General features: G+C 69.1%; 58 protein-coding genes and 1 pseudogene (1 of these 59 cut by a window edge). 30 read left to right on the plus strand and 29 right to left on the minus strand.

Going from position 1 to position 54,939, the window contains the following annotated elements:
* Positions 1–304: 304 nt before the first annotated feature.
* Entirely contained in the window at positions 305–1,552 is a 1,248-nt protein-coding gene (locus tag ACFWIW_RS11795; RefSeq protein WP_378368412.1) for an alpha/beta hydrolase fold domain-containing protein, read from the minus strand.
* 66 nt (positions 1,553–1,618) lie between these two features.
* On the opposite strand from ACFWIW_RS11795, the gene ACFWIW_RS11800 reads away from it, so the two are divergent.
* The 7 genes from ACFWIW_RS11800 (at position 1,619) to ACFWIW_RS11830 (ending at position 8,454) form a co-directional block, all read left to right on the plus strand.
* Entirely contained in the window at positions 1,619–3,010 is a 1,392-nt protein-coding gene (locus ACFWIW_RS11800) for a wax ester/triacylglycerol synthase family O-acyltransferase (protein WP_378368413.1), read from the plus strand.
* 87 nt (positions 3,011–3,097) lie between these two features.
* Positions 3,098–4,162 carry an acyl-CoA dehydrogenase family protein gene (locus ACFWIW_RS11805; protein WP_378368414.1) on the plus strand — a complete coding sequence of 355 codons (1,065 nt, stop codon included), beginning with the start codon at positions 3,098–3,100 and terminating at the stop codon, positions 4,160–4,162.
* A gap of 4 nt (positions 4,163–4,166) precedes the next feature.
* Positions 4,167–5,339, plus strand: a complete 1,173-nt coding sequence (locus ACFWIW_RS11810; RefSeq protein ID WP_378368415.1) for an acyl-CoA dehydrogenase family protein — start codon at positions 4,167–4,169, stop codon at positions 5,337–5,339.
* On the plus strand, positions 5,336–6,250 hold the full coding sequence (locus ACFWIW_RS11815) for a bifunctional MaoC family dehydratase N-terminal/OB-fold nucleic acid binding domain-containing protein (RefSeq protein WP_378368416.1): 915 nt from the start codon (positions 5,336–5,338) through the stop codon (positions 6,248–6,250). Before ACFWIW_RS11810 ends, ACFWIW_RS11815 begins: the two co-directional genes overlap by 4 nt.
* The gene (locus tag ACFWIW_RS11820; protein WP_037343547.1) at positions 6,247–6,642 is read left to right on the plus strand and encodes a MaoC family dehydratase; all 396 of its coding nucleotides are present in this window, start codon (positions 6,247–6,249) and stop codon (positions 6,640–6,642) included. The genes ACFWIW_RS11815 and ACFWIW_RS11820 overlap by 4 nt, the downstream gene beginning before the upstream one ends.
* A complete protein-coding gene (locus tag ACFWIW_RS11825) occupies positions 6,642–7,811 on the plus strand; it encodes a lipid-transfer protein (RefSeq protein WP_378368417.1) in 1,170 nt (389 codons plus the stop codon). Before ACFWIW_RS11820 ends, ACFWIW_RS11825 begins: the two co-directional genes overlap by 1 nt.
* A 73-nt stretch (positions 7,812–7,884) precedes the next feature.
* On the plus strand, positions 7,885–8,454 hold the full coding sequence (locus ACFWIW_RS11830; protein ID WP_378368418.1) for a DUF5134 domain-containing protein: 570 nt from the start codon (positions 7,885–7,887) through the stop codon (positions 8,452–8,454).
* Between the two features lie 11 nt (positions 8,455–8,465).
* On the opposite strand, the gene ACFWIW_RS11835 is transcribed toward ACFWIW_RS11830, so the two are convergent.
* The 7 genes from ACFWIW_RS11835 to kstD all read right to left on the minus strand — a co-directional run bounded on the left by ACFWIW_RS11835 (position 8,466) and on the right by kstD (position 14,793).
* On the minus strand, positions 8,466–8,924 hold the full coding sequence (locus ACFWIW_RS11835; RefSeq protein ID WP_378368419.1) for a riboflavin kinase: 459 nt from the start codon (positions 8,922–8,924) through the stop codon (positions 8,466–8,468).
* Positions 8,925–9,031: 107 nt separating this feature from the next.
* Entirely contained in the window at positions 9,032–9,781 is a 750-nt protein-coding gene (locus ACFWIW_RS11840; RefSeq protein ID WP_378368540.1) for a class I SAM-dependent methyltransferase, read from the minus strand.
* A gap of 52 nt (positions 9,782–9,833) precedes the next feature.
* Positions 9,834–10,697 carry a MaoC/PaaZ C-terminal domain-containing protein gene (locus ACFWIW_RS11845; RefSeq protein WP_378368420.1) on the minus strand — a complete coding sequence of 288 codons (864 nt, stop codon included), beginning with the start codon at positions 10,695–10,697 and terminating at the stop codon, positions 9,834–9,836.
* Positions 10,698–10,707: 10 nt separating this feature from the next.
* Complete coding sequence (locus ACFWIW_RS11850; RefSeq protein WP_378368421.1) at positions 10,708–11,733, minus strand: 2Fe-2S iron-sulfur cluster-binding protein; 1,026 nt, start codon at positions 11,731–11,733, stop codon at positions 10,708–10,710.
* Positions 11,730–11,990, minus strand: coding sequence for a hypothetical protein (locus ACFWIW_RS11855; RefSeq protein WP_378368422.1), 261 nt, complete (start codon positions 11,988–11,990; stop codon positions 11,730–11,732). The genes ACFWIW_RS11850 and ACFWIW_RS11855 overlap by 4 nt, the downstream gene beginning before the upstream one ends.
* Positions 11,987–13,126, minus strand: a complete 1,140-nt coding sequence (locus tag ACFWIW_RS11860; RefSeq protein ID WP_378368423.1) for a Rieske 2Fe-2S domain-containing protein — start codon at positions 13,124–13,126, stop codon at positions 11,987–11,989. The genes ACFWIW_RS11855 and ACFWIW_RS11860 overlap by 4 nt, the downstream gene beginning before the upstream one ends.
* Positions 13,123–14,793, minus strand: a complete 1,671-nt coding sequence (gene kstD / locus ACFWIW_RS11865; RefSeq protein WP_378368424.1) for a 3-oxosteroid 1-dehydrogenase — start codon at positions 14,791–14,793, stop codon at positions 13,123–13,125. The genes ACFWIW_RS11860 and kstD overlap by 4 nt, the downstream gene beginning before the upstream one ends.
* Positions 14,794–14,892: 99 nt before the next feature.
* On the opposite strand from kstD, the gene ACFWIW_RS11870 reads away from it, so the two are divergent.
* The 5 genes from ACFWIW_RS11870 to hsaB are packed head-to-tail and all read left to right on the plus strand — an operon-like array spanning position 14,893 to position 20,038.
* A complete protein-coding gene (locus ACFWIW_RS11870) occupies positions 14,893–16,491 on the plus strand; it encodes an FAD-binding protein (RefSeq protein WP_378368425.1) in 1,599 nt (532 codons plus the stop codon).
* A 43-nt stretch (positions 16,492–16,534) separates the two neighbouring features.
* Positions 16,535–17,710, plus strand: a complete 1,176-nt coding sequence (gene hsaA / locus ACFWIW_RS11875; RefSeq protein ID WP_378368426.1) for a 3-hydroxy-9,10-secoandrosta-1,3,5(10)-triene-9,17-dione monooxygenase oxygenase subunit — start codon at positions 16,535–16,537, stop codon at positions 17,708–17,710.
* Entirely contained in the window at positions 17,710–18,573 is an 864-nt protein-coding gene (hsaD, locus tag ACFWIW_RS11880; protein ID WP_378368427.1) for a 4,5:9,10-diseco-3-hydroxy-5,9,17-trioxoandrosta-1(10),2-diene-4-oate hydrolase, read from the plus strand. The genes hsaA and hsaD overlap by 1 nt, the downstream gene beginning before the upstream one ends.
* On the plus strand, positions 18,573–19,487 hold the full coding sequence (hsaC, locus tag ACFWIW_RS11885) for an iron-dependent extradiol dioxygenase HsaC (protein ID WP_378368428.1): 915 nt from the start codon (positions 18,573–18,575) through the stop codon (positions 19,485–19,487). Before hsaD ends, hsaC begins: the two co-directional genes overlap by 1 nt.
* Positions 19,484–20,038, plus strand: coding sequence for a 3-hydroxy-9,10-secoandrosta-1,3,5(10)-triene-9,17-dione monooxygenase reductase subunit (hsaB, locus tag ACFWIW_RS11890; protein WP_378368429.1), 555 nt, complete (start codon positions 19,484–19,486; stop codon positions 20,036–20,038). Before hsaC ends, hsaB begins: the two co-directional genes overlap by 4 nt.
* Here hsaB and ACFWIW_RS11895 read toward each other — a convergent pair.
* Positions 20,004–21,035, minus strand: coding sequence for a fatty acid desaturase family protein (locus tag ACFWIW_RS11895; protein ID WP_378368430.1), 1,032 nt, complete (start codon positions 21,033–21,035; stop codon positions 20,004–20,006). The two genes, hsaB and ACFWIW_RS11895, sit on opposite strands and share 35 nt — an antisense overlap.
* A 449-nt stretch (positions 21,036–21,484) precedes the next feature.
* Between ACFWIW_RS11895 and ACFWIW_RS11900 the strand changes: the two genes are divergently transcribed.
* Complete coding sequence (locus ACFWIW_RS11900) at positions 21,485–22,525, plus strand: DUF222 domain-containing protein (protein WP_378368541.1); 1,041 nt, start codon at positions 21,485–21,487, stop codon at positions 22,523–22,525.
* 516 nt (positions 22,526–23,041) lie between these two features.
* On the opposite strand, the gene ACFWIW_RS11905 is transcribed toward ACFWIW_RS11900, so the two are convergent.
* Positions 23,042–23,410 carry a nuclear transport factor 2 family protein gene (locus ACFWIW_RS11905; RefSeq protein ID WP_378368431.1) on the minus strand — a complete coding sequence of 123 codons (369 nt, stop codon included), beginning with the start codon at positions 23,408–23,410 and terminating at the stop codon, positions 23,042–23,044.
* Between the two features lie 88 nt (positions 23,411–23,498).
* Between ACFWIW_RS11905 and ACFWIW_RS11910 the strand changes: the two genes are divergently transcribed.
* Positions 23,499–24,401, plus strand: coding sequence for an RNA polymerase subunit sigma-70 (locus ACFWIW_RS11910; protein ID WP_378368432.1), 903 nt, complete (start codon positions 23,499–23,501; stop codon positions 24,399–24,401).
* A 25-nt stretch (positions 24,402–24,426) separates the two neighbouring features.
* On the opposite strand, the gene ACFWIW_RS11915 is transcribed toward ACFWIW_RS11910, so the two are convergent.
* From ACFWIW_RS11915 to ACFWIW_RS11935, 5 genes are read right to left on the minus strand one after another with little or no spacing between them, the layout of a single operon-like run.
* Complete coding sequence (locus ACFWIW_RS11915; RefSeq protein WP_378368433.1) at positions 24,427–25,398, minus strand: acyl-CoA dehydrogenase family protein; 972 nt, start codon at positions 25,396–25,398, stop codon at positions 24,427–24,429.
* Positions 25,395–26,324 carry an acyl-CoA dehydrogenase family protein gene (locus tag ACFWIW_RS11920; protein ID WP_378368434.1) on the minus strand — a complete coding sequence of 310 codons (930 nt, stop codon included), beginning with the start codon at positions 26,322–26,324 and terminating at the stop codon, positions 25,395–25,397. The genes ACFWIW_RS11915 and ACFWIW_RS11920 overlap by 4 nt, the downstream gene beginning before the upstream one ends.
* Positions 26,321–27,454 carry an acyl-CoA dehydrogenase family protein gene (locus tag ACFWIW_RS11925; RefSeq protein WP_378368542.1) on the minus strand — a complete coding sequence of 378 codons (1,134 nt, stop codon included), beginning with the start codon at positions 27,452–27,454 and terminating at the stop codon, positions 26,321–26,323. Before ACFWIW_RS11925 ends, ACFWIW_RS11920 begins: the two co-directional genes overlap by 4 nt.
* Complete coding sequence (locus ACFWIW_RS11930) at positions 27,454–28,287, minus strand: enoyl-CoA hydratase (RefSeq protein ID WP_378368435.1); 834 nt, start codon at positions 28,285–28,287, stop codon at positions 27,454–27,456. The genes ACFWIW_RS11925 and ACFWIW_RS11930 overlap by 1 nt, the downstream gene beginning before the upstream one ends.
* Positions 28,284–29,774, minus strand: coding sequence for a FadD3 family acyl-CoA ligase (locus ACFWIW_RS11935; protein WP_378368436.1), 1,491 nt, complete (start codon positions 29,772–29,774; stop codon positions 28,284–28,286). The genes ACFWIW_RS11930 and ACFWIW_RS11935 overlap by 4 nt, the downstream gene beginning before the upstream one ends.
* Positions 29,775–29,846: 72 nt before the next feature.
* Between ACFWIW_RS11935 and ACFWIW_RS11940 the strand changes: the two genes are divergently transcribed.
* From ACFWIW_RS11940 to ACFWIW_RS11955, 4 genes are read left to right on the plus strand one after another with little or no spacing between them, the layout of a single operon-like run.
* Positions 29,847–30,965, plus strand: coding sequence for an acyl-CoA dehydrogenase family protein (locus ACFWIW_RS11940; protein WP_378368437.1), 1,119 nt, complete (start codon positions 29,847–29,849; stop codon positions 30,963–30,965).
* Positions 30,962–31,729, plus strand: coding sequence for an SDR family oxidoreductase (locus tag ACFWIW_RS11945; protein ID WP_378368438.1), 768 nt, complete (start codon positions 30,962–30,964; stop codon positions 31,727–31,729). The genes ACFWIW_RS11940 and ACFWIW_RS11945 overlap by 4 nt, the downstream gene beginning before the upstream one ends.
* A 7-nt stretch (positions 31,730–31,736) precedes the next feature.
* Positions 31,737–32,342, plus strand: coding sequence for a TetR/AcrR family transcriptional regulator (locus ACFWIW_RS11950; protein ID WP_378368543.1), 606 nt, complete (start codon positions 31,737–31,739; stop codon positions 32,340–32,342).
* Positions 32,335–33,486, plus strand: coding sequence for an acetyl-CoA C-acetyltransferase (locus tag ACFWIW_RS11955; protein WP_378368439.1), 1,152 nt, complete (start codon positions 32,335–32,337; stop codon positions 33,484–33,486). The genes ACFWIW_RS11950 and ACFWIW_RS11955 overlap by 8 nt, the downstream gene beginning before the upstream one ends.
* On the opposite strand, the gene ACFWIW_RS11960 is transcribed toward ACFWIW_RS11955, so the two are convergent.
* On the minus strand, positions 33,470–34,612 hold the full coding sequence (locus tag ACFWIW_RS11960; protein ID WP_378368440.1) for an MFS transporter: 1,143 nt from the start codon (positions 34,610–34,612) through the stop codon (positions 33,470–33,472). The two genes, ACFWIW_RS11955 and ACFWIW_RS11960, sit on opposite strands and share 17 nt — an antisense overlap.
* Positions 34,613–34,680: 68 nt before the next feature.
* Here ACFWIW_RS11960 and ACFWIW_RS11965 point away from each other — a divergent pair, with 68 nt between their 5' ends.
* Positions 34,681–35,133 (plus strand): winged helix-turn-helix transcriptional regulator, encoded by a 453-nt coding sequence (locus tag ACFWIW_RS11965; RefSeq protein WP_378368441.1) that lies wholly within the window; start codon positions 34,681–34,683, stop codon positions 35,131–35,133.
* A gap of 260 nt (positions 35,134–35,393) precedes the next feature.
* Here the strand turns inward: ACFWIW_RS11965 and ACFWIW_RS11970 are convergent, their stop codons facing one another.
* Genes ACFWIW_RS11970 through ACFWIW_RS11990 form a run of 5 tightly spaced genes read right to left on the minus strand, consistent with a single transcriptional unit; the run spans position 35,394 to position 38,868 of the window.
* A complete protein-coding gene (locus ACFWIW_RS11970; protein WP_378368442.1) occupies positions 35,394–36,710 on the minus strand; it encodes an NAD(P)/FAD-dependent oxidoreductase in 1,317 nt (438 codons plus the stop codon).
* A complete protein-coding gene (locus ACFWIW_RS11975; RefSeq protein WP_378368443.1) occupies positions 36,703–36,939 on the minus strand; it encodes a ferredoxin in 237 nt (78 codons plus the stop codon). The genes ACFWIW_RS11970 and ACFWIW_RS11975 overlap by 8 nt, the downstream gene beginning before the upstream one ends.
* Before the next feature lie 19 nt (positions 36,940–36,958).
* On the minus strand, positions 36,959–37,564 hold the full coding sequence (locus tag ACFWIW_RS11980) for a ferric reductase-like transmembrane domain-containing protein (protein WP_378368444.1): 606 nt from the start codon (positions 37,562–37,564) through the stop codon (positions 36,959–36,961).
* Complete coding sequence (locus ACFWIW_RS11985) at positions 37,557–38,324, minus strand: DUF4142 domain-containing protein (RefSeq protein WP_378368445.1); 768 nt, start codon at positions 38,322–38,324, stop codon at positions 37,557–37,559. The genes ACFWIW_RS11980 and ACFWIW_RS11985 overlap by 8 nt, the downstream gene beginning before the upstream one ends.
* Positions 38,308–38,868, minus strand: a complete 561-nt coding sequence (locus ACFWIW_RS11990) for a hypothetical protein (RefSeq protein ID WP_378368446.1) — start codon at positions 38,866–38,868, stop codon at positions 38,308–38,310. Before ACFWIW_RS11990 ends, ACFWIW_RS11985 begins: the two co-directional genes overlap by 17 nt.
* Positions 38,869–39,127: 259 nt before the next feature.
* On the opposite strand from ACFWIW_RS11990, the gene ACFWIW_RS11995 reads away from it, so the two are divergent.
* From ACFWIW_RS11995 to ACFWIW_RS12010, 4 genes are all read left to right on the plus strand, one after another.
* Positions 39,128–39,679, plus strand: a complete 552-nt coding sequence (locus tag ACFWIW_RS11995; RefSeq protein WP_034317190.1) for a sigma-70 family RNA polymerase sigma factor — start codon at positions 39,128–39,130, stop codon at positions 39,677–39,679.
* Entirely contained in the window at positions 39,676–40,431 is a 756-nt protein-coding gene (locus tag ACFWIW_RS12000; protein ID WP_378368447.1) for an anti-sigma factor family protein, read from the plus strand. Before ACFWIW_RS11995 ends, ACFWIW_RS12000 begins: the two co-directional genes overlap by 4 nt.
* Positions 40,432–40,633: 202 nt before the next feature.
* Entirely contained in the window at positions 40,634–41,743 is a 1,110-nt protein-coding gene (locus tag ACFWIW_RS12005) for a DUF1996 domain-containing protein (protein ID WP_378368448.1), read from the plus strand.
* Positions 41,744–41,950: 207 nt separating this feature from the next.
* Positions 41,951–42,508 (plus strand): sugar O-acetyltransferase, encoded by a 558-nt coding sequence (locus ACFWIW_RS12010; RefSeq protein WP_378368449.1) that lies wholly within the window; start codon positions 41,951–41,953, stop codon positions 42,506–42,508.
* Here the strand turns inward: ACFWIW_RS12010 and ACFWIW_RS12015 are convergent.
* Positions 42,505–42,972 carry an Lrp/AsnC family transcriptional regulator gene (locus ACFWIW_RS12015; RefSeq protein ID WP_016332885.1) on the minus strand — a complete coding sequence of 156 codons (468 nt, stop codon included), beginning with the start codon at positions 42,970–42,972 and terminating at the stop codon, positions 42,505–42,507. The genes ACFWIW_RS12010 and ACFWIW_RS12015 overlap by 4 nt on opposite strands.
* Positions 42,973–43,075: 103 nt before the next feature.
* On the opposite strand from ACFWIW_RS12015, the gene ACFWIW_RS12020 reads away from it, so the two are divergent.
* Positions 43,076–43,552, plus strand: a complete 477-nt coding sequence (locus ACFWIW_RS12020) for a DUF2000 domain-containing protein (protein WP_378368450.1) — start codon at positions 43,076–43,078, stop codon at positions 43,550–43,552.
* Between the two features lies 1 nt (position 43,553).
* On the opposite strand, the gene ACFWIW_RS12025 is transcribed toward ACFWIW_RS12020, so the two are convergent.
* The 5 genes from ACFWIW_RS12025 to ACFWIW_RS12045 are packed head-to-tail and all read right to left on the minus strand — an operon-like array spanning position 43,554 to position 47,751.
* The gene (locus ACFWIW_RS12025) at positions 43,554–44,345 is read right to left on the minus strand and encodes an alpha/beta fold hydrolase (RefSeq protein WP_378368451.1); all 792 of its coding nucleotides are present in this window, start codon (positions 44,343–44,345) and stop codon (positions 43,554–43,556) included.
* 31 nt (positions 44,346–44,376) lie between these two features.
* The gene (locus ACFWIW_RS12030; RefSeq protein WP_378368452.1) at positions 44,377–45,423 is read right to left on the minus strand and encodes an NAD(P)H-dependent flavin oxidoreductase; all 1,047 of its coding nucleotides are present in this window, start codon (positions 45,421–45,423) and stop codon (positions 44,377–44,379) included.
* Positions 45,420–46,145, minus strand: coding sequence for a CoA-transferase subunit beta (locus ACFWIW_RS12035; protein WP_378368453.1), 726 nt, complete (start codon positions 46,143–46,145; stop codon positions 45,420–45,422). Before ACFWIW_RS12035 ends, ACFWIW_RS12030 begins: the two co-directional genes overlap by 4 nt.
* A complete protein-coding gene (locus ACFWIW_RS12040) occupies positions 46,142–47,002 on the minus strand; it encodes a CoA transferase subunit A (protein ID WP_378368454.1) in 861 nt (286 codons plus the stop codon). The genes ACFWIW_RS12035 and ACFWIW_RS12040 overlap by 4 nt, the downstream gene beginning before the upstream one ends.
* On the minus strand, positions 47,002–47,751 hold the full coding sequence (locus tag ACFWIW_RS12045) for an enoyl-CoA hydratase family protein (protein WP_378368455.1): 750 nt from the start codon (positions 47,749–47,751) through the stop codon (positions 47,002–47,004). Before ACFWIW_RS12045 ends, ACFWIW_RS12040 begins: the two co-directional genes overlap by 1 nt.
* Before the next feature lie 92 nt (positions 47,752–47,843).
* Between ACFWIW_RS12045 and ACFWIW_RS12050 the strand changes: the two genes are divergently transcribed.
* Complete coding sequence (locus ACFWIW_RS12050) at positions 47,844–48,641, plus strand: SDR family oxidoreductase (RefSeq protein ID WP_378368456.1); 798 nt, start codon at positions 47,844–47,846, stop codon at positions 48,639–48,641.
* The gene (locus ACFWIW_RS12055; RefSeq protein ID WP_378368457.1) at positions 48,638–49,543 is read left to right on the plus strand and encodes an SDR family oxidoreductase; all 906 of its coding nucleotides are present in this window, start codon (positions 48,638–48,640) and stop codon (positions 49,541–49,543) included. The genes ACFWIW_RS12050 and ACFWIW_RS12055 overlap by 4 nt, the downstream gene beginning before the upstream one ends.
* A 53-nt stretch (positions 49,544–49,596) precedes the next feature.
* On the opposite strand, the gene ACFWIW_RS12060 is transcribed toward ACFWIW_RS12055, so the two are convergent.
* Positions 49,597–50,466 carry a GNAT family N-acetyltransferase gene (locus tag ACFWIW_RS12060; RefSeq protein WP_378368458.1) on the minus strand — a complete coding sequence of 290 codons (870 nt, stop codon included), beginning with the start codon at positions 50,464–50,466 and terminating at the stop codon, positions 49,597–49,599.
* A gap of 63 nt (positions 50,467–50,529) precedes the next feature.
* Here ACFWIW_RS12060 and ACFWIW_RS12065 point away from each other — a divergent pair.
* Positions 50,530–51,374: pseudogene (locus tag ACFWIW_RS12065) on the plus strand (hypothetical protein).
* Positions 51,375–51,414: 40 nt separating this feature from the next.
* Positions 51,415–51,900 carry a pyridoxamine 5'-phosphate oxidase family protein gene (locus ACFWIW_RS12070; RefSeq protein WP_378368459.1) on the plus strand — a complete coding sequence of 162 codons (486 nt, stop codon included), beginning with the start codon at positions 51,415–51,417 and terminating at the stop codon, positions 51,898–51,900.
* Here ACFWIW_RS12070 and ACFWIW_RS12075 read toward each other — a convergent pair.
* Positions 51,897–53,060: a steroid 3-ketoacyl-CoA thiolase gene (locus tag ACFWIW_RS12075; RefSeq protein WP_378368460.1), complete on the minus strand. Its 1,164-nt coding sequence runs from the start codon at positions 53,058–53,060 to the stop codon at positions 51,897–51,899. The genes ACFWIW_RS12070 and ACFWIW_RS12075 overlap by 4 nt on opposite strands.
* A gap of 242 nt (positions 53,061–53,302) precedes the next feature.
* Between ACFWIW_RS12075 and ACFWIW_RS12080 the strand changes: the two genes are divergently transcribed.
* Both ACFWIW_RS12080 and ACFWIW_RS12085 read left to right on the plus strand, forming a co-directional pair.
* Entirely contained in the window at positions 53,303–54,529 is a 1,227-nt protein-coding gene (locus ACFWIW_RS12080) for a cytochrome P450 (protein ID WP_378368461.1), read from the plus strand.
* Between the two features lie 27 nt (positions 54,530–54,556).
* Positions 54,557–54,939, plus strand: the 5' portion of a protein-coding gene (locus ACFWIW_RS12085) for a transglutaminase family protein (protein WP_378368462.1). Its footprint extends 406 nt past the window's final position; only the first 383 of its 789 coding nucleotides appear in the window; its start codon is at positions 54,557–54,559; its stop codon lies off the right edge, out of view.

Here is a 54,939-nt window from a genome sequence, read left to right on the forward strand (position 1 = left end):
CGACCCCCCCGTTCTTGTGTGGGGCTCGCTGGTACAACCCCCCCCCCGCCACTCACGACCATCTGGGACCGATCCGGCGGTTTCGCGTGACTGTCCGGACGACACGCGTGTCCAGACGGACGACACGCGTGATCCGATGGACGACATGCGTGACGGGATGAACGGCATGCGCACTGCAGGGTCCCGTCGCGAGTCGTCCGCCGGATCACGCGTGCCGTCCGCTCCGTCACGCGTGCCGTCCACCTGGTCACGTGAGACCGCCGGTCTCGTGAGTGTTCAGGACGGTTCTAACCGTCCTGAACACTCACGAGGAACCGGAGCGGCGCCGCCAGGTGCGATAGCTCCACTCCAGGAACCGTTCCACCCCGCGCACCACATGGGCGCTGCGGATCGAGGGGAAGACGTCGAAAGCGTGCTGCGCGCCGGAGATCTCCGCGTACGCGACCGCATGCTGGGACTTGTCCCGCAGGCGCCGCACGAATTCGCGTGCCTCGCCCACCGGCACCAGCGAGTCGTGGACGCCGTGGATGACGAAGAACGGCGGCGTGTCCTCGGTGATGCGGTCGAGCGGGGACGCCGCGATGTAGTCGTCGAGGAAGTTCACCGGATCCCGGTCCGCCTCGAAGACATGGCGGGCGATCAGCGTCTTCAGCCGGGTCTGGCTGGAGCGCCGTCCGCTGGTCGCGGCGAAGTCGTACACGCCGTAGTGCGGGGCGCACGCCTGGATGCTCGTGTCGGCTTCGGTGAAGCCGGGCTGCAGCGCCGGGTCGTTGGCGGTCAAGGCCAGCAGCGCGGCGAGATGCCCGCCCGCGGATCCGCCGGTGACGGCGACGAAGGACGGGTCGCCGCCGTAGCTCTCGGCGTTGTCCCGGATCCAGGCCAGCGCGCGTTTCGCGGCGACGATATGCGCGGGCCAGCGCGCGGCGGGGGAGAGCGGGTAGTTGATCGCGACGCAGATCCAGCCGCGTTTGGCCATATGCAGCATCAGCGGCAGACCCTGCTGGTCCTTGTTGCCGATCACCCAGGCGCCACCGTGCACCTGGAGCAGGATCGGCGCGCCGGTGACCGGTTCTCGCGGGGCGTACACATCGAGCAGGAACCGTTTCCCGCCGGGCGCGTAGGCGATGTTCCGGGTCCGCCGGACCTCGGGGTCGCGCATGCGGAACGGCATGGCCAGCTGGCCCCACGGCGTCGCGAGGTCGGTCGGGCTCGGCGGGTGTTCGAGTTCGTCGGCGTACGCCTCGCCGATGCCCTCGGTCAGCGCGGTCTCGATCTCGTCGCGGGCCCGCTGGGACTGCGCGATCAGCGTGCCGAGCCCGGCCGCCGACGCCGCCGCGAGGGCGAGCCCCGCCTTGCTCGACCCGCCGCGGTGCCGGGCGACATGCGCCGCCGCGTCGGCCGCGGTGAGCGCGAGAAGATGCGGGGCGAGCTCCCCGGTGAGCCAGCCCGCGAAGAACGCCGGGACCGCCGTCCGGGCACCTCTCGGCGGCTTCAGCGCGTTCGCGGTGAGCGCGAGCTGGAGTGCCTGGCGGACGACGAAACTCGGCTGCATGGCCACCGATCCTACCGCCGGGTGACCGCCTAGAACGGGTTGCAAAGTTCACTTAAGGTGATTCTTATGCAGAGATTGAGTGGTCTGGACGCGAGTTTTCTGTACCTGGAGACACCCGCCCAGGTACTGCACGTGTGCGGGCTGCTCACCTTGGACGGTTCGACCATGCCCGGCGGCTACGATTTCGAGCGTTTCAAGGAGAAACTGGCCGAACGGGTCGAGCTGATCCCGGCGTTCCGGCGCAAGCTGCACAATCCACTCTGGAATCTGGCGCATCCGGTCTGGGTGGAGGACGAGGACTTCGACCTCGAGGCCCACGTGCACCGCATCGGCGTACCCGCGCCCGGTGACCGGCGGGAACTGGCCGGGCTCTGCGCCCATATCGCGGGACAGCGGCTGGACCGGGCGCAGCCGCTGTGGCAGTTGTACGTCATCGAAGGCCTGGCCGACGGCGGGATCGCGGTCCTGCTGAAGATGCACCACGCCAGCGTCGACGGGGTCGGCGGCGCCAGCCTGATCGCCTCCCTCGCCGGGCTCGAACCGGACGCCCCGCCGCCGGAGATCGCGCAGGACGAACGCCGCAACGCGGACGTTCCCGGCAGGCGCGCGCTGTTCGGCGCCGGGCTGACGTCGTTCGCGAAACGCCCGGTCGAGGTGGTGAAGCTACTCCCCGGCCTGGTCGAACTCGTGCCGAGATGGCTGGGCAAAGCGTTGCAGGGCAAGGGAATGCCGGTCCCGTTCACGGCGCCGCGGACGTCGTTCAACGGAACGATCACCGCGCACCGCAGCGTCGCCTACGCGTCTCTCGACCTCGACGACGTCAAACGGGTCAAGAACGCCTTCGGGGTGACCGTCAACGACGTCGTCCTCGCCGTGGTGGCCGGCGCGCTGCGCCAGTTCCTGCGGGATCGGGGCGAGCTGCCGGAAGATCCGCTGGTGGCGACCGTTCCGGTGTCGGTGCACGGACGCACCGAGCGCGAGCACGGGACCAACAAGGTCTCGGCCTTCTTCGCGTCCCTGCCCACCCATCTGGAGGATCCCGCCGCGCGCGTGTTCATGCTCGCGGAGTCGAACCGGCTGTCCAAAGACCATCATCACGACATCGACGCGGACATGCTCCAGGACTGGGCGCAGTTCTCCGCGGCGACCATGTTCGGGCTCGCGGTCCGCGCGTATTCCGCGCTGCGCCTGGCGGAACGGCATCCGGTGGTGCACAACCTGGTGGTCTCCAATGTGCCCGGGCCGCCGATGCCGCTGTTCCTGCTGGGCTGCCGGATCACCGGGCTGTACCCGCTCGGCCCGGTGTTCCACGGCGCCGGGCTCAACATCACCGTCCTGTCGAACGCAGGCCGGGTCGACGTCGGCCTGCTCGGCGCCCGTGAACTCACCGGGGAGCTGTGGCCGCTCGCCGACCACTTCGCCGACGCGCTCGCGGAACTGCTCAAGGCCACCTCCTAGATCCTCCCCCTTGCCGTCGCGGCTCCTTCCGGATAAGACTAGAACAGGTTTCAATATTGTGCCCGTTCGCCCCGGTGAGGAGCCAGTGTGGACTTCCAGTTCGACGAGACGCAGACCGAGGTCACCGCGCTGGCCGCGCGCGTGCTCGGCAAGGAGCGTGAGCCCGAGGACACGTGGCGCGCGCTGGCCGACGCCGGTCTGCTCGCGCTGGCGCTGCCCGCCGAACTCGGCGGCGACGGTCTCGGTGTCGCCGAAGTCGCCTTGGTGCTGACCGAACTCGGCCGCGTCGCCTCGACGGCGCCCGCGCTGGCGTCGCTGGCCTTCGGTGTGCTGCCGGTCACCGCGCTCGGCGGGCCGGATCAGCGTTCGGCGCTGCTCCCGCCGGTCGCCGCGGGCGAATCCGTGCTCACCGCCGCGCTGCACGAACCGTCCGCGCCGTTCACCACCCGGCCCGCGGCCGTCGCGGAATCGGCGGGGGACTGGCGGCTGAGCGGGCTCAAGGTCGGCGTGCCGTTCGCGGCGGAGGCGACCCGGATCCTGACGCCGGCCTCGCTGCCCGGCGGCACCGGCGTCTTCCTCGTCGATCCGCGCGCGGACGGCGTGACCCTGACCCCGACAAGAACCTCTTCCGGCACACCGGACTACACGATGACGCTGGACTCGGTGACCGTCACCGAGGCCGATCTCCTCAACGGGCACGGCCCCGGCGAATCGATCGCGACGTTGCACCGGTTCGCGCTCGCGGGCGCCGTGGCGTTCGGCGACGGGCTGCTCGCCGGCGCGCTCGCGCTGACCACGAAACACGTCGGCGAACGGGAACAGTTCGGGCGCCCGCTGGCGGCGTTCCAGGCGGTGGCGCAACAGATCGCGGATGTCTACGTCGCTTCGAGGACGGTCCAGCTTGCCGCCAGGTCGGCGGTCTGGCGGCTCGCGGCGGGGCTCGACGCCGGCGCGGAACTCGACATCGCGGCCTACTGGCTGGCGGAGGAGGCGCCCGCGGCGCTGGCCGTCTGTCATCACCTGCACGGCGGGATCGGCGTGGACGAAACGTATCCGCTGCACCGGTTCTCGTCGGCGGTCAAGGATCTGGGACGAACGCTCGGCGGCGCCTCGCATCGGCTGGCCGGTCTGGGCGAACTGGTGGCGGGGTGAACCGATGCTGATCGAACTGACCGCGGCGCAACACGAGTTGCGCTCCGAACTGCGCAAGTACTTCGCCGGGCTGGTGAGCGCCGACGAACGGCGCGCGATGCTGCGGGAGCGGCACGGGCCGGTGTACCGCGAGATCGTGCGCCGGATGGGCCGGGACGGCTGGTTGGGTGTCGGCTGGCCGGAACGGTACGGCGGACGGGGTTTCGGCGAGATCGAGCAGCATATCTTCGTCGACGAGGCCGCCCGTGCCGACGTCCAGCTGCCGTCGGTGACCTTGCAGACCGTCGGCCCCACGTTGCAGGCGTTCGGCACCGAGGAGCAGAAATCCCTGTTCCTGCCCAAGATCCTCGCGGGCGAGGTGCATTTCGCCATCGGCTACACCGAACCCGAGGCGGGAACGGACCTCGCGGCTTTACGCACCACGGCGGTGCGCGAAGGGGACGAGTACATCGTCAACGGCCAGAAGATCTTCACCACCGGCGGGCACGACGCCGACTACCTCTGGCTGGCCGTGCGCACCGATCCCGGCGCGCCCCGGCACAAAGGGATCTCGATCCTCATCATGGACACCCGCGATCCGGGCTATTCGTGGACGCCGATCATCACCTGCGACGGCGCCCACCACGTGAACGCCACCTACTACTCGGATGTCCGGGTGCCCGCGAACATGCTGGTGGGCAAGGAGAACGAGGGCTGGCGACTGATCACCACCCAGCTGAACCACGAACGCGTCATGCTCGGCCCCGCCGGGCGGATCGGTGGTCTCCACGACCGCGTCCGTGAGTGGGCGGCGTCGCGGAAGACCCCGGACGGCACACCGTTGCTCCAGCTGCCCGACGTCCGCGCCGTCCTCGCCGAAACCCTGGCGACCGCCCGGATCAACGAACTGCTGAACTGGCAGGTCGCGGCGTCGTCGGCGACCGGGCCGGTGGCGGTCGCCGACGCGTCGGCGACCAAGATCGTCGGCTCCGAGCGTATCCAGCGGCTGACCAGGAAACTGGAGGAGATCGTGGCGCGACACGGCGATCAGGCCGACGCCGAAACCGCGGAACTGGCGCGGTGGCTGGACGTGGTGGCCAAACGCAATCTGGTGCTGACCTTCGGCGGCGGCGTCAGCGAGATCCAGCGCGAGCTGATCGCCACCGCCGGGCTCGGCTTGCCGAGGGTGCCGCGATGAGCATCCAGGAAGCGGCCGAACGTATCGCCGCGCGCGGGGAATCCGCGCCGAGGTCCGCGCGTGACGCGGTCAACCAGGCGATGGTGAACAACTGGGTCGAAGCCATCGGAGACCGCAATCCGGTGTACGTCGACGAGGATTTCGCCGCCGCGAGTGTCCACAAGGGACTCGTCGCCCCGCCCGCGATGGCGCAGGTGTGGACGATGGGCGGGCTGCATTGGACGCGGGCGTCGGACGATCCGCTCGGCGCGATGATGGAGGTGCTCGACGAGGCCGGGTTCACCTCGGTCGTCGCGACGAACTCCGAGCAGAACTACTTCCGGTATCTGCGGCACGGCGAACGCGTCGCCGCGACCGCGAAACTCGAAAGCGTCGTCGGACCCAAACGCACCGCGCTCGGCGAAGGCTGGTTCGTGACGACGAAGACCACCTGGTACGTCGGCGACGAGGCCGTCGCGGACATGGTGTTCCGGGTGCTGAAGTTCCGTCCGCCGGGCGCCGAACCCGCCAAGGCGGCCGCGCCCGTGCTGCGGCCGGTGATCAGCAAGGACACCGAGTTCTTCTGGTCGGGCCTGCGGGACGGGGAACTGCGGATCCAGCGGTGGGGCGAGACCCTGCGGCATCCGCCCGGACCCATGCCACCGGACGGTGACTTCGACGCCAAGCCGGACTACGTCGTCGCCTCCGGACGTGGAACGGTCTACAGCTATGTGGTGCACCACCATCCGAAGGTCCCCGGCAAGGACCTGCCGTTCGTGGTCGCGCTCGTCGAACTGGAGGAGGGTGTCCGGGTGATGGGCGAGCTGCTCGACGCCGATCCCGGGTCCGTCCACATCGGACTCCCGGTGGAGGTCGCGTTCGTGAAGATCGACGACGAACTGACGTTACCCGCTTGGAGGGTCGCGCGATGAAGGATTGTTCGGTCGGCACCGAGCTGCCGCCGCTGACGATCGAGGCCACCCCGACCTTCGTGGTGAGCACCGCGCTGGCGACCCGGGATTTCCAGGACGTCCACCACGATCGCGACGCCGCCGTCCAGCGCGGTTCGAAGGACATCTTCCTCAACATCCTCACCGACACCGGACTGGTCCAACGGTTCGTGACCGACTGGGCCGGCCCGGAGGCGTTCGTGAGGTCGATCAAGATCCGGCTCGGCGTGCCCTGTTACGCCTACGACACGCTGACCTTCACCGGCCGGGTCACGGAACGGGACGGTGACGACGTCGTGATCGCAGTGTCCGGTGTGGACAGTCTCGGAGAGCATGTGGTTGGCACCGTGGCGATCACGTTGGGAGGCGAGTGATGACCCTCTCCGGACGGGCGGCCATCGCCGGGATCGGCGCGACGGAGTTCTCGAAGGATTCCGGGCGCAGTGAGCTGCGGCTGGCGGCGGAAGCGGTGTCGAGCGCGCTGAAGGACGCCGGGCTCACTCCGTCCGATGTGGACGGTCTGGTGTCGTTCACCATGGACGGCAACAGTGAGATCGCCGTCGCACGGGAGCTCGGCATCCCCGAACTCAAGTTCTTCAGCCGGATCCACTACGGCGGCGGGGCCGCGGCCGCGACCGTGCAACAGGCCGCGATGGCCGTCGCGACCGGGGTCGCCGACGTCGTCGTCGCGTACCGGGCGTTCAACGAACGGTCCGGCATGCGGTTCGGTCAGGTGTCCTCGGCCGCGGCGGGGCAGGTGAACTCGTCCGGCGTCGACAACGCGTTCCATTACCCGATGGGCATCGCGACCCCGGCCGCGACCGTCGCCATGCTCGCCCGGCGCTACATGCACGAGTACGGCGCGACCAGCGAGGACTTCGGCCGGGTGGCCGTCGTCGACCGCGCCCGCGCGGCGACCAACCCCAAGGCGTGGTTCTACGGCAAGCCGATCACGCTCGAAGAGCATCAGGCCTCCCGCTGGGTGGCCGAACCGTTGCATCTGCTGGACTGCTGCCAGGAGAGCGACGGCGGGGTCGCCCTGGTGATCGTCGGCGCCGAGCGGGCACGAGATCTGCCGCACCGGCCCGCCGTGATCGCGGCGGCCGCGCAGGGGAGCGGGCCGGACCAGTACGTGATGACCAGCTACTACCGAGACGATCTCCCGGCACTGCCCGAGATGGGGGTGGTGGGACGGCAGCTGTGGGAGCAGTCCGGGCTGGGCCCCGGCGACATGGACCTCGCCGTGCTGTACGACCACTTCACCCCTTATGTCCTGATGCAGCTGGAAGAACTCGGCTTCTGCGGGAAAGGGGAGGCCAAGGACTTCATCGGCGGCGGCACCCTGGAGCTCGACGGGAAGCTCCCGCTCAATCCGCACGGCGGGCAGCTGGGGGAGGCCTACATCCACGGGATGAACGGGATCGCCGAAGGTGTCCGGCAGCTCCGGGGCGACGCCGTCAACCAGGTCGACGGGGCGTCGCGGGTGCTGGTGACCGCCGGCACCGGCGTACCCACGAGCGGATTGGTCCTGACCGCGGGCTGACATCACCTCAATGCCCGATGGTGTACTAGAGCGGTACCTGCCACGGTGAAGGGGTTGCCGGCCGGGAGGTGCCATGTCTGGACCAATCGTCGTCGCGTGGACCCTGACCGCGGTGTTCGCCGCGCTCGTCCTGCCCTGCGTGCTGAGACTCGTCCGCTTGGACTACGGCAGGCAGGGCGCGGCGGTCCGCAACGGCGACCTGGCCGAACTGCTGCTCGTCGTCGCCATGGTCGCGATGCTGTCCCCGGTGGGTGGCCCGATCCCCGCGGCGGGCTGGCAGGCGGTGCTGGCGCTGACCGCCGGCTGGTTCGCCGTCTCGTGGTGGAAGGGGCGCCGGTCGGGGCACGCTTCGTGCGGGCATCACGCCGTCTCCGCCGCCGCGATGCTGTTCATGGTGACGTTCATGCCGCACAGTGACGTCACCCACGGCCCGTGGCTGGTGATGTCCGGCCCCGGCGGCACTTCGGCGTTGTGGCTTTCGCTGATCTTCGGCGCCGTGGCCGCGTATTTCGCGGCGGACGCCGTGCGCGCCGGGGTGCTGGCGGCGCGGGGCGCGTCGGCCTCCGGTCAGACGTCGCGGCGGGTGTGCCGGGTGATCATGGGGCTCGGCATGGGCTACATGCTGCTGGGCGCGGCGGTGTAGCGTCCTTCGGCTCAGGCGAGCGGCACGCGCCGCACGACACCGGCCTCGGCGGCGCCCGCGTCGGGAAGACCGTCGGCCGGGTTCTCCGCGGCCCACTTGCGGGCGTCGGCGATGTCCTTGTTGAGCGCGACGATCAGCGCCTCCGACGATGGGTACGCCTCCTGCTCGCGCAGGTGGTGGCCCAGCCAGACGGTCAGCACCTCGCCGTAGAGGTCGCCGCTGAAGTCCAGCAGGTGCGCCTCGACGAGCCGGTAGCCGTCCGCGCCGTAGTAGGTCGGACGCCTGCCGACCGAGACCGCGGCCGCGATCCGGGTGCCGTCGGCGCGTTCGGCCCAGCCCGCCCACACTCCGTCGCCGACCTGGCCGTCTTGGTCGCGCAGCGCGATGTTGGCGGTCGGGAAACCCAGTTCCCTGCCCCGCTGATCGCCCTTCTCCACCTGGCCACGGACCACGAAGTACTCCGTCGTCATGCCGCTCCCGTCGCTGCCGTCACGAGAGCCATGAATACCATGCCTCGCGGCCGGGGTCGACCGCCGTTCACGTCGCGAGAGTGTCCACTGTGTACTGAATCACCGGATCACGTCGTGACGAGCCGGTAGCCAAGGTCGAGTTCCGTCCGGCCGAGCAGGCCGACGTGGTGCCGGTGCCAGTGCCCGTCCGCGAGATCGGCGCGCAGCCGCTCGACCGCCGCCGCGACGACGTTCTGGTCCAGCAGGGCCACCCCGGACATCCCCGCGCGCACGCGCTCGGACAGATAGGCCTCCGGCCTGCGCCAATACGCGCCGAGGAATCCGTCGACACAGTCCGACGGCACCGGCAGCGGGGCCACCGCGGGTGCCTGGCCCGCCGCGGTCAGTTCTTCGACGACCCGGTCGAGGCAGGCCAGCCTGCTCTCGTGCTCGGCGATCTCCGGCAGGTAGTCGCGCACCAGCCAGAACCGCGCGAACACCGCCTGGTCCCAGGTCACGATCACCTGGCGGCGGGAGACGCGCCGCAACTCGGCCAGCCCGGCGGTCACGTCCGTCCAGTGGTGCACGGTGAGCACCGCCAGCGCGACGTCGAAGGCGCCGTCGGCGAAGGGCAGCCCTTCCGCGCACGCCTGGACGGCGGGGGCGGCGGTGGACGGTCGCTGCGCGATCATCCGCCGCGACGGCTCGACGGCCACCACGTCGCGGTCTTCCGGCTCGTACGATCCGGCTCCGGCCCCGACGTTGACCACCGAGCGCGCGTCACCGAGGGCCGCGCTGATGGCGGCGGCGACGCGGGGATCCGGCCGTCTCGATCGCGCGTAGTCCCGGCCGAGTTCGGCATACGGGTCCGAGATCAAGGGGCGCACTCGGTCGAGTCTAGCCAGGTCCGCTACCTGCGGGAACGATGATTCAGTCTGTCGTGGTCAAGAAAGTGTCGGAAAGGACCGGTGCCTCGTCCCGGTCCGGTGCCGTGGTGGTGATCAACAGACCGGCGGGCTCGCGCCAGACCCGGGTCCGCAGCGGCTCGCCGGGGAAGACGACGCCGGCGAACTTGGCCGAGAACGACGCGACGCGGGCGGCGTCGCCGTCGAGGAACGCGTCGGTGACCGCCTTCGCGATGACGCCGTACGTGCACAGTCCGTGCAGGATCGGCTTGTCGAACCCGGCCGCCGCGGCGAACCCGGGATCGGCGTGCAGGGGGTTGCGGTCCCCGCAGAGCCGGTAGAGCAGCGCCTGTTGCGGCAGCGTCGGTGTGTCGATGACGGCGTCCGGCTCCCGCGTCGGAAGCTCGACGCGGTCGGACGGGCCGCGTTCGCCGCCGAAACCTCCTTCGCCACGGGCGAAGATACTCGACCGCAGTGTCCACAATGGAGTGCCGTCCGAATCGGTGGCGACCGTCTCGTTCACGATCACGGCCGCCTTGCCCTTGTCGAAGACGTCGACGATCCGCGTGCGCGCCACCGCCTTGCCCGAGACCGGGATGGGCCGGTGCGCGATCACCTCCTGTTTGCCGTGCAACACCTTCCCGAGGTCGACCTCGACGCCGGGGAACGAAACCGCGGGCGGCTCGAACACGCGCAGGTTCGCCGCCACGGTGGCGAACGTCGGCAGCACCTGGAGGCCGTCTTCGTAGGTGTAGCGCAGTTCGCGCGGGCTCATCGGGTCCGCGCCGGCACCCAGCGCCAGGTGGTAGAGCTGCACGTCGGACGCGGTCCAGGCGAAACTCACCTCGCCGAGGTCGGCGCCGATCGCGACCGAAGGATCGATGGGCACGGGGCATCTCCTACTCGTAGGTGACGGTGACCTCGTCGGTCAGCGGCAGGGACTGGCACGCCAGCACGATGCCTTCGGCGATGTCGTCGCCGTCGAGGACCTCGTTGTTCAGCATCTTCACCTCGCCGGAGGTGATCCGGCAGGCGCACGCGCTGCACTGGCCCTCGCGGCACGAGTACGGCGCGTCGAAACCCTTTTCCAGCAACAGGTCCAGTAGTTTCGTCCGGCGTGGCCAGGTGAGCTTCTTCGTCTCGCCGTCGAGGGTGACCTCGACCGACGCCGGGGTCTCGGCCTCTTCGACGGCGACGGGTTCGGCCACCTCGAACGGGTTCCCGCCCAGGGACAGGAACCGTTCCAGGTGGATCCGCTTGCGCGGCAGCCCGAGCTCCTTGAGCACCGTGCGCGCCGCGTCCATGAACGGCCCCGGCCCGCAGATGAACGCCTCGTGCGCGGTGTACGGCGCCACCAGCGCACGCAGATGCGCCTCCGTCGGCAGTCCCTGCAGGCTCTCCAGCCAGTGCACGACGACCAGCCGGTCCTGGTGTCGAGCGGCCAGGTCCGCCAGCTCCCCGGCGAAGATCACCGATCGCTCGTCGCGGTTCGCGTACAGCAGCACCACCTTGCCGGTGCCGTGCTCCAGCGCGGATTTGAGGATCGACATCACCGGCGTGATCCCGCTGCCGCCCGCGAGCAGCAGGAAGTCCTCGTCGAGAGACGCGGGGCTGAACACCCCGGCCGGAGGGAGGACCTGGACCTCTTGCCCCGCTTGGAGGTGGTCGCACAGCCAGTTCGACCCGTAGCCGTCGGCCGTGCGCTTGACGGTGACCTGCACCCGGCCCTCGTGCGGCGCGCTGGAGAGCGAGTAGCAGCGGGCCACCGACCCGGTCCGGTCGCTCGGCACGCGCAGGGTGAGGAACTGCCCTGGGGTGTAAGCGAAAACGGAGGCATGCTCGGCCGGGATCTCGAACACGATCGAGCGCGCGTCGGGCGTCTCGGTGATCACCTCGGCCACGGTCACGGTGACGGGACCGCTCATTCGGGCACCTCCAGCAGGCCGTCCTTCAACGCGGCGTCGATGCTGTCGCTGAGATTGCCGCAGGTGTCGAGCAACGCGGTCTGCGCGCCGGCAGCCTTCTGCTCGGCGAACACCGGGCAGCTCCGGGACGCGTCACTCGTCCATTGGATGCTGGTGTGCTGCATGCTGTTCTTCTTGACCAGTACGCAGGTCCCGCACGAGCGGCAGGTCAGCGGCCGCAGCCCGGCGGTGAGGAATTCGACGGTCTCGGGCTTCACACCCCGGCCTCTTCCGCCTGCTGCCGCGCCAGGTTGTCGGCCACCTCCGCCGCCCAGACCTCGTTGGCGCGGCTGGTGTCCACTTCGAACTCGAACCGCCGCGTCATGTCTTCGGTGACGTCGGCCGCGTCCACGTAGAACTGGTCGTACCAGCGGCGCAGCTGGTACACCGGCCCGTCCTCCTCGCACAGCAACGGGTTGTCGATCCGGGTCTTGTTCCGCCAGATCTCGACGTCCTGCAGGAAGCCGACGCCGATGCTCTTGGCGAACTTCCCGGCGATCTTGTCCGCGTGCTCGTCCGAGACGCCCTCGAACTTCTTCACGCTCACGCCCCACTGCAGCACGAACGAGTTCTCGGTGACCGGGTAGTGGCAGTTGATCAGCACGTTCTCGATCTCGAAACCCTGATACGTGTTGAGCAGCTTGTTGATCATGTACGACGGGCCGAAGTACGAGGCCTCGGACCGCAGCAGGTTCTCCTCGCCGCCGTAGTTGGACGCCATCCCCTTGTCCGGGCGGCCCTTCGTGTTCAGGTACTGCGTGGCGACATGCCCCTCGAACACGTTCTTGAAGTAGGTCGGGAAGGCGTAGTGGATGTAGAAGAAATGCGCCATGTCGACCATGTTGTCGATGATCTCGCGGCAGTTGGAGCCCTCGATGAGCACCGAGTCCCAGGTCCAGTTGCTCCACTCGCCGGTGAAGATGCCCTCGATCCGCGGGATGACGACGTCTTCGGGCGGCGGGTTGCCCTCCGGGTCGTGCCAGACGAACAGCTGCTTGTTCTCCTCCAGCACCTGCCACGACTTCGTGCGCGCCCGCAGTGGAACCCGTTTGGCGTAGGGGATCGACACGCATTTGCCGTTGCCGTTCCAGCGCCAGTCGTGGAACGGGCAGGCGATCTCGTCGCCCTTGACCTCGCCCTGGGTGAGGTCGCCGCCCATGTGGCGGCAGTACCCGTCGAGCACGTTCAGCTTGCCGGACGAATCGGCGAAGACCACCAGTTTCGTCCCGAACGCGGTGATGGCGTGCGGTTTCCCGTCGCGGAACGTCTCGGCGAGGCCGAGGCAGTGCCACCCGCGCGCGAACCGCGAAGGGGGTGCGCCCGCGTCGATCTGCCGTACGGATTCCGTCGTCATCGGCTGCCTCCCGCTTTGGTGTGATCTTGCTGCGCGAGGTGCTCGGCCGCAAGGTAGCCGAACACCATCGCCGGGCCGATCGTCGCGCCGGGGCCCGCGTAGGTGCGGCCCATCACCGCCGCGCTCGTGTTGCCGGCCGCGTAAAGCCCGTCGATGACCGACCCGTCCTCGCGCAGGACGCGCGCGTGCGGGTCGATCCTCAATCCGCCCTTGGTGCCCAGGTCGCCGGGCACGATCTTCACCGCGTAGTACGGCGCGACGTCCAGCGGGCCCAGACTCGGGTTGGGTTTGTTCCGCGGGTCGCCGTAGTAGTGGTCGTACGCGCTGCGCCCGCGGTGGAAGTCCTCGTCCACGCCGCTTTTCGCGAAGCCGTTGAACCGGCGCACGGTGTTCTCCAGCGCTTCGGCCGGGACTTCGATCCGCTCGGCGAGTTTCGCGATGGTGCTCGCTTTGACCGCGATGCCCGCTTTGAACCAGCGGCCGGGCAGCGGCTGGCGCGGCCCGAGGCCGGTGAACATGTACCGGTTGCGGTTGCGCTGGTCGAACACCAGCCAGGTCGGGATGTTCTCGCCGGGTCCGTCCCCGTCCCCGTACATCGCGTGCACGGCCTCGACGTAGGGCGCCGACTCGTTGACGAAGCGCTCGCCTCGCGCGTTGACCATCAGGCAACCCGGCCGCGAGCGCTCGGCGAGCGCGAACCACGGGCCGCCGGTGAGCGGGATGGACGGGCCCCACCAGGCGTCGTCCATCAGGTCGGCGGCCGCGCCGAGTTTGAGTCCGGCGTCGATGGCGTCGCCGGTGTTGGCCTCGGCGCCGACGGTCCATTCCGTGCCGATGGGCGCCCGCTGGTACTTGACCCGCATCTCCTCGTTGCGCTCGAAGCCACCCGCGCCGAGGACGACGCCGAGCCGCGCGCGGATCAGCTTGTCCTCACCCTCGTGGCGGACGACGACGCCGGTCACCCGGTCGCCTTCGCTCTCCAGATCCACCAGGGGAGTGTTCAGCCAGACGGGCACGTCCGCCCGTCGAAGTCCTTCGCGCAGCCCGGCCGCAAGCGCTTGCCCCATGGAAAGAAGCCGCTGACGGCGGATCCGGCCGGCGAGCCAGCGCCCGCCGAGACTCAGTACACGGAGGATGCCGCGCGGATGCCGGGCGAGCAGGCTCAGCCACCGGTAGTCCGCCTGGGTGATCGGAGCGCCCAGCGGGGGAGCGCTGTACGGCGGCTCCAGATTCGCCAGTTCCGGTCCGAGCAGGTTGCCGTCGAGCGCGGCCGGTTCGACCGAGCGTCCGCCGGCGCGCCCACCGGGAGCCTCCGGGTGGTAGTCCGAGTAGCCGCGGACCCAGCGGAAGCGCAACGGCGTCTTGTCGCAGACGAACGACAGGACCTCGGGGCCGCGGTCGAGGAAGGCCGACCGGAGTTCGGCGGGGACCACGTCACCGACGATCGCTTCGAGGTATTCGCGCGCCCGCTCCGGGGGTTCGGAGATCCCGGCCGCCCGCAGCGCGTGGTTGCCGGGGATCCAGACGCCGCCGCCGGAGCGCGCGGTGGAGCCGCCGAAGTGGGCGGCCTTCTCCACGACCAGGACCTCGAGTCCCCGGTGGGCTGCGGACAGTGCGGCGGTCATCCCGGCGGCACCACTGCCGACCACGATCACGTCGTACTCCATACGCCCCTCACCTGAAACACGTTGTAGGAAGCATGTAGCAGCATCCGCGCTGCTCCAGTCACCATAGACGAGAACGTGTTCTAGTTCTAGGGTGGGGCCATGGACTCCCTCGTCGCGGATGTGGTGATCGTGGGTTTCGGTGCGGCCGGCGCCTGTGCGGCGATCGAGGCCGCCGATGCCGGCGCCCGGGTGCTGGTGCTGGACCGCTTCTCCGGCGGTGGCGCGAGCGCGGTCAGTGGTGGTGTCGTCTACGCCGGGGGCGGGACGGCGCAGCAGCGGGACGCGGGCGTCGACGACAGTGTCGACGCGATGTACGACTACCTGCGGCTGGAGGTCGGTGACGTCGTCTCCGAGGAGACCCTGCGGCGTTTCTGCGCGGGCAGTACGGAGATGATCTCCTGGCTGGAAGGCAACGGCGTGCCGTTCGAGGGCAGTCTGTGCCCGTACAAGACGTCGTATCCGAGCGACAAGCACTATCTGTACTACTCGGGCAGCGAGGCGGCGGGCGGTTTCCGCGACGCGGCCAAGCCGGCGCCGCGCGGGCATCGCGTCAAGGGGCCTGGCACTTCCGGGAAACTGCTGATGAAGCGGCTCATGGAGGCCGTCCGGAGCCGCGGGATCCAGGTGCTGCCGCAGACCGCCGCGCGGAACCTGATCATGGCCGCCGACGGGACCGTGACCGGCGTCGTCGTGTCCACTCTGCGGGACGCTCCCGCTCGCGTGCGGGCCGCGCACCGGAGGCTGTCGGCGTATGCCGCCAAACCGGGGATTTACGTGCCCTCGCTGCGGAAGTCGCTGCACCGGCGGGCGGAGCGGATCGAACGCCGCTATGGTCGTGAGCTGCGGATTTCCGCGACGCGCGGGGTCGTTCTCGCGGCGGGCGGGTTCATCGCGAACCGCGAGATGGTGCGCGAGCACGCGCCCGCCTATCGCGGCGGGCTGGCGCTCGGGACCTCCGCGGACGACGGGTCCGGTATCCGGATGGGCGTCGAAGCGGGCGGGGCCACCGCCGAACTCGGGCGGATCTCCGCCTGGCGGTTCATCACCCCGCCATCGGCGTTCCTCGGCGGCCTGCTCGTGGACAAAGCGGGCGGCCGCATCATCGACGAATCCCGGTATGGCGCGGCGGTCGGCGAGCGCATGATCACCGAACACGAAGGGCGGGGCTGGCTGCTGGTCGACGACGCCATCGTCCAGGAGGTCAAACGGGACGCGCGCGGGCAAAGCCAATGGTTCCAAGGACTTCAGGTGCGGTATCTGCTGCGGCAGCGGGTCGTCGCCGGTTCGCTCGACGAGGTCGCGCGCAAGGCGGGTGTCGATCCGGGCGGGCTGGCCGCCAGTGTCGAGGCCGCGCGTTCCGGCGCGGATCCGACCGGGAAACCCGCGGAATTCGCGCGACCGCTGGATCGGGCGCCGTATTCGCTGATCGACGTCTCGATCAAGCCGAACCTGGGCTATCCCTGCCCGATGCTGACGCTGGGCGGCCTGGTCGTGGACGAGGAGACCGGTGCCGTCCGGTCCGGTTCCGGTGTCCCCATTCGTGGTCTGTACGCGGCGGGCCGGACCGCGGTGGGAATCTGTTCTAGGTCCTACGTGAGCGGCCTGTCGCTGGCCGACTGCGTGTTTTCCGGTCGGCGTGCCGGACTGCACAGTGCCCTCGACCGGGGATCGGTCGACAAAAACGAGAACGTGTTCTAGTCTTGGATCCGGTTCACGGAGTATGGCGAGAGAGGGAACGCATATGAGCGAGCACGCCGCGCAGGACGTGATCGCGGGGATCCGGGAGCTGCTGCCGGTCCTGCGGGAACGGGCGCAGGAGGCGGAGGACGCCAGGCGCGTTCCCGAGGAGTCCGTCAAATCCCTGCAGGAGACCGGGTTCTTCAAGATGCTGCAGCCGAAGACGTTCGGTGGCATCGAAGCCGACCCGGTGAGCTTCTACACCGCGGTCAAACTCGTCGCGAGCGCGTGCGGGTCCACCGGCTGGGTCGCCTCCATCCTCGGCGTCCACCCGTGGCACCTCGGCCTGTTCGAGGCGCAGGCGCAGCAGGACGTCTGGGGAGACGACACGGACGTCCGCATCTCGTCGTCGTACGCGCCGATGGGCAAGGCGGACGTCGTCGACGGCGGCTACCGGCTCAGCGGGCGCTGGAGTTTCTCCTCCGGCTGCGACCACGCGACCTGGGTGCTGCTGGGCGGGCCGACGTTCAAGGACGGGAAACCCGTCGACTTCTGCACCTACCTGGTGCCGATCTCCGACTACACGATCGAAGACGTCTGGGACACCGTGGGCCTGCGCGGCACCGGGTCCAACGACATCATCGTGAACGACGTGTTCGTCCCGAGCCACCGCGCGCTCAGCTTCATCGCGACGTCGAAGTGCAAGACACCCGGGCAGGAGATCAACCCCGGACCGCTGTACAAACTCCCCTATGGTTCGGTGCATCCGAGCACGATCACCGCGCCGATCATCGGGATGGCGCAAGGCGCGTACGACGCGCACGTCGAGTACCAGGGCAAGCGGGTCCGCGCGGCGTACGCGGGCGAACAGTCCAAAGAGGACCCGTTCGCGAAGGTGCGGATCGCCGAGGCGGCCAGCGAGATCGACGCGGCCTGGCTCCAGCTGACGCACAACATCGACGAGCTGTACCAGCTGGCGTGCAAGGGGGAGAAGCTCCCGTTCCCCACCCGGCTGCGGGTCCGCCGCGACCAGGTCCGCGGCACGGAACGCGCGATCTTCGCCATCGACCGGCTTTTCGAGAACTCCGGCGGCCGCGCGTTGCAGGCCGGAACCCCGATCCAGCGGTTCTGGCGCGACGCCCACGCCGGCCGGGTGCACGCGGCGAACGACGCCGAACGCGCCTACGTCATGTTCGGAACCGGCGCCTTCGGGCTGCCCGTCGAGAATGCGATGGTCTGATGACCGAAGGAAAGTACGCCACCGTCCGCGCCGGTGAACAAGAGGGCGGACTTAAGCTGCACTACCACGAGGCCGGTGCGGAACATCCGGAGACAGTGATCCTGCTGCACGGTGGCGGGCCCGGGGCGTCGGCGTGGAGCAACTTCGGCCGCAACCTCCCGGTGTTCGGCAAGAACTACCGGACGCTGGCCATCGATCAACCCGGGTTCGGCCGGTCGGACAAACCGACCGAGCATCCGCAGTACTTCCGTCACAGCGCGGATGCCGTGGCCGGGCTGATGGACGAACTCGGTATCGAGCGGGCGCATTTCGTCGGGAACTCGCTCGGCGGCGGGACTTCCGTGCGGCTCGCGCTCAACCATCCGAAGCGGGCCGGACGGCTCGTCCTGATGGGGCCGGGTGGCCTGAGCGTGAACCTGTTCGCGCCCGATCCCACCGAGGGCATCAAGAACCTCGGCCGGTTCAGCGCCCCGCCGGGGCCGAGCCGCGAGAAGCTCGAAGCGTTCCTGCGCGTCATGGTGCACGACCAGTCGCTGATCACCGACGAACTGATCGACGAGCGGTTCGCCGCCGCGAGCGCGCCGGAGTCGCTGGCCGCGATGAAGGCGATGGGCAAGTCGTTCGCCCAGCCCGACACCTACGAAGAGGGCATGCTGTGGCGCGAGGCGCATCGCCTGCGTCAGCGCGTGCTGCTCATCTGGGGCCGGGAAGACCGGGTGAATCCGCTCGACGGCGCGCTGCTCGCGCTCAAGACGATCCCGCGTGCCCAGCTGCACGTGTTCGGCGGCTGCGGGCACTGGGCGCAGCTGGAGAAGTTCGACGAATTCAACCGGCTGGCACTCGACTTCCTGGGAGCCTCCTGATGGGTATCCGCTCGCTCGCCTACCTCCGCATCGAAGCCACGGACATGGCCGCGTGGCGCGAATACGGGCTGAAGGTCCTCGGCATGGTCGAGGGTTCCGGCACGAACCCGGATGCGCTCTACCTGCGGATGGACGATTTCCCGGCGCGGCTGGTGATCTTCCCCGGTGAGCGCGACCGGCTCGCCGTCGCGGGCTGGGAGGTCGCCAACGCCGGAGAACTCGACGAGATCCGGGCGTCACTCGACGCGCACTCGGTGCCGTACAAGGAAGGCACACCGGATCAGCTGGCCGATCGCCGGGTCGATGGTCTTGTGTCCTTTGAGGACCCTTCCGGCAACACGCTCGAAGTGTTCCACGGTGTCGCGCTGCAACATCGGCGCGTGGTGAGCCCGTACGGGCACAAGTTCGTGACCGGTGAACAAGGGCTCGGGCACGTCGTCCTGTCCACTCACGACGATGACGCTTCCTTACGGTTCTATCGCGACGTGCTCGGGTTCCGGCTGCGGGACTCGATGAAACTGCCACCGCAGATGGTCGGCAGGCCGGCCGACGGCGCTCCGGCGTGGCTACGGTTCTTCGGCTGCAACCCGCGTCACCACAGTCTCGCGTTCCTCCCGATGCCGACACCGAGCGGCATCGTGCACCTCATGGTCGAAGTGGAGAACACCGACGACGTCGGCCTCTGCCTCGACCGGGCCATCCGCCGGAAGGTGCCGATGTCGGCGACCCTCGGGCGGCACGTCAACGATCTGATGCTCTCGTTCTACATGAAGACCCCCGGCGGCTTCGACGTCGAATACGGCTGCGAGGGGCGTCAAGTGGACGACGAGAGCTGGATCGCCCGAGAGAGTACGGCGGTTTCCTTGTGGGGACACGACTTTTCAGTCGGCGCCCGCCCGCCGGGGCAGTCGTGACCCCGGTGACGGACCTCGGCGCGGACATCGATCCGGCACGCTTCCGCACGGTGCTCGGGCATTTCTGCACCGGTGTCGCGGTGGTGACCGGGCACGACGGCACGGCACCGGTGGGTTTCGCGTGCCAGTCGTTCGCGGCGCTTTCGCTCGCGCCGCCGCTGGTGCTTTTCTGCCCTGCCAAGACTTCCCGGACGTGGGCGGTGCTCGCCGAGTCCGGCCGGTTCGCCGTCAACGTGCTCGCCGAGGACCAGCAAGAGGTCAGTGCGGTGTTCGGCGCGCGGGGCGCGGACAAGTTCGCGTCCGTCGACTGGACCCCCGCCCCGTCCGGATCCCCTTTGCTGACCGGGGCTCTGACGTGGATCGACTGCACGCTGGAAGCCGTGCACGAGGCGGGGGACCATTACGTCGTCGTCGGCCGGGTCACCGCGCTCGGGGAACCGTCCGACGATCGTCCGCTGCTGTTCCACCGAGGGCGGTACACGGTGACCGAGCCGGTGACGGACGCGCTCGCCGCGCTCATGCCCTGGCCGCGTCCCGACGATTGGCTCTGATCGGCTCGCCGGCGTCGTGGAGGCTGCGCAACGCGAGCGAGTACGACTTGATGAGCCCGGTCTCGTGATACGGGACGCCGATCTCGTCGCAGTAGCGCTGGACGATGGGCCGGGCGCGGCGCAGGTGCGGCGACGGCATGCTCGGGAACAGATGGTGCTCGATCTGGTAGTTGAGCCCGCCCAGCGCGACGTCGACGACCCGGCCACCGCGGACGTTGCGTGACGTGAGCACCTGCTTGCGGAGGAAGTCGAGCTCGGTGTCACCGGACAGGATCGGCATGCCCTTGTGGTTGGGGGCGAAGATCGATCCCATGTAGACACCCCACAGTGCTTTGTGGACGATGAAGAAGACGAGCGCCTTGCCGGGGGAGAGGACCACGAGCAGCGCGCTGAAGTAGAGCGCGAAATGTGTCAGCAGCAAGGCCGCTTCGAGGCCGCGCCGTCGCAGACCCGGCTTCCACACCGCGCGGATCCCGGAGAAGTGCAGGTTCAGGCCTTCGAGAGTGAGCAACGGGAAGAACAGGAACGCCTGGTAGCGGCCGATGAACCGGGGGAGCCCCTTGCTGGCCCGCGCCTGGTCCTTCGACCACACGAGGATGTCCGGATCGACGTCGGGATCGAGATCCTCGTGGTTCGGGTTCGCGTGGTGGCGGGTGTGTTTGTCCATCCACCAGCCGTAGCTCATGCCGACCCCGAGATTGCCCGCGATCCGGCCGGCGATCTCGCTCGGGCGGCGGGTGCGGAACACCTGGCGGTGCGCGAGATCGTGGGACAGCAACGCGATCTGGCCGAACATCACCGCCTGGAACACGGCGATCCCCAGCTGCCACCAGGAATCCCCGATCGCGAAGAAGGCGATCCAGCCGCCGGCGAAAAGGGTGGCGACCAGGCCGATGCGGAAGACGTAGTAGCCGGGACGGCGGTCGAGGAGGCCCGCTTCGCTGACGCGGCGGGACAGGCGGGCGAAATCGCTGCCTGTGCGGAGGTTTGCGGTCACCGTTGTGAGTCTGGTTCGGAGCGGGGACGGGGTGAATGCGGTGCGCCGGTGGGTTGGTGCGGGGGTTGGCCCTACCCCGGGGCCGTGAAGTGGCATCTGCGGGGCGCGTGGTCGGGTGAGGTTCCCGTCCCGCCCCGTGCCGAGATGAAATGCGCGGCAGGAGTTCGTGGCGTCCAGGATCACCGGTGACGGGTTCGGTGCCCGGTGAAACTCACGGATCGCCCGTTCCCTTCGCTTTCGGCTTTCTTTCTCGCTCGGCGCCGATTCGGTGGTGGTCGAACTGATGTTCGAGTATGATCTTGGTCATGACCCAGTCTCTTGCTTTTAATCCGAAAGCCGCTCACTTCCTCGATGCCGCGTATGACGAGGAGGTGGTGCTCCGTCGTGCGCAGGGTCGGCAGGTGCATTCGATAGCCGGGTTCGCCGCGGTGGGTGGTTCGCGAAGATCGGTGACCGAGGAGGTCGCTCTGGCCTTCTCGGTCTCCCGCAATCAGGCGTACCTGCTGGTCGAAACCTCGTGCGCTTTGGTGGCGCGGTTGCCGAACACGTTGGCGGCGCTGGAGAACGGTGACATCGATCTGTACAAGGCGTCGAAGGTCAGCCAGTTGACGCGTGAGGTGTCCGACGAGGTCGCCGCGCTGGTGGACGCGTTCATGACCAAGCGGCTCGCCGGTCGCGACCCGACGGCGATCCGGAAATCGGTGGATCACGCGGTGCAGAAGTTCGACCCCGACGGCTATCGGGAACGCGCCGAGCAGAAACGGGCGCTGCGGCATGTTTGGCTGGAACACGAAGACGAGACCATGTCGAAGCTGTCGGGCTACCTTCCCGCCGAAGTGGCGAGTTCGGTTTATGCGTCCCTGTCCCGTGCGGCCAAGGCCCGCCGCAAAGCCGACAAGTCCCGCACCTTGGATCAGCACCGTGCGGACATCTTCGCCGAACGGCTCCTCGCCGAAGACGGCCACGGCACACCGCGGGCGCATGTCCATGTCTATGTCGATTTGCTGACCCTGACCGGCGCCCGTGAGGACCCGGCGACGCTCGCCGGTTACGGCCCGATCCCGGGCTGGCTCACTCGGGAGATCGCCGTCGATCCCGGTTCGACCTGGTCCCGTTTGATCACCGACCCCGCCACCGGGCAGGTCCTCGAAGCCGGCCCAGGCACCTACCGGCCCCCTGCCTCACTGGCCCGCCTCATCAAAGCCCGCGACCGCGAATGCACCCACCCCGGCTGCCACCGCCCCGCCGAATTCTCCGAAATCGACCACACCACCACCTGGGCCCGCCACGGCCACACCGACCACCACAACTGCCACGCCGCCTGCAAAATCCACAACATGCTCAAAGAAGAACCCGGCTGGCACACAGAACCCACCGCCAACGGCGGCACCACCATCACCACCCCCACCGGCCGCACCTACACCGCCACCCCCGAACCACTCCACGACCCACGCCCCCAACCGGAGGACGACAACACCCCACCCTTCTAACCGGCCCGGACACCCTTGAAGCCACCCGGAAGCACGCCGGGCGGTGGCACCGGGGCGCCCAACGTCAGTTCGGTGGGGGAGCCGTCCGGGGCGCGACTTGAGCTGCCCTGTTGGAGCCTTGCGGTGGGCAGGCCCTGGCCGCCCCGGCGCGCCCAGGACCTGGTCCGGCGGGGAGCAGATAAGCACCTCTTGACGCCATCCGGCCACCTCGGGCAGCGACATCGGTGTGCGTAGAGCTCCTCCGGTTGGGACCCCGCCGTGCACGCCCGACAGCCGACCGGACGTGCGGCCAGGTCGTGGCACCCGCCGCGCCCAGGGCCCGTCCCGTTGGAAGCCATGCGCTAGCCAGGTCCCGTCACTCGGCGTGCGCAGGACTCGTCCGATTAGGACCCCCTGCGACGAACACACCCCACCAGGCCGCAAACCAGCCCCAAGAACCACGCGTATGAAGACCCCCCTCCCTCCCAGAGCCGAGGAAAGGAGCCCTTCACACACCCACCGAGGCGCCCCGGACCCCTAACCCCGCCCAGCAGCCGCCCGAGCCGCATCGAACGGAGCCCGGTCGAACACGATCCGCAACTCCACGATCTTCCCGTCCCGCACCGTCAGCAACTCGGCCCCGGGCGCGCTCGCCACCGGCAGGGTCGCCGTGTCGTACATCAGCAACGCGGTCGTCTCGTCCCCGAACGCCGAAAGCAGGGTCGACCCGGTGAGGATCTCGGTGAACGGGCCCATGAACCCGCGAAACGCCTCCGCGCCGGAAAGCGGCCCACCGGGCGTGTGGCAGACGATGTCGTCGGCGACGTAGGTCATCGCCTTCTCGAAGTCCTTGCCCGTCCACGCGCGGTGGTAGGAGAGCGCGACATCCAAGGCGGGACTGGTCATGATGGTTCCTTTCGTCGGTCTTCACCCCGTCAGACACCACTCGCGCCCCGAACGGAACGGTGCGCCGCGAAAATGACACGATCGGCTCATGAGCAGCGACGAGCAGGCGTTTCGCGAGCTCGCCGAGACGTATCGGCGCGAGCTCCACCTGCACTGTTACCGGATCCTCGGTTCCCTCACCGACGCCGAGGACGCCGTCCAGGAAACACTCCTGGCCGCATGGCGGGGCCTCGACGGTTTCGAGGGGCGCTCATCGCTGCGCACCTGGCTGTACCGCATCGCCACCAACCGCTGCCTCAACGTCCTGAGGGACGCGGGCCGCCGTCGCCCGCCCGAACCGGTACCGCCGTTCGACCCGCCGGAGCCGAGCCGCCGCGGTGAAGTGACCTGGTTACAGCCATATCCGGACGAACTCCCCGACAGCGAGCCCGGCCCCGAAGCGCGCTACAGCACCAGGGAGGCGATCGAGCTCGCCTTCATCACCGGTCTCCAGCTCCTCCCGCCGAGACAGGCCGCCGCGCTCGTCCTGCGCGACGTCCTGTGCTTTCCCGCCGGTGAGGTCGCGAGCATGCTCGGCACCACCGAGACGGCGGTCAAGGGCATCCTTCAGCGCGCCCGCGCCTCCCTCGACAAGCATCGCGAGCGCGCCGGGCACCGGCCGTCACCTCAAGAACGCGAGCTGACCAGGCGATTCGCCGACGCCTTCACCGCGGGCGACCTCGACGGCGTCCTCGGCCTGCTCACCGACGACGCCTGGCTCGCGATGCCACCCGCACCGCACGAGTACCACGGTCTCGACGCGATCGCCGGTTTCCTCCGCGTCACCATGGCCGTTCCCGTGGAGCGTTTCACCATGACGCCGGCGCGGGCGAACAACCAGCCCGCCTTCCGCTGCCGCCACGGCGAGACACCGGCCGGGCTGATGGTCCTCACCCTCGACGGCGACCGGGTCCGGGGCGTCACCAGATTCCTGGGGCCTCGTGAGTGGTAAAGACGGTTAGAACCGTCCTTACCACTCACGACATCGGTGGCCGCACCCGCCCGAGGTGTTCCCCAGGCGAGCCGAACAACCGCGCCGCACCATGCGCCCGCTTGAAATAGCGATGCGCCGGATGCTCCCAGGTGATCGCGATCCCGCCGTGCAGCTGGATCATCTCGCCCGCCACCGTCGCCAGCGCCTCCGAACAATGCACCTTCGCCACCGCCGCCAGCCTGCTCGACTCCGGAGCCGCGTAGGCCGCCGAACGGGCGGTCTCCACCAGCACATGGAGATCCGCCATCCGATGCTTCAGCGCCTGGAATCCGCCGATCGGCCTGCCGAACTGGTGCCGCTGCTTGCTGTAGTCCACCGTCAGCTCGAACGCCCGAGCCGCGGCCCCGGCCTGTTCGGCGGCCAAGACGGCGCACGCGACGTCCCGTAGCGCGCCGAGGTCGACGGGGCCGATCAGCTTGGCGGGGGCACGGTCGAAACTCACGCGAGCCAGCCGCCGGGTTTCGTCCATCGCCGGAGTCCGCTCTCGCCGCGCATCGGAGACCTCGTACAGCGAGCCGTCGGCCACGACCAGCAGGATCTCGGCCTCGTCGCCGTGGAGGACGTAGTGCGCCTGGCCCTCCACCACGGAGCCGGCGACACGGCAGGCAGGCGTGTCCCAGCGTCCTTCGGCATCGGTCCAGGCCACCGCGCCGACGACACCTTCGGCGAGGCGGGGGAGCAGCCGTTCGCAGGCTTCGTCGTTGCCCGTGGCCAGGACGGCGTGCACGGCGAGCACGGCCGAGCCGAGGAATGGGACGTCGGCGAGGACCCTGCCCAGTTCTTCGGCGACCACCTGCAGTTCCGCCGTCCCGGCGCCGAGCCCGCCGAACCGCTCGGGCACGGCCAGCGCCGCGACGCCGATCTGTTCGCACAGTTCCGGCCAGGGATCCGCTTCCCGGTCCAGCAGTTTCCGGACGCTGTCCCGCAGCGCGTCCTGTTCGGCGGTGAACGTCATGACAGCACCCGCTCCCGGTGGAATCGCGGCGTGCCCCAGGCACCGACCAGCGCGCGGACCCTGGTCAAGCGCAGGCCGAGCGCGTGCTCCGCGGTGTAGCCGATCGCGCCGTGCACCTGCAGCCCCGTCCGGGCGGCGAGATGCGCGGCATCGCCACACGCCACCTTGGCCGCGGAGACGTCGCGCCGGTCCAGGGTGACAGCCGCGCCGAACAGCAGCGGCTCGGCCAGCGTGAGCGCGGTCGCCACGTCGGCGAGCAGATGCTTGATCGCCTGGTAGCCGCCGATCTCGCGGCCGTACTGCTTGCGTTGCGCGGCGTAGGCGACCGACGTGTCGAGCAGCCACCGTCCCGCGCCGAGCAGTTGCGCGGCGGTGGCGAGGCAGCCCAGTTCGAACGCCCGGTCCGCGTCGAGCGCCGTGCCGAGATCGTCGCCGGTCACCGGTGGGAACAACCGGCGCGAACCGTCCACAGAGGACAAAAGTGCGCCGGGGGTGAACGCGCGGAGCCTGCCGTTCTCGACCGACAAACGCGCGTCCGCGACGTCGGAATCCAAGGCGTACGGCACGTGTGGCGCGTAGGCGACCGACGCCAGCGTCTCACCGGAAGCGACCGATGTCAGCAGCTCGTCGTCCAGCAAGGACGGCAGGACGGCCACGGTGTCGGTCCACGGCCCGGGAGCGCAGTGGTAGCCGAGCCGTTCGAAGCCGACGGCCAGATCGACAGGGGTGGCGCCGAGCCCGTCGTACTTCTCGGGGACCGCCAGCGCGGTGACGCCGAGTTCCGCCAGACGCCGCCAGATCTTGAGCCCGGGGCCGGGATCGCCCGCCGCCCAGGCGCGGTTGGCCGAGTCGGTGTCCACACCGGACAGAAGATCGTTCAGGCTGCGGGAGAACTGCTCCTGCTCGCCGGAGAGTGCGAACCTCATCGAGCCCCCTTCGGCAGGCCGAGCAACCGTTCGGCGACGATGGACCGCTGGATCTGGTCGGTCCCGCCGTAGATCGGTCCCGCGAGGGAGAACAGCCAGCCGTCGCTCCAGCGGCCCCGCAGTTCGGCGTCCGGGCCGAGGATGTCGAGCGCGGTCTCGTGGAGTGCGACGTCGAGATGCGACCAGAACAGCTTGTTGACACTGGATTCCGGGCCGAGCTCGGCACCGTCGGAGAGACGGGTGACCGTGCCCAGGGTGTACAGCTGGTAAGCTCTCGCGCCGATCCACGCGTCGGCGACCCGGTCCGCGGTGTGCGCGGGGCGCCCGGCGTCGTGCCAGAGCGAGACCAGCCGATCCGCCGCGGCGAGGAACCGGCCGGGACTGCGCAGGGACAGGCCGCGTTCGTTGTTCGCCGTGGTCATCGCGACCCGCCAGCCCTCGCCCGGCGTGCCGATCACGTCCTCGCCGGGGACGAAGACGTCGTCGAAGAAGATCTCGGCGAATCCCGGTTCGCCGTCCAGCTGGGGAATCGGCCGCACGGTGACACCCTCGGCCCGCAGATCCACCATCAGATAGGTGAGTCCCTTGTTCCGCACCGAATCCGGGTCACTGCGGAACAGGCCGAACGCGCGATCGGCGAACGCCGCCCGCGAACTCCATGTCTTCTGCCCGCTGACCCGCCAGCCGCCTTCGCAGCGGGTCGCGGTGCTCCGCAGAGCGGCGATGTCGCTGCCCGCCTCGGGTTCCGACCACGCCTGCGCCCAGACCTCCTCCGAGCGCGCCATCTTCGGCAGGATTCGGGCTCGCTGCTCTTCCGTGCCATGGGAGAACAGCGTCGGCGCGAGCATGAAGATACCGTTCTGGTTGACCCGCGACGGCGCACCCGCCGCGTAGTACTCCTCCTCGAACAGCACCCACTCCAGCAGGCTCGCGTCCCGCCCGCCGAACTCGCGCGGCCACGAGACGACGGACCACCGGGCGTCGGCCAGCCGGGCCTCCCACTCGCGGTGCTGGGCGAATCCTTCGGCGGTGTCGAACGACTTCAGCGGCTCGGCGGGAACGTTCGCGGCGAGCCAGGTGCGGGCTTCGTCACGGAAGGCGAGCGTGCGCTCGTCCAGGTCGAGGTTCATCATGAACTCGCGTCCCGCATCGAGCGCGCGTCCTGCCCGCCCAGCGAATCGCCGCCGGAGACCTCGGCGTTGTGCGCGTGCGCGAAGTGATGCAGCCCGAACACCGAGTCCATTCCGGACCGGAGGCCCATCAGATCCTCGGCCTGGTTGACGGCCTTCTTGGCGAGCGCGAGCCCCATTCGCGGCATCACCGCGATCTTCTCCGCCAGCGCCATCGTCTCGGTTTCCAGATCGGCGCGGGGGACGACGCGGTTCAGCATGCCCCACTCCTTGGCCTGCTGCGCCGTGAAGCGCTCACCGGTGAACAGCACCTCCTTGGCCGCGCGCGGACCGAGCACCCAGGGATGCGCGAAGTACTCGACGCCGGGGATTCCCATCCGCACCACGGGATCGGCGAAGAACGCGTCGTCGGAGGCGACGATCATGTCACACACCCATGCCAGCATCAGCGCGCCCGCGATGCACGCGCCCTGCACGCTCGCGATGGTCGGCTTCGGGATCTCGCGCCACCGGCGGCACATGCCGAGGTAGACCTCGGACTCGCGGGCGAACCGCTGATCACCAGCCTCGGCACCGACGTGGTCCCACCACAGCACCGCCTTGCGCTCGAACGAGACGTCCACGTCCCGTTCCGGTGTCCCGATGTCGTGCCCGGCGGAGAAATGCTTACCCGCCCCGGCCAGCACGATCACCTTGACCTCGGGATCGTCGACGGCGCGGGTGAACGCGGCGTCGAGCGCGTAGGTCATCGCCGAGTTCTGCGCGTTCCGGTACTCCGGCCGGTTCATCGTGACGACGGCCACCGGCCCGCGCCGCTCGTACTCGACGGTCATCCGTTCTCCTCCCGCAACACGCGTTTCAGTACCTTCCCCGACAAATTCCGCGGAAGCTCCGCCACGAAGTCGACAAATCGAGGAGTCTTGTAGTTGGCCAATTGGCCTTCGCAATGAGCGAGTACGTCCTCTGTGGACAGTGAAGCCCCGGAGGCGAGGCGGATGAAGGCCTTGCCGACCTCGCCGAGCCGCTCGTCCGGAACGCCGACGACGGCCGCTTCGGCGACCCCGGCCAGGCGGCTCAGCACCTGCTCGACCTCGGCCGGGTAGACGTTGAAGCCGCCGCAGACGTACATGTCCTTGATCCGGTCGACGATCTTCAGATACCCGCGTTCGTTCAGCACGCCGACATCGCCGGTGTGCAGCCAGCCGTCGGCGTCGACGGCTTTCGCGGTGGCGTCCGGATCGTCGAGATAGCCGAGCATCACGTTCGGCCCGCGCAGCAGGACTTCGTCGTGCTCGCCGAGTTTCACCTCGAAACCGGCCGTGGCGCGGCCGGAGAAGTTCGCCACCAGTTCGACGTCGTCCTCGGGGCGCGACATCGTGGCCACCACGGCCTCGGTGAGGCCGTACGCGGTGAGCACCGTGTCGATGCCCAGGTCCGTCCGCATCCGCTCGACGAGCGTGACCGGCACGGTGGCGGCACCGGTGACGGCGAGCCGGAGGCTGGACAGGTCGTGGTTCCCGCGTTCGGGTGCCTCCAGCAGCACCTGGTAGATCGTGGGCGCGCCGGGGAGCACGGTGATCCGCTCGGTTTCGATGAGCCGCAGGGTCTCCCGGACGTCGAAGGTGCGCTGGGGCACCAGGGTCGCGCCGCGCAGCACGGCGGCGAGGATCCCCGCCTTGTACCCGAAGCTGTGGAAGAACGGGTTGATCACGAGATAGCGGTCTTCTTCGGTCAAGCCACCGCATTCGGCCCAGGCGTCGGCGACGCTCAGCGCCTGCCGGTGGGTGCTCATCGCGCCTTTGCTGCGGCCGGTGGTCCCGGAGGTGAACAGGATGTCGCTGACGTCGCCGGGTTGTGCGGGGCTGACGAAGTCACTGTCGAAGTCCGAGAGCGCGTCCCATTCCGTAACGCCGTCGACAGGGTCTTCGGCGCCTTCGACAGGGATGCGCAAGACGGTGCCCGGGCGCGAGGAGCCGAGGTCCGCCAGCCGGTCCGTGCCGAGGAACGTGCCGGTGATCGCCAGCGCGGATACCTTCGCGCGCTCGAGGACGTCGACGGTCTCGCGGGCGGTGAAACGGGTGTTGACCGGGATCAGCGTCGCGCCGGCGTACAGCGCGCCGAGCCCGGCGACGACCCAATGCCAGGTGTTGGGGGAACAGATCGCGACCCGTTCGTGGCCCTCGAAGAACCGCGCGGCCCGCCGCACCCGGCGGGCGAGTTCGGCATAGGTGAGCCGGACTTCGCCGTCGACCAGCGCTTCCCGCCCGGCGAAGCGCTCCGCGGCCCTGTCGAGCGCCGCCGGGATGGTTCCTTCAGTCATCGAAGTCTCCCTAGCAAGTGCTTGGTAGGGTAGCCTACGCAGCAGGCTCTGGTTTGGCTAGAGGAGGCAGGCGTGGCTCAGGACGGTTTCCGTGACCGTGTGCGCACCTGGCTGGCGGACAACCTGCCCCCGGAACTGCGCGGTTCGGGCGGTCCGGGGCGGGAGCACGAGGCCTTCGACGAACGCGTGGAGTGGGAGCGGCGGCTCGCGGCGGCGGGCTGGACCTGTGTCGGCTGGCCGGTCGAGCACGGCGGCCAGGGCGCGACGCTCGAACAGCAGGTCGTCTTCCACGAGGAGTACGCGCGAGCGAACGCGCCGGCGAGGGTGAGTCACCTGGCGCAGGAACTCCTCGGCCCCACCCTGATCGCTTTCGGTACGCCGGAACAGCAAGAGCGGTTTCTGCCGCCGATCGTGGCCGTCGAGGAACTGTGGTGCCAGGGCTATTCCGAACCCGGCGCGGGTTCCGATCTCGCCGCCGTGTCGACGACGGCGACCCTCGAAGGCGACGAGTGGGTGCTGAACGGCCAGAAGGTGTGGACGTCTCTGGCGCACGTGGCCGACTGGTGTTTCGTCCTCGCCCGCACCGGGCCCGGCTCGAAACGCCACAAAGGACTGTCCTATTTGCTCGTCCCGATGCGGCAGCCCGGCGTCGAGGTCCGGCCGATCCGGCAGCTCACCGGAACCTCCGAGTTCAACGAAGTCTTCTTCGACGGCGCCCGTACGGCGAAAGACCTCGTCGTCGGCGAACCCGGCGACGGCTGGCGGGTGGCGATGGGCACGCTCGCGTTCGAGCGCGGTGTCGCGACGCTCGGGCAGCAGGTCGGCTTCCGCCGGGAACTCGAAGAACTCACCAAGATCGCGCCGGACGATCCGGTGATCGCCGAACGGATCGACCGCGCCTGGGTCGGCCTGGAGGTCATGCGGGCACACGCGATCCGCACCCTCGGCGACTCGTCGCCCGGCGTGGCGGAAGTGTCCAAACTGGTCTGGGCGAACTGGCATCGTGACCTCGGGGAGCTCGCGATGCTCGTCCGCGGCGCGCGAGGCATGCTCGCGGAAGACGGGCTCGACGCCTGGCAACGCCTCTTCCTCTTCACCCGCGCAGACACGATCTACGGCGGCTCCAACGAAATCCAGCGCAACGTCATCGCCGAGCGGGTGCTCGGCCTGCCAAGGGAGGTACGCCCGTGATCCCGGTGCCGAAGTACCCCGAGGGGGCGAACCTCCTGCGGGACAAGGTGGTCGTGGTGACGGCGGCGGCCGGCACCGGGATCGGTTCCGCGGTGGCGAAACGCGCGCAGGAGGAAGGTGCCCGCGTCGTGATCAGCGACTGGCACGAGCGGCGCCTCGGCGAGAAGGCGGCCGAACTCGGTGACGTCCACGCGATCCCCTGCGACGTCACACAGGAAGACCAGGTGCAAGCGCTCATCGACGGGGCCGCGGCGCACTACGGCCGGATCGACGTGCTCATCAACAATGCCGGGCTCGGCGGCACCAAGTCCATAGTGGACATGACGGACGACGAGTGGGCGCGGGTCATCGACGTGACCCTCAACGGCACGTTCCGTGCGACGCGGGCCGCGGTGAACCGGTTCATCGCCCAAGGCGACGGCGGGGTGATCGTCAACAACGCGTCGGTGATCGGCTGGCGGGCGCAGGCGGGGCAGGCCCATTACGCGGCCGCGAAGGCGGGCGTCATGGCCCTCACCCGGTGTGCGGCCGTCGACGTCGCCGAACACGGCATCCGGGTCAACGCGGTCGCGCCGAGCCTGGCGATGCATCAGTTCCTCGCCAAGGTGACCAGCGAGGAACTGCTCACCGAACTCACCGCGCGCGAGGTCTCGGGGAGGGCGGCGGAACCCTGGGAAGTGGCGAATGTGATGGTGTTCCTCGCCAGTGAGTACTCGTCGTACCTCACCGGCGAGGTCGTGTCCGTGAGTTCCCAGCATGCGTGAGGTAGCGATGAAAGCCAGCCCCGGGTCCCGCCGCGCCGAACTGCTCGCCCTGGCGGCGAAGCTGTTCGCCGAGCGCGGTTACGTCTCCACCACCGTGCGGGACATCGCGGACGCGGCCGGCATCCTTTCCGGCAGTCTCTACCACCATTTCGACTCGAAGGAGTCGATGGCCGACGAGATCCTCACCGGATTCCTCGACGAACTCTTCGGCGCGTACGCCGAGATCGTCGCGGAAGGGAAAGGCCCGAGGGAAACGCTCGAAGCCGTCGTCGTGGCGTCGTTCGAATCCATTCACCGGCGGCCCGCCGAGGTGGCGATCTACCAATCCGAGGCGAAGCACCTGATGCAGTTGCCGCGGTTCGACTACCTCAACGACCGCAACACCGAATTCCGCAAACTGTGGAACGGGATCCTCACCGACGGCATCGCGGCGGGCGTGTTCCGCGAGGATCTCGACGTCGAACTCACCTACCGGTTCATCCGCGACACCGTCTGGGTTGCGGTGCGCTGGTACAACCCCGGCGGCACGCTGAGCGCGGACGACGTCGCGCAGCAGTACCTCGGGATCCTGCTGGACGGCATCGCGACGACGAAAAGGAGGCGGCGTGGCTGAAGCGTATGTTCTCGACGCGGTCCGGACCCCGGTCGGCAAACGCGGGGGAGCCCTCAGCGGTGTCCATTCCGCGGACCTCGGCGCCCACGTGATCCAAGCCGTGGTCGAGCGGACGGGGGTCGACGCCGATCTGGTGGACGACGTCATCCTCGGCTGCTGCGACACACTCGGGCCGCAGTCGGGGAACATCGCGCGCACGGCGTGGCTCGCCGCGGGGTTCGGGCACCACGTGCCGGGCGTGACGATCGACCGGCAGTGCGGTTCGAGCCAGCAGGCCGTGCACTTCGCCGCGCAGGCGGTGCTGTCCGGGACGATGGACCTCGTCCTCGCCGGCGGCGTGCAGAACATGAGTGCCATCCCGATCAGCGCGGCGATGCTCGCCGGGCGCGAGTACGGCTTCGACGATCCGTTCTCCGGCTCGAAAGGCTGGCAGGAGCGGTACGGGAGTGTCGAGGTCTCGCAGTTCCGCAGTGCCGACATGATCGCCGAACACTGGGACCTGACCCGGGAGGCGATGGAGGAATTCGCGTTCCGCAGCCATCAGCGCGCGATCGCGGCCATCGACGAAGGCCGCTTCGCCGCCGAGATCACGCCGTTCGCCGGTGCCGCCCTGGACGAGGGGCCCAGGCGCGACACCAGCATGGAACGGATGGCCGGGCTCAAGCCGCTGAGCGAGGGTTCGCGGATCACCGCCGCCGTGGCCAGCCAGATCTCGGACGGCGCCAGCGCGGCACTCATCGCGTCGGAGAAGTTCGTCGAGGAACACGGTCTCACCCCGCGCGCCAGGATCCATCACCTTTCCGTGCGGGCGGCCGATCCGGTGTGGATGCTGACCGGGCCCATCCCGGCGACCGCGCACGCGCTGCGTAAGACCGGGCTTGGCATCGACGACATCGACCTGTTCGAGGTCAACGAAGCGTTCGCGAGTGTCGTCCTGGCGTGGATCGAGGAGACGGGCGCCGATCCGGAGCGTGTCAACGTCAACGGTGGCGGGATCGCGCTCGGTCATCCCATCGGGGCGACCGGGACGAAACTGTTCGCGACCCTGCTGCACGAACTCGAACGGCGCGGTGGCCGCTACGGGTTGCAGACGATGTGCGAGGGCGGCGGCACGGCGAACGTCACGATCATCGAGCGGCTTTGACACCCCACACCGCGAGCGCGAGAGCGCTGAAGGCCGCACCGAGCAGGCAGACGCCGATCCAGCCCGCGACGGCGTAGACGGCGGTCGCGCCGATCGCGCCCAAACCGCTGCCGGCGGAGTAGAAGATCATGTACCCGCCGATCAGCCTGCTTCCGGCGTCCGGCCGGAGCGGGTAGATCAGGGTCTGGCTCGTGACGTGCACGGCCTGGACGGCGAGATCGAGCAGGATCGCGCCAGCCACCAGCGCCCACAGTGACGCGCGGGTGAACCCGAGCGGCACCCAGGAAAGCAGCAGCAGGCCAAGCGCGAGGCCGGTCGTCCACCGCGCGCGGCCGCGATCGGCGAGCCGTCCCGCGGGTGCGGCCGCCAGCGCGCCCGCGACCCCGGCCAGCCCGAACGCGCCGATCGCGGTGTGCGACAGGCCCTCCTCGCTGAGCGGCAAGGCGACCGAGCTCCACAACGTGCCGAACGCGGCGAAGATCAGCAGCGCGAGCGTCCCGCGCGTCCGGAAGACGGGCTCCTCGGCGAAAAGGGACAACGTGGACCGCAGCAACCGCCCGTAGCCCATGGTCTTTCCGCCTGGGGAGGCAGGAAGGACGCGGTAGAGCACGATCGCGATCACCACGGTCACCCCCGCGGACACGACGTACACCGCGCGCCAGCCGGCGAGGTCGGCGAGCGTGCCGGACACCGTGCGCGCGAGCAGGATCCCGAGGACGACGCCGGTCGTCACGAGACCGACCACGCGCCCGCGTTCGCCGGGTTCCGCCAGCGACGCGGCGAACGCGACCAGGAGTTGTGTGACCACCGCGAGCACGCCGATCGCCGCCATCCCGGCGAACAGCACCACCCCGTTCGCGGCGGTCGCGGCGACCAGTTCGGCGACCGCCAGCAGCGCCAGCAGACCGGCGACGAGCCGCCGTCTTTCGAGCAGGTCACCGAGCGGGACCAGGAGGAACAGGCCGAGGCCGTAGCCGAACTGGGTGAGCGTGACGATGCCGCCCACGGTCGAGGGGGCGATGCCGAGATCGGCGCCCATGGTGACGAGCAGGGGCTGGGCGAAGTAGATCGTGGCGACGGCCGTCCCGGCGGCCACGGCGAACAACAGGACGACACCGCGATGCACAGAACCCTCCAGATGGTTTCAACTTGCTACCGCCTGACGGTAAGGGATCGTGGTTGTAAGATGCAACCATGGTGAAGCGGACGACGTTCGACGAAGCCTCATGCCCGGTGGCGCGCTCGGTCGACACGATCGGCGACTGGTGGTCGCTCCTGATCGTGCGTGACGCATTCGACGGCGCGCGCCGCTTCGGCGAGTTCCAGCGCAGCCTGGGTGTCGCGAAGAACATCCTGTCCGCGCGGCTGCGGGCGCTCGTCGGGCACGGGGTGCTCGAGGTGGTCCCGGCTTCGGACGGGAGCACGTACAGCGAGTACGTCCTGACGCCGAAGGGGCGAGACCTGTTCCCGGTGATCGTCGCGCTGCGGCAATGGGGAGAGGCGCATTTCTTCGCGGACGGCGAGCCGCGGTCGGAACTGGTGGACCGCGACGGCGGGCTTCCGTTGCGAGGGCTGGAGATCCGGGCTTCGGACGGGCGGGTGGTCGGGCCGGACGACACCGTGGTCGTGAAGCCACCGTCCTCGTGAGTGGTAAGGACGGTTAGAACCGTCCTTACCACTCACGAGGTCATGGATCGGGGCCCTCCCAGGTGAGTCAAGCCTGGAAGAGCCCCGACCGGAAGCGGGGAGCCCGGAGGGCGGTACCCGGCGGAGCCCGAATCACCGTCGGTCCCGGTACCTCCCGGCGTCCCCAGGGGGTGGCGGTGGGTGCGGAGGCCCAGCTGCCCACCGCCACCCGAGGGGACCGCGGCCGCCGCGCGCGGCCCCGGTCCGTTCGCGCTCCCGGGTCACCCGGCGGGAACGCGAGCCCAGGGCATCCTTTCCGGCGCCGGAACGGCCTCGGTCGGGGTCTCGGACAGGAAGTCCCGCTCGAACGGGGCCAGGATGTCCTCCCCGATCGGCGTCTCCGCCAACGAAGGAGCGGCACGGAACACCGGCTCGGGCACCGGCAGCCGCCGGTCGAGTTCGGCCGTCCAGTGCATCATCGCCTTCGGCCGGTCCCAGCCCGCCGCGCCGATCAGCCTGCCGTCGCGGACGAAACCGGTGACGCCGTCGGAAAGTTCGATCGTGTCCTTGCCCAGCGAAGGCATCCCGACGGTCTGCAACCGCGCGTCGTAGAGGGACGACCAGGCACGGGGGAGCGGCGTGTACGGCCGCGCGTTGCCACGGCCCAGCATCAGGCTTTCCGCCGCCGCGCGCCCGGATTCGACACCGTTCATCCAATGCTCGACCCGTCGTGGCGTCTCGTCGATCCGCAGGTTCGGCCATTTCGCGACGTCACCGGCGACCACGACGTCCTCCGCCCCGGTGGCGAACAGGGTCGCTTCACACAGCACGCCGTCGTCGATGGTCAGCTCCGATCCGCGCAGCCAATCCACGGCCGGCACGCTGCCGATCGAAAGCACCACGCAACTGGCCACCAGGAACTGGTTGTTGGTCAGGTGCAGGCCGACCGTCTCCTTGGTGCTGATCCAGTTCCGCACCTCGGTGTTCATCGCCAGCTTGGCGCGATGGTGCTGATGCTCCTTGGTGAGCGCCGACGCGATCCGCTCCCCGAAGCGGTGCAAAGGCGCCTTCGCGTGGCCGATGAGCGTGACGTCCCGGCCCATGTACCGCATCGACGCGGCGAACTCGTTCCCGATCAGCCCGCTGCCGATCACCACGACGGATTTGTTGCTGTTGCCCAAAGCCCGCCGGACGGCCAGTGAATCCTCCACGGTGCGCAGCACCCGGACCCGAGGGTCGTGGCGCGGCGAGCCGGGGAGATGCCGGGGATGGACGCCGGTCGCGATGATCAACCCGTCGTACCAAAGGGATTCCCCGCCCGGCAGGTGTACCGTGCGCTCCTTGCTGTCCAGCCAGGTCGCGCGGGTGCCGAGCCGCCAGTGGACGTCCAGATCGACGTAGGGCTCCAGGCTCGCGGCCACCGGTTTCACCCCGCCGGTGATGAGCTCCTTCGACACCATCGGCCGGTGGTACGGCTTCCGCGGCTCGTCGCCGACCAGCACGATTTCGCCGTCGAAACCGAGCTCCCGCAACCGTTCCGCGGAGCGGAGACCGGCGACACCCGCGCCGACGATGACGATCCGATCCCCGTCACTCATCGTCGTACGCTCCTTCTCCCTTGACTCTGATGGCTTGTTTCGGGCAGAGCCGCGCGGCGGAGATGGCCTGGTCCAGCCCGTCCCGGTCGACCAGCCGGCGGATGCGGAGCTTGCCGTCCGGCCCGATCTTGAAGGTGGACGGCGCCTCCATCTCGCAGAAGCCGAAGATCTCGCACCGCTCGTTGTCGACGCTGACGCGGGTGCCACGCCGTATGCTTCCGAAGATCATCTTTCGTCTCTCCAAGTCTTCAGACCAGCTCTTCGACCAGGCCCAGCCGTTCCAGGTACCGGGTCGGCGTGAACCGCAGCGCGGTCAGCAGCACCACGGGGACCAGCAGGGTGATCCCGCCGAACCACAGCAGGCCGAGATGCCCGTTGGCCATGGCGCCGAAGAACGCGTGCAGCGCGGTGATCCCGACCGCCGGATAGGCGAGCCGGTGGATCCACAGGAAGCGCCGATAGGAGCTGAACCGGCTGATCCCGCCGGTCAGCGCGACCGCGATCATCACCTCGAGACCGACGACGCCGAGTTCGTGCCGCGCCAAGGTGCCCGGCAGGAGCGGGATCGTGACCTGCGCCAGGGTGAAACCGTCGGGCAGGAACAGGAACGACATCGCGTGCACGACGCCGAACGACAGCGTCAGGATGCCGAGCACCATATGCGAGTTGCGCAGCGCCTTCCGCCCGGTCAGCGATTTGATCCAGCCGGTCGCGGTGAACACGCCCCAGCACAGGGTGAGGCACATGAAGCCGTACGAGATCCGGGCGGAGGTCTGCGCCATGCCCTTGATACCGGGGTCGGTGTCCGCTTTCTGGGTCAGCACGATCACCACCTCGGACCACTGGTCATACATTGATCTCTCCTGGGGCACTGGGAACCGGATCCGGTTCGGGGGCGGCCGCGCGGTTGCGGGTCCGGGTGTTCTTGCCGCGCAGGGTCCGGATGGCGAAGAACAGTCCGCCGCCGAGCACCACCGCGAGCAGCAGGCCGAGCGCGAGGTCGCCGAAACCGACGTCCATCGCGGCGTTGGCCGAATTCGACTGCGGCACCGGGGCTTCCGGCATCAGCGACTGGTCGACGACGCCGGTGCTCTCCAGCAGGGTCATATGCCGCAGCACCGCCTGGTTGGCCGTGGTGGCGTAGTCGCGGACGACGTCGTTGCGGGTCCCGGCCCTGACCTGCGCGATGACGGGGAACAGGATCCCGTGCGCGTACCGGAGGCGGTTGGCGAAGATCCGGTCGAACTCGGTGCCGTCGCGGGCGGCCTTCATCTCGCCGAGCCACGCGGACTGCTGGTCCGAGGGCTCGGACGGCAGGGCGATGCCGAACCGGTCGGCGATGGCGTGCGTCGCGGTGTCGAGCCTGCCGTGGTCGATCATCAACGTCCGGCCGACTTCGCGGGTCCGTTTGCTCTTCCCTCGTTCCTGCGCCCACATCCCGGCCGGCATTTCCCACAGCCCGGCCAGTTTGACGTTGACGATCAGGTTCTTGTCGGCCGCGGAGAGCTCTTGGGCGTGCGCGGCACCGACTGGGCCGAAGAGGCTCACCACGGCCGCGATCAGCAGGACGAGCAGCGGGCGGGCGAGTCTGGGGAGGTCAGATGCCGAGGTCATCGGCCTGCCAGGTCTCGGCGGTCAGCAGCACTTTCGTCCCGTCCGGTTTGGCGGGGAACCACGCGTCGTCGGCGCCTTGCCCGCCGGTGTTGCCGGGCATCGCGTCCTTGGCGTTGCGGTAGAGCGGCCAGCCCGCGAGCGTGATCTGCTCGGTGCCGTCGTCCCTGGTCACGGTGCCGACCAGGGCCCGATCGATCCCGGTCACCACGAGATCGGCGCCCGCTTTGGCCGGAATCCAGGTCCGCGCACAGGTTTCGGCGCAATTGGACTTGGGCGGATTCACCGTGTCCTTGTCGTAGCGGTAAAGCGTGAAGCCGTTCGTGTCGGTGACGATCGGCCCGAGATCGAACAGGATCGCCGCCGTGACACCGGGGACGGGTTCGGCCGCGGGGTCGGGCATTCCCGGGATCTGCGCCGCTCCTGCGGTGGAGCCCGCGCCGGGAGAGCCGTTCGGTCCCGCGGTACCGGTGGTGCAGGCGGCGGTCAGCGTGACCGCGACCAAGGTGAGGGTAAGAGGTATGACCGAGCGTGACACGGGGTTCACGGAAATCCTCCTGTCGGGGCCAGAGGAGAACGCCATCACCGCGGGGAGATGGTGTGCAGGCAGGTTTGATTCCACTGTGGACACTCAAGATCCACAGTGGATTTCGGCGGTGCGGGGGACAGCGCCGGGTCGGGGTCTTCGGTATGGGATACGGTCACGGGCGGGAAACGGTTCAAAAAACTTTCCCGTGCCCGGAGAACCGGGGCGGAACGGTTTTGGTACTGGACTTATCGCCCCCGGGCCCACAAAGATGTGCCGCGTGGGACGCCACTCTCGGATACTGCAGCCAATAGTCGATCATGAACCCGCGTCGAACGGGCATGACGACCTCATCAGGGCGTTGTACCAGGAGTTCGGATCCAGCCTGATGGCGTTCGTGCTGAAGCTGACCGGCCACGATCGCCAATGGGCCGAGGACGTGGTCCAGGAGACGCTCATCAAGGCGTGGCGCAACGCCGGCAAACTCGACCGGCAGCCGGAAATGCTGCGCGCCTGGCTGTTCACCGTGGCCAGGCGCATCGTCATCGACGGCTGGCGGAGCCGGAGCGCCCGCCCTCAAGAGGTGGAGGAACTGGAGTCGGATTCGATCGGAGTGCCGGACGAATCGGAGAAGACGCTCGCGGCCATGATCGTTTACGAGGCCCTGCGCAATCTTTCCCCGGAACAACGTGAAGCCGTCCAGCAGACCTACCTGCGTGACCGCACCGTGAACGAGGTCGCGGCGACGCTGGGGGTTCCGCCGGGTACGGTGAAATCGCGGATCCACCACGCTGTGCGCGCGCTGCGCAGGGCGCTGCAGGAGCGGGGGTGAGCGAAGTGTCCGGAGCCGTCCACACGGATATCGCCGCCTACGTGCTGGGCGTCCTCGGCGAGGAGGATCACGCCAGGTTCGAGGCGCATCTGCTGGAGTGCCCCGACTGTCAGGTCGAACTGGTGGAGATGTACCACCTGCCCGACATCCTGGACATGGTCAAGAAGAGCTGGCCGGACCCGCCCGTGAAAGGGCCGGGCCCTCGGGTGCTGCGGATGCTGCTCGCGGACGCCGCCAAGGCGGGCCGACGGCGCAAGGTCATCCGGCTGGCGACGGCGGCCGCCGTGCTCGTGCTCGTCGTCGGCGGGCCGCTCACCGTTCTTTCGCTCACCGATCGTGAGCCGGTCGTCACGCAGGCGGCGCCTTCCGTCGTGACCTCGGTGGTGCCACCGCCGTCGTCCTCCCGGGAACGGGACGCGGGCCCGGACGGCGGCGCCGCCCCGTTCGGCTGGTCCGAAGCGGGCAACGCCGTCGCGGCCGAGGTCACGGTGCAGGAGAAGGAATGGGGCAGCGCCGTCGAGCTCGAACTGCGCGGCCTCATCGGGCCGATGACCTGCCAGCTGTTCGCCTACTCCCACGGCGGGGAGGCCTACGTCGTCAACAACTGGAGCGTGCCGTCCAAGGGCTACGGCGTCCCCGGTTCCCCGGATCCCCTCGTCATCACCGGTTCGACGGCGTTGCGGAAGGCCGACATCGAACGTTTCGAGGTCCACAAGCTGGACGGCACCGTGCTGGCCGTCGTGCGCCGGTAGTCATATAACGGAAAGATAACGGCCGGATCGCGTTTTGAACCGGGTCCGCCTGGGAGCCGTATCTCCAGATAGCCGGATCTGAATCGGCGGGCGAACAGAAGGGTTCGCCGCGAATTCGGTTATTCCCGTATTCGACAAATGCGTGGCTCATGCCCGGGCGCGAGTGATCGGCGTGCCCGGAAAAGAATGAGGTGAGCAGCCAATGGCACGAAATCAAGGGCGCCATCGTATCGCCCGCAGGACCAAGATCGCGACCGCGATGCTCGGCCTGTCGATCGCGGTCGGCGGGCTGGTGGTGTCCACCACGACCGGCGACCCCGAACGCGCCTCCGCGGACGAGGTGGACAAGTCGCAGTTCGTGGACATCACGAAGGTGCGGCCGAACGTCGACGAGCCGAGGCCGGGCCGGAACGCGTCCACGGGTTCGTTCACCGTCGACTGCGGCAGGAACGAGAACGGGCATTTCAATCCCGACAACTTCATCGCGCAACCGGGTGTCCGCAACGGCGCCCAGCATCTGCACGACTATGTCGGAAACCTTTCCACGAACGCGGATTCGGACAACGACAGCCTGCTCGGTGCCGGGACCACCTGCGCGAACGGCGACGAGTCGGCGTACTTCTGGCCGGTGGTGCGGATCGACACCGGGGAAGAGGAAGCCGGGCAACGGCAGAACCGTGACGGTGACCGGAACCGACGGCGGAGCCAGGACAACCAGAACGACGAGCAGGAGCAGGCTCAGCTGGAAGAGCCGAACGCGGACAACGAACTCGCCGGCAACGACGGTGAGATCCAGCGTCCCGCGGTCGTCGGCATCACCTTCAAGGGAAACGCGAAGGAGAAGGTGAAGGAGATGCCGAAATTCCTCCGGATCCTTTACGGTGACGCGAAAGTCACCACGAACGGCCCGGCCAACGCGCGGGAGAGCTGGACGTGCACCGGCTTCGAGAACCGGCTCATCAAGCAGTACCCGATCTGCCCCGAGGGCAGTGACGTCAAACGGGTGCACACCTTCCCGAGCTGTCTCGACGGGAACAACATCGACAGCGAGAACCACCGGGACCACATCAAGTACCCGGACGAGAACGGCGAATGCGCGGACGGCCTCACCGCCGTCCCGGAGCTGACCATCTCGCTGACCTACGAGATCCCAAGGCAGATCCAGGTCAACGGACAGTACAAAGTGGACTCGTTCCCCGAGGAGGATCACAACCCCTTCTCCGACCACGACGATTTCGCGAACGTGATGCCGGACCGGGTCATGGACCGGCTCGTCGACTGCGTCAACGAAGGCCGTCAGTGCCGCGAATGACGCACTGAAGCGGAAGCAGGAACCTGCGAGAGAAAGGAAGAAACTCCGGCCCGGCGGGTCCCCCCTACACCTCACCCACCCGCCGGGCCGGCCCTACCCGGAAACCGATCGACACAACTGAAGAACGCTCCGCAAGCATCCACCCAGCCCTGCCGGTGGCGTCCCGAGGGAGGCTCGCCGGCAGGGCGCTTTCGGTAGGTTGGCGGTATGGGTGAGCAGAAGGACCGCATGCTGCGCGGCGAGCTGTACCGGGACAACGACCCCGAGCTGGTCGCGGATCGCAGGCGCGCGCAGGCGCTCGTCGACCGGTTCAACGGCACGGCCGCGGAGGAGACCGGTGAGCGGGACACGATTCTGCGCGAGCTGCTTGGCAAGCTCGGCGAGGGTTCCTGGATCATGCCGCGGTTCCAGTGCGACTACGGCTACCTGATCGAGATCGGCGCCAACAGTTTCCTCAACTACGACGCCATCCTGCTCGACTGCGCGCCGATCAAGATCGGCTCGGACTGCTCGATCGGCCCGCGTTGCCAGCTGCTGACCGCGCTGCATCCCATGGAGGACCACGAGCTCCGGCGGCAGCGCTGGGAATCGGCCGCCCCGATCACCATCGGGGACAACGTCTGGTTCGGCGGCGGCGTGATCGTCTGCGCCGGGGTCACCATCGGCGACGACGTCGTGGTGGGCGCGGGCAGCGTCGTCACGCGTGACCTGCCGTCGAAGGTGTTCGCGGCGGGCAACCCGGCCCGCGTCATCCGGGAGCTCTAACGGTCCACCGGCGTGATCTTGGTACGGCGGCTGTGCTCGAACACCATGGAGGTGCGCACGTCGGCGACCTCAGGGCGTTCGGTCAGCTTGTCGATCACGAAGGCGTAGAGGGCGTCGTTGTCGGGGACCGCGACATGCAGGATGAAGTCCTCGGTCCCGGTGGTCACGTAGAGCCCGACGAGGTCGGGCAGCGCGTTGACCCAGTTCCGGAAGCCCTCGATGTTCCGCCGCGAGGGCGGGCGCACCCGCACCGCGATGAGCGCCTGCACCCCGCGGCCGATCGAGGGCAGGTCCACGTCCAGCAGCGCGCCGCGGATCACGCCGCGTTCGCGCAGCGCGCGGGTGCGGTCTAATGCGGTCGTCGGCGAAACGCCCACCGCGGCGGCGACCTCACGGTTGGTCTTCCGTGCGTCCGACTGCAGTTGCGCCAGGATCGCCTTATCAAGTTCGTCCAGTCGCGCCATCTCGGCCCTCTCGCCGTATTAAGTACGAACGCGGTGGACTCTACTCGTATGTCCTCCTAGCTTGGCCTTGTTCATCCGTTGAAGTGAGCAGGAGACCAGCTGAATGTCCGAGTACGGTACGGCCATCGGATTCGCCCCCGAGGAGATCGACTTCACCGCGTCCACGCGGTCGGCCCGGTTGAAGTGGGTGATCGTGGTCAACAGTGAGCTGCCGCCGGGCCGCGCGGTCAACGCGGCGGTCTGCACCGCCGTCGCCACCGCGCAGGGGGTCACCGGTCTCCTGGGAGACGAAGCGGTCGACGCCGGCGGCGAGCACTACACGGGTTTGCCCTGGGTCGGTTGCTCGATCCTGTCGGCCGACGCCGGGAAGCTCCGGGCCATCCGTGCCAAGGCGGCCGCGTCGCCGGGCTGCCACGTCGCCGACATGCCCGCCGTCGCCCAGCGGATCCGGGTCTACACCGATTTCCTCGCGACGATGAAGGAGATCCCGACCGAGGAGATGGACTACTGCGCGATCGGCATCGTCGGCCCGCGCAACCGGATCGACAAGCTCGTCGGGAAACTGCCGCTGATGCCGTGACTCAGGCTTCGAGCAGGCCCCGTAGCGCTTCGGCGAACTGGGCGGGGTTCCGCTGCGGTGCCAGATGCGCGCCCGGTACCTCCGTGAACGGCAGCCCCAGCTCCAGCGCGAGGATCTTCGCGGGCTGGTAGTGGTAGTGCCCGCGGCTGCCGACGCCGGCGACGGGGACGATCTCGGTCCTGCTCTTGCGCAGCGCTCGCAGATCGGGAAGGTAGTCGAGGATCTCGGCCAGCTCGCGGCCGAACAGCCGTTTCCAGTCCTCCTCGTTCGGCAGCCGGATCGCGCGCAGTTCGGGCAGCGCGGCGCCGGCGATCCCGTCGGTGAACCGTTTGAACGCCCCCATCAGGTCACCCGCCTGGGCGAGCCGGACCTGCGCGTTGGCCTCGTCGAGCCAGCCGAGCGCGTCGGGCAGGAGCTGGATGGCCGGCGGTTCGTGCGCGATCAGCATCGTCGCCGCGTCCGGGTAGCGGGCGACGAGGTCGAGGCCGATCATGGCGCCCGCGCTGGTCCCGAACACGCTCGCGGGGCCACCCCCGACGTGCTGGAGCACCGCGTGGGCGTCGTCGGCCTGCTTCGGCACGCTGACCGGGCCGGTGCTGGTGTCCGTGCTGCGGAAGTGACCGCGCCGGTCGTAGGTGACGACGGTGTAGTCGTCCGCGAGCAGCTTCGTCATCGCCCGGAAGGTGTCCGCCGAACCCAGCCCGCCCGCGATCAGGAGCAGAAGCGGCCCTTCGCCGGTGCTGCGGACGTACAGCTCACCGTCCTCGACCGGACAACGACTCTCCGAGATCATGGCCGAAGTCAAGCACAGCGCGCCCGGCCCCTCACTCCGAGGCCAGCCGCCGGAGGATGCCGGTGGCGTCGGCGACGATCGTCTCGATCAGGTCGCCGACCGCGGGCAGGTCGCCGAGCAGGCCGACGACCTGCCCGGACGCCAGCACCCCGGCGCTCCGGTCGCCCTCGACCAGGCCGGCGCGCAGCAGCATCGGCGTATTGGCGGCCATCAGGACCTGCGACCACGTCCGGTCTCCGCCGCGTTTCATCCGCAGCCCTTCGGTGGCCAGCGAACGCCACGACAGCCCGGTCAGCTTCCGGAACTTCGCGGCGTTGCGGGCGGAACGGGCGAGCCCGCGCACCGGACCGGCGGACTCGAGCGCGTCGACCAGTTCCGTCCGGAGCACGCGATGCGGCATGCCGTCCACCTTCCGGGTGACGACGGTGCCGTTGAGGTCACGGGCGAGGTACGCCTGCTTGATCTCGTCGGGGACGGTGCTTTCCCTCGTCAGGAGGAACCGGGTGCCCATGGCGACCCCGGCCGCCCCGTAGGCGAGCGCGGCGGCGAGCCCCCGGCCGTCGAAGAAACCGCCCGCCGCGACCACCGGGATGCCGACCGCGTCCAGCACCGACGGCAGCAGCAGCGTCGTCGCGACCCCGCCGGTGTGCCCGCCGCCCTCGCCGCCCTGCACGATGACGGCGTCGGCGCCCCAGCCCGCGACCTTCTCCGCGTGCCTGGCCGCGCCGACCGAGGGGACGACGAGGACGCCGTTGTCCTTCAGCCGGGCGATCATGTCCTTCTTCGGCGCGAGCGCGAACGACGCGACGCGGACTTCCTCGGTGATGAGCAGCTCGACCCGGCGCGCGGCGTCGTCGGCGTCCGCGCGGAGGTTGACCCCGAACGGTTCCGACGTGCGGCTCTTGACCTCCTTGATCGCCGCCGCCAGCTCGTCGTAGGTCATCGTCGCGGACGCGAGGATGCCGAGACCGCCCGCCTCCGCCGTCGCGGACACCAGCCGCGGCCCGGCGACCCAGCCCATCCCGGTCTGCACGATCGGATGCCGGATCCCGGCCAGTTCGGTCAGGGCGGTCTTCATGACGGGACCTCCTTGTCCCGCAAGGACTTCGGATCCAGGCTGGTGCGGATCAGGAGCAGTTCGGACTCGGTCGGCAGCCGGGTCTCCGTGACGCCTTCGGTGATCAGCGGGAACGACGTCGCCTCGACGACCTCGTCCACGGAAACCCCCGGATGTACGGAAAGCAGCCGTGGCGCGTGGTCTTCACCGCCGAAGTCCAGGACGCCGAGGTTCGTGACGACCCGATGGACGTCGTGATGCCGCAGACCGGCCGCCCGCGCCCTGGCGTAGCCGACACCGGACACGACGTCGACCTGATCGACGAAAACCCGCTTGCCGTGCCGGGGAACCCAGTAGCTCGTGCGGTGGTTGGCCGTGTTGCCCGGCCCGCCCCGCACGCCGAGAAGTTGTTTCTTGGGGCGGGAATGCGCGCCGATCGCCGAGATGTTCTGGTTGCCCTCGCCGTCGATCTGGTTGGCGCCCATCACCACATGCCGTTTCCCGCGCGGCACCACGGTGTCGAGGACCTTGCGGAACGGTTGCCAGCCTTCGACGACGGCGTCCGGGGTCATCAGGTACGCCTCGCCGTCGGACAGCAGGATGTCCGGTTCGAACGTCAGCCTGGCCAGCCGCGCGCCCAGCGACGGGATGAAACCCATGGGGCTCACCACGATTTCGCCGTCACCGCGGAACAATTCGGCACAGGCCACGACGGCCACTTCGGCACGGCTGATGTCACTCACGCGGACTCCCCGAACTCGGCGACGGCCTTCTGGTACCGCGCTTCGTCCCCGGACAGGAACCTGTCGACGAATTTCGGCCAAGCGTCGAGGTCCTTGGCGGATTCGGCGTAGTGGCGCTGGAAACGTTCGTCCCGGCCGTAGTCCGGGACGGCGGTGGTGAAATGCGCGCCGTTCGGGGTTTCGGCCACCCCGGTGACGAGCATCCGGCTCAGCAGCAGGCTCTGCACCGGGCCCGCCTCGGTGAGCTCGGCCGTCTCGACGATCTTTTCCGTGGACACGTAACACTTGTCGGCGGCGAGGGCGAACAGTTCGTCGAAGTACGGATCCGGACCGAGGTACTGCGCGTTGCCTCGGGCGTCGGCGCGGTTGAGGTGGACGAACGCCGCGTCGAGTTTGAGCGCGGGCACGGCCAGCAACTCCTCGGCGTCGTCGTACGGCGAGCGGACGGTGAGCAGCGACGGGTTCAGGTCCATGACGCCGGAGGCGAGGCCCGCTCGCGTCGGCAGGAACGGAAGTCGTTGCGCGGCAGCGGAAAGCCCGGTGCCGAACACGCCTTCGTCGTATTCCGTGACGGTGATCGCCCCGGATTCCCGCGCCCGGGAGAACCACGGGTCGTAGGGGATCGAGTCGAGCGTGACGAAGCCGAAGACGAGATGTTTGATCTTGCCCGCCGACGCCAGCAGCCCGACGTCCGGACCGCCGTAGGAGACCACGGTGAGATCCTTGACCGGCGACCGCAGGATCGCGCGCACCAGCGCCATCGGCTTGCGCCGCGAGCCCCAGCCGCCGATCCCGATCGTCATGCCGTCCTTCAGCTCGGCGACGATCTCGTCCGGCGTCATCCGCTTGTCGGCCATCACTTCCCCTTACCGTCCAAGAATTCCTGGCGCGCGCCGTCCGAGACGCCCGCCAGGTTGAGTTCGAAGGTGAATCCCTGCTCGAAGCGGTAGCTGCGGTGCACGGGCTGGACGTCGATGCCGTTGATGGCCTGTTTCGCGGCGCGGATCACGCGAGTGTCCTTCGCCGCGATCTGCCGCGCGACGCCGAGCGCGGTCTCGTCGAGTTCCTCCCGCGGGACGACGGCGTAGACCGAACCGTGGTGGTGCAACTGGGCCGCGGTGATCGTGGACGCGGTGTAGTACAGGGCCCGCATCAGATGCTGGGGGACCAGGCGCGCGAGGTGGGTCGCCGCGCCCAGCGCGCCGCGATCGACCTCGGGGAGCCCGAAAGTGGCGTCCTCACTGGCGACCACGACGTCCGCGTTGCCGACCAGGCCGACCCCGCCGCCGAGGCAGAAACCCTGTACCGCGGCGATCACCGGGACCGCGCAGTCGTACACCGCGGAGAACGCCGCCGCGCAGCCCTCATTCGCGCCGATCAGCGCGCCGTAACCCGGGTCGCGCTGGATCTCCTTGATATCGACCCCCGCGTTGAACCCGCGGCCCTCCGCGCGCAGCACCACCACGTGGGTCCCGGGATCGCGTCCGGCGTCGGTGACGGCGGACGCGAGGGCGAACCATCCCTTCACGCTCAGCGCGTTCACCGGGGGCGCGTCGACCGTGACCACGGCGATGCCGGGCTCCGGTGAGTGGGTGGAAACGGTCATCGTGCACCCTTCTCCGCTACCAAACCTAGCACTTGCTTGGTACGTTAGCAGGACGCCCGGCCCGGGTACAGCGACCGTGAAGGAGGCCCGGCATGGCACTCGAACTCCGGCTCGACGGCGCCGTGGTGCTGGTGACCGGTGGGGTCCGCGGCGTCGGCGCCGGTGTGACCAGGACTTTCCTGCGCGCCGGCGCCGATGTCGTCACCTGCGCCCGCACCGAACCCGAGCGGCCGGTGTGCGCGGGGGAGAAGGCGTCGAGCTTCATCTCCTGCGACGTCCGCGACCCGAAGGAGGTCGACGCGCTCATCGAGGAGATCGTCCGGCGCCACGGCAGGATCGACGTCGTGGTCAACAACGCGGGCGGCGCGCCGTACGCCGAAGCCGCGAACGCGTCGCCGCGGTTCCACGAGAAGATCGTCGCGCTGAACCTCCTGGCGCCGCTGGCCGTCGCCCGCGCGGCGAACGCCGTCATGCAGGAGCAGGAAAGCGGCGGTGTCATCGTGAACATCAGCAGTGTCAGCGCGACGAGACCGTCGCCGGGGACGGCGTCCTACGGTGCGGCGAAAGCGGGCCTGGACAACCTGACCGCGTCGCTCGCCGTCGAGTGGGCGCCGAAGGTGCGGGTCAACGGGCTCGACGTCGGCATGGTGCGGACGGAGCACTCGCATCTGCATTACGGCGACGAAGCGGGTATCGAGGCCGTGGGCGCGACTGTCCCGTTAGGACGGTTGGCCGATCCGGACGAGATCGGTTCCTGCGCGGTCTTCCTGGCGTCCCCGCTGGCCTCCTATGTCAGCGGAGCCTGCCTGACCGTCCACGGCGGGGGAGAGGTGCCCGCCTTCCTCGCCGCTTCCAATTCCCTGGTGAAAGAACGAAAGGAGCCGGTGTGAGCGGGATCGCCGACGGCCGGATCGTGGTGGTGACCGGAGCCGGTCGCGGTATCGGACGGGCGCACGCGCTCGCGTTCGCCGCCGAGGGCGCGCGGGTGGTGGTGAACGACCTCGGTGCCGGGGTCGACGGAAGCGGCGGATCGGCGGGGCCCGCGCAGGACGTCGTCGACGAGATCGAGGCGCTCGGCGGCAAAGCGGTGGCCAGCACCGACGACATCGCCTCGTGGGACGGCGCCGCGGCACTGGTGCGGACGGCCGTCGAGACCTTCGGCGGGCTGGACGTCCTGGTCAACAACGCGGGTTTCCTGCGCGACCGGATGCTGGTCAACCTCGGCGAGGACGAATGGGACGCCGTCATCCGCGTCCACCTGAAGGGGCATTTCGCGCCGACCCGGCACGCCGCCGAGTACTGGCGGGCCGAGGCGAAGGCGGGCCGGACGCGGACGGCGCGGGTGATCAACACCAGCTCCGGCGCCGGTCTGCTCGGCAGTGTCGGGCAGGGGAACTACGCGGCCGCGAAATCCGGGATCCTGGGGCTCACGCTGGTCGCGGCGACCGAATTCGCGCGGTACGGCGTCACCGTGAACGCGATCGCCCCGGCCGCCCGCACCCGGATGACCGAAGTGGCCTTCGCCGGCGACATGGCCGCGCCGGAGGACGGTTTCGACGCCATGGCACCGGAAAACGTGTCGCCGCTGGTGGTGTGGCTCGGCAGCGAGGAGTCGTCCGGGGTGACCGGCCGCGTGTTCGAGGTCGACGGCGGACGCGTCTCGATCGCGCGGGGCTGGCGGCACGGAACGGTGCGGGACAAGGGTTCCCGGTGGTCGCCTGCCGAACTCGGGCCGGTGGTGGCGGAGCTGCTGGCGGAGGCTCCCGTGCCTGAACCCGTTTACGGCGCGTAGGTCTTCGGTACAGGCTCGTGAGTGGTAAGGACGGTTCTAACCGTCCTTACCACTCACGAGGCGTCCCGCGTCAGGTCCCGTACCTCGGGCAGCCGCCGGAACCCACCCGATTCGTAGGTCGCGACCGCGGCGACGTTGGAACTCGGCGTGTTCACGCCCGCGCTCGACGAGCCGAGCTCCCGGAGTGCGGTGGCCGCGGCGAAGGTGATCGCGCGGCCGTGACCGTGCCCGCGATGGTCCCGGTGCACGCCCATCGGTTCCAGCACACCGGGTTTCCCCGGCCCGGCCGACCACACGGCGACCGCCGCGACGGCGTCGTCCTTCTCGTCGTATCCCATCAGGAAGCGGGCGTCGGCGTACGGCGCGCCGGTCGCCATCGCGCGCCACTTCCCGGGGGTGAAGGTCGAACCGTCGAAGGACTTCCGGATCACGTCGGCCCACACGTGGGCATCGTCCGGTCCGATCGTCTCGATCCGCAGGTCCGGGGCCTTCACCGGTTCGGTGAGATCGCGGCGCAGCGGGGTCCACGGTTCGCCAGGGCGCCAGCCGTGAGCGGGCAGCAGATCCTGGAGCAGCGCGTCCTTCGGCGCTTCGATGGACACCTCTCCGGGCGGGAGCACGCCGCGGTCCGGCGCGCTCACGTCTTCGGCGAGCCGCCGCGCCAGGTCTTCGTCCCGGCGGACGTCCGGCGCGGTCGTGAACCGGAGAAGCTCGGCGCCGTCCAGCAGCCCCACGGCGAGGATCCGCCCGTCCCGGCGCCAGATCCGCACCGCCGCGGCCGTCGCTTCCGCCCCCGAACGCCAGAACCAGCCGAGGTCACCGGGATGCAACTGCCAAGCCACGCCTTCGGATTGCCACTCCCGCAGCGCGCCGACGGCCTCGTTCAGCCCATCGAGCCCCGGTTTCTCCAAGCTGATCACCATGTCGCGATCACACACCACGCCGCGAGGAGCCGCACCCGGTTTTCGGCGGGGCAAGATGGGGGAGTGAAGTCACTTCAGCGCCGTCTCTGGGAAGCGGTCGAGCCGCTGCACGCCGTCGTCTACTTCGCCCCGGAGACCGCGGCCGCGGCCAAGGCGGCAGGGCTGCCGGGCTGGTGGATGGGCTATTTCGCCGGCCGGGTCGCACCGCTCGGGCCGCTGCCGGAACCACCCGCGACCGCGATGCTCTTCGGATTCGCCCCGAGGATGGTCGCGCGATCCCTGCCCGACGCGTGGAAATACGCCGAACCGGCGGCCGTCCTCAGAGCCGGATGGAGGCCGTCGAGGAAGCCCTGAACCGGATCCTTCCCGCCGACGCGCCTCTCGGGGACCTGGCCGATCTGCTCGAACACGCCGTCACCGGGTGCGACTACGCGGCCAGGCCGCTCGCCGCAGCCTGGTCTTCGGTCGCCAGACCCGCGACGCCGGCGGGCCGGGTCTGGCTCGCGGCGACGGTGCTGCGCGAGCATCGCGGGGACGGTCATGTGCTCTCCGCCGTCGCCGCCGGGCTGCGCGGGCTCGACACGACACTGACCCACATCGGCAGCGGCGCGGTGACCCGCGAGGTCATCCAGATCAACCGAGGCTGGTCCGACGACGAGTGGGACGCGAGCGTCGCGCGGCTCTCGGATCGGGGAATCCTCGACGGAGATCTCAGGCTCACCGACCGGGGAATCGAGCTGCGCCAACGTATCGAGGACGAGACGGACCGCCTCGCCATCGGCCCGCTCGACGCCTTGGGGGAGGACGGGGCGGCCGAGACCGTGCGGATCGCCGTCCCGCTGAGCCGCCGGATCTTCGACGTCGGCGCGATCCCGCTGCCGAACCCGATGGGGGCGCCGCGGCCCTGATCGTTCGAAACTGTCGGACCCCGGTGGGACGCTGTGCGGCATGGCGACGTGGCAGCAGTTCAGTGAAGAGGCACCCGCGCTGGCGGCCAAGATCAAAGAGCGGTTCACCGCGGCGAAGTCGCATGTGCTGGCGACGGTCCGGCGCGACGGTTCGCCCCGGGTCAGTGGCAGTGAGGTCGATTTCCGTGAGCAGGATCTGCTGATCGGTTCGATGATCGGCGCGATGAAGGCGAAGGATCTGCAGCACGACGGCAGGTTCGCGATCCACGCCGCCTCGGCGATCGACGAGGGCGGCGCGGACGCGAAGGTGTCGGGAAAGGCCGTCGAGATCACCGATCCGGCGGAGGTCGCCCGTCTGCAGGGCGACGACGGGGAGGCGCACGTCTTCCGGCTCGACCTCACCGAGGCGGTGCTGACCTGGGTCGAGGGCGACACCATCTATTTCGACTTCTGGAAGGAGGGGCACGGGCTGAAAAGGCTCGCGAGGCCGGACAACGGTCCGGTGGTCGAGGTCGGCTCGAACTAGATCCGTTCGATGATCGTGCCGGTGGAAAGCGCGCCGCCGGCGCACATCGTCACCAGCGCGGTGCTCGCGTCGCGGCGTTCCAGTTCGTGCAACGCCGTGGTCAGCAGGCGGGCGCCGGTGCTGCCGACGGGATGCCCGAGCGCGATCGCGCCACCGTTCACGTTGACCTTGGCCTCGTCGGGCCGGTGCACCCGCAGCCACGACAACACGACCGAAGCGAACGCCTCGTTGACTTCGAAGAGGTCGAGGTCGCCGATCGTCATCCCCGCCTTGGCGAGGACGCGTTCGGTCGCCTGCACCGGGCCGTCGAGGTGGTAGTACGGCTCCGCGCCGACCAACGCCTGCGAGACGATCCGTGCGCGCGGCTTGAGGCCCAGCGCCTTGGCCCGGTCCGAGTCCATCAGGAGGAGCGCGGCCGCGCCATCGGAGATCTGCGAAGACGTCCCGGCTGTGTGCACGCCGCCTTCGAGGACGGGCTTGAGCTTGGAGAGGCCTTCGACGGTCGTCTCGCGAAGTCCTTGATCGCGCGAGACCAGCCGGGTCTCGCCGGTCGGCGTGCCGTCCTCGCCGAGTACGGGCGCCTTCACCGCGGCGACCTCGCGGTCGAAATGCCCCGCGGCCCAGGCGGCGGCGGCCTTGGCCTGCGACTCGGTCCCGAACCGGTCGACGTCGAGGCGGGTGATCCCGCGGCGTTCCGCGATCCGCTCGGCCGCGCCGTACTGGTTCGGCATGTCGATCGACCACGACTGTGGCCTCGGCGTGCCGATGCCTTCGCCGCGGTTCGCGCCCAGCGGGACCCGGCTCATCGCCTCGACGCCGCACGAGACGCCGGCGTCGATCGCGCCCGCCGCGATGAGCCCGGCGATCAGATGCGTCGCCTGCTGTGCCGAGCCGCACTGGGCGTCGATGGTGGTCGCGCCCGTGGTCTCCGGGAGCCCGGCGTGCAGCCACGCCGTGCGCGTGACGTTGCCCGCCTGCTCGCCCGCCTGGGTCACGGCACCGCCGATCGCCTGTTCGACCAGCGCGGGATCCACGCCCGCGCGGTCGAGCAGGGCGCGCTGCGCCGCGCCGAGGATCTCGGCGGCGTGCAACCCCGCCAGGTGACCCCTGCGCTTGCCGATGGGGGTGCGGACCGCCTCGACGATCACCGGACTACCCACGTTCGCCTCCTGGGAAACACTGTTCACTACCCAGAAAGTAGAACACGTTCTTGATTTGAGCAAGCCGCCCCAGGGTTGGCCGGATTTTGATCACTGGTCGCGGTTCCTGCTTCTTGCAGGGATCGCGTGATCCACGCGGGTCGAGTAAACGGGTTTCACTGAAACTCTTCACTTGGTAAACGCCGTATGCTTCAATCGGGTCTAGAACGTGTTTCATTGGCGAACCGCGTAGGAGGTAGCCCGTGGCCGCTCCCCTGATCCCCGCCGGTTTCGATTTCACCGATCCGGATCTGTACGCCACCAGACTGCCTCTGGAGGAGTTCGCCGAACTCCGCCGTACGGCACCGGTCTGGTGGAACCCTCAGCCGCACAACACCGCGGGCTTCCGCGATGACGGCTACTGGGTGGTCAGCCGGCTCGATGACGTCAAGGCGGTGTCGAGGGACAGCGAGCTGTTCTCCTCCCGGGAGAAGACCGCGATCATCCGGTTCGACGAGAACATGACCGACGACAGCCTCGAAGCCAACCGTCTGGTCCTGCTCAACATGGACGCCCCGCAGCACACGAAGCTGCGCCGGATCGTGTCGAAGGGCTTCACGCCGAGGTCGATCGCGAAACTCGAGGACACCCTGCGCGATCGCGCGGAGCGGATCGTCAGCGAGGCCAAGAAGAAGGGCTCCGGCGATTTCGTCGTCGACGTCGCGTGCGAACTTCCCTTGCAGGCCATCGCCGAACTGATCGGCATCCCGCAGGAAGATCGCCTGAAGGTCTTCGACTGGTCGAACCAGATGGTCGCCTACGACGACCCCGAGTACGAGGTCGAACCGCTCGCCGCGTCCGCCGAGATCGTCGGCTACGCCTGGAACATGGCCGAAGAGCGCCGCAAGTGCCCGATGGACGACATCGTCACGAAGCTGGTGCAGGCCGACGTCGACGGCGAGTCGCTGGCGTCGGACGAGTTCGGCTTCTTCGTCATCCTGCTGGCCGTCGCGGGCAACGAGACCACGCGCAACGCCATCACCCACGGGATGAAGGCGTTCCTCGATCACCCCGATCAGTGGGAGCTGTACAAGAAGGAACGCCCGAAGACCGCGCCGGACGAGATCGTCCGCTGGGCCACCCCGGTGGTCGCCTTCCAGCGCACCGCGACCCGGGACACCGAACTCGGCGGGCAGCACATCCGCAAGGGCGACCGGGTCGGGATGTTCTACAGCTCCGCGAACTTCGACCCGGACCACTTCGACCAGCCGGAGAAGTTCGACATCCTCCGCGAGGACAACCCGCACGTCGGTTTCGGCGGCACGGGCTCGCACTACTGCATCGGCGCCAACCTCGCGCGGCTGGAGATCGACCTGATCTTCAACGCCATCGCCGACGTGATGCCGAACATCGCCGAACTCGCCCCGCCCGACCGTCTCCGGTCGAGCTGGCTCAACGGGATCAAGCACTACCAGGTCCGCTACGCCTGAGCCGGTGCCGTGGGGCACCATGGGGTCATGGGTCCCCACGTTCAGGTCGACGTCGAAATGTCCTTCCGGGTCACGAAACCCGGCCCCGCCGCGTTCGTGATCGCGCTCGCCGGCGGGGCCGCCCAGGAGGAGTTCGCCTATCCCGCGCCGCCGCGCCAGGTGGCGTTCGAACACGGGACCCGGGCCCAGGTCGTCGACCTGCCGTCCGGGGAGCACGTCGTGCGATACCGCGCCGGACGCTCGCTCGATCCCGCCGACGCCGGGCCGGTCACCATGGACGACGTCATCCGCTACACCAGGCCCAGCCGGTACTGCCCCTCGGACCGGATGGGCGGGCTCGCGCTGTCCCGCTTCGGCGGCTTGCCCGGCGCGCGGGCCCAGGTGGAGGCGATCGTCCGGCACGTGGGCGG

The organism is Amycolatopsis sp. NPDC058340 (genome assembly GCF_042723975.1).
GTDB lineage: Bacteria > Actinomycetota > Actinomycetes > Mycobacteriales > Pseudonocardiaceae > Amycolatopsis.

Excerpts from the sequence above, each read along its gene's own strand:
- ACFWIW_RS11795 (WP_378368412.1), bottom strand. The coding sequence starts at position 1,552 with ATGCAGCCGAGTTTCGTCGTCCGCCAGGCACTCCAGCTCGCGCTCACC.
- ACFWIW_RS11800 (WP_378368413.1), top strand. The coding sequence starts at position 1,619 with ATGCAGAGATTGAGTGGTCTGGACGCGAGTTTTCTGTACCTGGAGACA.
- ACFWIW_RS11810 (WP_378368415.1), top strand. The coding sequence starts at position 4,167 with ATGCTGATCGAACTGACCGCGGCGCAACACGAGTTGCGCTCCGAACTG.
- ACFWIW_RS11815 (WP_378368416.1), top strand. The coding sequence starts at position 5,336 with ATGAGCATCCAGGAAGCGGCCGAACGTATCGCCGCGCGCGGGGAATCC.
- ACFWIW_RS11820 (WP_037343547.1), top strand. The coding sequence starts at position 6,247 with ATGAAGGATTGTTCGGTCGGCACCGAGCTGCCGCCGCTGACGATCGAG.
- ACFWIW_RS11825 (WP_378368417.1), top strand. The coding sequence starts at position 6,642 with ATGACCCTCTCCGGACGGGCGGCCATCGCCGGGATCGGCGCGACGGAG.
- ACFWIW_RS11830 (WP_378368418.1), top strand. The coding sequence starts at position 7,885 with ATGTCTGGACCAATCGTCGTCGCGTGGACCCTGACCGCGGTGTTCGCC.
- ACFWIW_RS11835 (WP_378368419.1), bottom strand. The coding sequence starts at position 8,924 with ATGACGACGGAGTACTTCGTGGTCCGTGGCCAGGTGGAGAAGGGCGAT.
- ACFWIW_RS11850 (WP_378368421.1), bottom strand. The coding sequence starts at position 11,733 with ATGAGCGGTCCCGTCACCGTGACCGTGGCCGAGGTGATCACCGAGACG.
- ACFWIW_RS11860 (WP_378368423.1), bottom strand. The coding sequence starts at position 13,126 with ATGACGACGGAATCCGTACGGCAGATCGACGCGGGCGCACCCCCTTCG.
- kstD (WP_378368424.1), bottom strand. The coding sequence starts at position 14,793 with ATGGAGTACGACGTGATCGTGGTCGGCAGTGGTGCCGCCGGGATGACC.
- ACFWIW_RS11870 (WP_378368425.1), top strand. The coding sequence starts at position 14,893 with ATGGACTCCCTCGTCGCGGATGTGGTGATCGTGGGTTTCGGTGCGGCC.
- hsaA (WP_378368426.1), top strand. The coding sequence starts at position 16,535 with ATGAGCGAGCACGCCGCGCAGGACGTGATCGCGGGGATCCGGGAGCTG.
- hsaD (WP_378368427.1), top strand. The coding sequence starts at position 17,710 with ATGACCGAAGGAAAGTACGCCACCGTCCGCGCCGGTGAACAAGAGGGC.
- hsaC (WP_378368428.1), top strand. The coding sequence starts at position 18,573 with ATGGGTATCCGCTCGCTCGCCTACCTCCGCATCGAAGCCACGGACATG.
- ACFWIW_RS11905 (WP_378368431.1), bottom strand. The coding sequence starts at position 23,410 with ATGACCAGTCCCGCCTTGGATGTCGCGCTCTCCTACCACCGCGCGTGG.
- ACFWIW_RS11910 (WP_378368432.1), top strand. The coding sequence starts at position 23,499 with ATGAGCAGCGACGAGCAGGCGTTTCGCGAGCTCGCCGAGACGTATCGG.
- ACFWIW_RS11915 (WP_378368433.1), bottom strand. The coding sequence starts at position 25,398 with ATGACGTTCACCGCCGAACAGGACGCGCTGCGGGACAGCGTCCGGAAA.
- ACFWIW_RS11920 (WP_378368434.1), bottom strand. The coding sequence starts at position 26,324 with ATGAGGTTCGCACTCTCCGGCGAGCAGGAGCAGTTCTCCCGCAGCCTG.
- ACFWIW_RS11925 (WP_378368542.1), bottom strand. The coding sequence starts at position 27,454 with ATGAACCTCGACCTGGACGAGCGCACGCTCGCCTTCCGTGACGAAGCC.
- ACFWIW_RS11930 (WP_378368435.1), bottom strand. The coding sequence starts at position 28,287 with ATGACCGTCGAGTACGAGCGGCGCGGGCCGGTGGCCGTCGTCACGATG.
- ACFWIW_RS11935 (WP_378368436.1), bottom strand. The coding sequence starts at position 29,774 with ATGACTGAAGGAACCATCCCGGCGGCGCTCGACAGGGCCGCGGAGCGC.
- ACFWIW_RS11950 (WP_378368543.1), top strand. The coding sequence starts at position 31,737 with ATGAAAGCCAGCCCCGGGTCCCGCCGCGCCGAACTGCTCGCCCTGGCG.
- ACFWIW_RS11965 (WP_378368441.1), top strand. The coding sequence starts at position 34,681 with ATGGTGAAGCGGACGACGTTCGACGAAGCCTCATGCCCGGTGGCGCGC.
- ACFWIW_RS11970 (WP_378368442.1), bottom strand. The coding sequence starts at position 36,710 with ATGAGTGACGGGGATCGGATCGTCATCGTCGGCGCGGGTGTCGCCGGT.
- ACFWIW_RS11975 (WP_378368443.1), bottom strand. The coding sequence starts at position 36,939 with ATGATCTTCGGAAGCATACGGCGTGGCACCCGCGTCAGCGTCGACAAC.
- ACFWIW_RS11980 (WP_378368444.1), bottom strand. The coding sequence starts at position 37,564 with ATGTATGACCAGTGGTCCGAGGTGGTGATCGTGCTGACCCAGAAAGCG.
- ACFWIW_RS11985 (WP_378368445.1), bottom strand. The coding sequence starts at position 38,324 with ATGACCTCGGCATCTGACCTCCCCAGACTCGCCCGCCCGCTGCTCGTC.
- ACFWIW_RS12005 (WP_378368448.1), top strand. The coding sequence starts at position 40,634 with ATGGCACGAAATCAAGGGCGCCATCGTATCGCCCGCAGGACCAAGATC.
- ACFWIW_RS12010 (WP_378368449.1), top strand. The coding sequence starts at position 41,951 with ATGGGTGAGCAGAAGGACCGCATGCTGCGCGGCGAGCTGTACCGGGAC.
- ACFWIW_RS12015 (WP_016332885.1), bottom strand. The coding sequence starts at position 42,972 with ATGGCGCGACTGGACGAACTTGATAAGGCGATCCTGGCGCAACTGCAG.
- ACFWIW_RS12020 (WP_378368450.1), top strand. The coding sequence starts at position 43,076 with ATGTCCGAGTACGGTACGGCCATCGGATTCGCCCCCGAGGAGATCGAC.
- ACFWIW_RS12025 (WP_378368451.1), bottom strand. The coding sequence starts at position 44,345 with ATGATCTCGGAGAGTCGTTGTCCGGTCGAGGACGGTGAGCTGTACGTC.
- ACFWIW_RS12030 (WP_378368452.1), bottom strand. The coding sequence starts at position 45,423 with ATGAAGACCGCCCTGACCGAACTGGCCGGGATCCGGCATCCGATCGTG.
- ACFWIW_RS12040 (WP_378368454.1), bottom strand. The coding sequence starts at position 47,002 with ATGGCCGACAAGCGGATGACGCCGGACGAGATCGTCGCCGAGCTGAAG.
- ACFWIW_RS12045 (WP_378368455.1), bottom strand. The coding sequence starts at position 47,751 with ATGACCGTTTCCACCCACTCACCGGAGCCCGGCATCGCCGTGGTCACG.
- ACFWIW_RS12050 (WP_378368456.1), top strand. The coding sequence starts at position 47,844 with ATGGCACTCGAACTCCGGCTCGACGGCGCCGTGGTGCTGGTGACCGGT.
- ACFWIW_RS12060 (WP_378368458.1), bottom strand. The coding sequence starts at position 50,466 with ATGGTGATCAGCTTGGAGAAACCGGGGCTCGATGGGCTGAACGAGGCC.
- ACFWIW_RS12070 (WP_378368459.1), top strand. The coding sequence starts at position 51,415 with ATGGCGACGTGGCAGCAGTTCAGTGAAGAGGCACCCGCGCTGGCGGCC.